Genomic DNA, 49,954 nt, shown 5'->3' with positions numbered 1-49,954 from the left:
CACCGCCGTCCGGGACAGCTCATCGACTACCTGGTCATCACCTACCTGCAGCGCGGCGAGCCGGCGGCTCAGCACCAGGCCGGTCACCGCCCAGCCCGCGCACAGCGCCAGGGAGTACCCCGCCGCCATGCCCGTCACGGCCCAGCGGGCCGGCAGCAGGTGGGCGGCGGCCAGCGACAGTCCCGCGTTGAGGGCGACGATCACGAGGCCCAGCAGGAACGGGGTACGGGTGTCGGAGAGCGCGTAGAAGGCGCGGGACAGGACGTACTGGCCCGACAGGGCGACGAGTCCCGGCGCGAAGGCCATCAGGATCCCGGCCATGGCGGCCGTGTCGGCGGCGCTGGTCCTGCCGTAGCCGAAGACGAGGGCCATCACCGGCTGGGCGAGGGCGAACAGCGCGCAGGCGGCGGGTACGACGGCCGAGGCGCTGACGCGCAGGGCGTGGGAGACGTCGCGCCGCACGGCGGCGGTGTCCCCGTCGGCGGCGGCCGCGCTCATCCGGGGCATCAGCGCGGTCACCACGGAGACCGTGATGATGCCGTGCGGGACGACCCACAGGGCATAGGCGTTGTTGTACGCGCCGTATCCGGGGCCGCCGTCGAGGCCCGCGGTGGTGGCCAGCCGGGTGGTGACCCAGTAGGCGGCCTGGTTGGCCAGGACCAGCAGCACCAGCCAGCCGGCCGACCGCAGGGGGCGGGTCAGTCCGCTGCCGCGCCAGTCGAAGCGGGGCCGCCAGCGGAAGCGGGCCGCGCGCAGCGCGGGGACGAGGGCGAGTGCCTGGACGGCGATACCGGCGGTGGTGCCCCAGCCGAGCACGGCGGTCTCGGTCGCGGTGAGCGTGTCCCCGCGCCCCGTGGCCAGGGCCAGGTACAGACCGAAGACGGTCATGACGACGACGTTGTTCAGGACCGGCGCCCACATCATCGCGCCGAACCGGCCCCGCGCGTTGAGCACCTGCCCGAGCAGCGTGAACAGTCCGAGGAAGAAGATCTGGGGCAGGCAGTAGCGGGCGAACGCGGTGGTCATGGCCGCCTGCCCGCCGGTGTAGTCGGTGTACGCGCCGACGATCGCGGGAGCCGCCCACACCGCGGTCGCGGTGATCGCGAGCAGGGCGACGACGCAGACGGTGACGAGCCGGTCGGTGTACGCGGCGCCCCCGTCGTCGTGCTGCCTGGCGGCCTTGACCAGTTCGGGCACGAAGACGGCGTTCAGCGCGCCGCCGAGGAGCAGCATGTAGACGATGGTGGGCAGGGCGTTGCCGACCGCGTAGCCGTCGGCGGTCGGCCCGATGGTGCCCAGCGCCGCCGCGACCACGGCGGACCGGGCGAACCCGGTGGCCCGCGAGACGACGGATCCGGCGGCCATGACGGCACTGCCGCGTGCCGTGGAGGCCGCCTTCGCCGCCGCGCGGTCCGTGCCGGCGGGCATCGCCGGCGTCGTGCCGGCCGGCGGTGTCGTCTGCCTCATCGGCGGTTCAGGTAGGCCTGGAAGGCGCGGTGAAGCGCGTGGTTGGCGCTGCCGCCCAATGCCCTCTCCCATTCCCCCAGCGTCTCGACGACCTGTCCTCCGGTGCCGAGCTTCCACCGCAGCAGTCCGTACGCACGTTCCTCAGGATCGAGAGTGGAGGGTACCCCGCGCATGTCGTAGACGTCGGCGCCGAGGGCGTGGGCGTCCTGCAGCATCCGCCACTGAAGGGCGTTGGAGGGCCGCACCTCGCGGCGGTGGTCGGCCGAGGCGCCGGTCTGGTACCAGGCCCGGCGGCCCACCGTGATCATCGTGTGGGCGGCCAGGATCTCTCCTCGGTGGCGGGCGAGGTACAGCTTCATCCGGCCCGGTTCCTCGGCGTTGAGTGCCGCGTACTGACGCTCGTAGTAGGCGAGCGAGCGGCCGAGCCGGAACCCGTCGCGTCGCTCGGTGATGCCGAGCAGCCGGTAGAACTCGGGGAGTTCGGCCGCACTGCCCACCACCACCTCCACGCCCTCCTTCCGGGCCCGGCGCACGTTGCGGCGCCACTCCTGGTTGAGCCCGGCCCACAGGTCCTTGGTGGTGCGTCCGGCGAGCGGCACGTGGAAGACGTGCCGGGGCTGGGCGTCCCCGTCCCCGCCCCCGCCCCCGTTCCCGTTCCCGTTCCCGCCGGGACCGTCACCACCGCAGCGGTGCCAGCCCCGGGCCCGCAGCCGCTCGGCGACGGCGGTGCCGAGCGGGTCGACCTCACTGGCGAGGACGTCGCCCAGGCGCCGGCCCGGGCCGGTGAGCGGCTTGAGCAGGGCGGCGTCCCAGCGCCGGTAGGCGGGCGACGGGCCGATGCGCACGGCGAAGGCGCCCGCGCGGCGCAGGTGTTCGAGGAGCGGACCGAGCCAGTCGTCGACGTCGGGGTCGTTCCAGTCGGCGACGGGCCCCTCGGGGAGGTAGGCGAAGTACTTGCGGGTGCCGGGGAACTGCCGCAGCAGCACCAGGGCCACGCCCGTCAGTTCGCCCGCCTCCGGATCCGGCCCCCAGCCGAGCAGCTGGGCGCGCCAGCCCTCCTTGACGTCGGCCCAGGACGGGCACTGCAGGAAACCGGCGCCGAGGGACGCGCCGGCGGGGGACGCGAGGAAGGCGCGGTACGTCGTCGCGGTGATGGTGCGCAGGGCCACGCCCGGGTTCCGTGGCGGGGGCACGCGGCTGGGCGGCACGAGCAGCGCTGACACAGTCTGAGCCTCTCCTTCTCCCCGGGCCTGTCGCGGGGACGCACCGGATGCTCACAGCGGCCCATGACCGCTCCATACGGCGAATGTGACCGGACCATGACCGTTCCTCACCGATCACCGTCACCTTGCTCCATAGCGGCTGACCTCGGGTTTCACGGCTCTAGAGTCACGACATCGGCGAACCGTCCGCCCCGTTCCCGCCCTTCCCGGAGGTCTCGTTGCCCCGCATCCGTGCACTCGCCCCTGCCCGCGTCCGGGCCGCCGTCGTGGCCGCCCTGCTGGCGCCGCTCGCCGCCTGCTCGTCGGGCGCCTCCACCGGCGCCCCGGACGCCAAGGGGACGCCGGACACCGACGACCGCCCGGTCACGGTCACCGTGACGCCCGCCGGAGAGCAGGTCTCGGCGGGCGAGCCCGTGCGGGTCAGGGCCGCGGGCGGCAGACTCACCTCGGTGACCGTCTTTGACGCCGAGGGCCGCCGGCTCGCCGGCGAGGTCGCCGCCGACGGCCGGTCGTGGGTCTCCGACCGCAAGGCGGTGCCCGGCGCGGCGTACACGGTGACGGCGGCGACCCGGACCGAGGGCGGCACCGCCAGGAGCACCAGGACCGCCTTCACGACGGCTCCGGCGGACAAGGTCAACAAGGTCGACTGGCGGCCGGGCGCCGGCGCCACCGTCGGCGTCGCCCAGCCGGTCTCCCTGGTCTTCGACCATCCGGTCAGGAACCGGGCCGAGGTCGAGAAGCAGCTCAGGATCACCACCTCGAACGGCACCGAGGGCTCCTGGGGCTGGATACGCGACTGGTCGGGCGGGGACCGGGTGGACTGGCGGCCCAGGACGTACTGGAAGCCCGGGACCAAGGTCACGCTGAACGCCGAGCTGAACGGCACCGACTCGGGCGCGGACGGCGGCTGGTTCGTACGCGACTACACGACCGCCTTCACCATCGGCGCCCGGCAGATCGTCAAGGTCGACCTCGACAGCCACCGGCTCACCCTCGAACGCGACGGCGAGACGGTCCGGCGGATACCGGTCTCCGGCGGCACGCCCGGCGGTGACAAGCGCTCCTGGCGCGGAACCGCCGTGCTCATGGCCAAGGAGGGCACGATCAACATGAACTCCGAGACGGTCGGCCTGGGCGACGCCTACGACAAGATGGTCGACCACTCGATGCGGCTGACCTGGTCGGGCATGTACGCGCACGCCGCCCCGTGGAACGCCCGCCACTTCGGCCGGGCCAACCGGAGTTCCGGATGCATAGGGATGAGCGACGCGGACGCGGCCTGGTTCTACCGTCAGGTGCGCCCGGGGGACCCGTTCGAGATCGCCGGCAAGGACACCAAGGGCGTGGTCGCGCCCGGGAACGGCTTCGGCGCGTGGAACCTCTCGTGGGACCAGTGGCAGCGGCGGAGCGCGTTGCGCTGAGCAGCGGTCCGGGCTCCTGCGCGCCGGCCGCCTGATCCTCCCGGTGCCGGCAGCCGGCGTCCACGGGCGGTGGGACGCGCCGAGCCCACCGTGGTCCGCGCGAGCCTTCCGGTCGGTGGTTCCCGATGTCGTGCCGTCCGCACAGGTGTGGTCCCGGTGGCGGACGGGGCCTCAACGCCGCGCGTGGCGGATCCTCAGCCGTCCGAACCCCATGGCCCCGGAGATCCGGATCGTGGGCCCGCCGGCCGCGGAGCGCCGCGGGGGCTTGTAGCGCGTGTCCTTCCATCCGGTGCGCAGATCGTCGAAGTCGACGAGCGCGTCGCGAGGCACCGTGATCTTCGCCCTGCCGGTACCGAGTCGCAGCTCGATGTCGACCACCGGATGCCCGATGACCGCGCGGGACAGGTCGAGGTGCACCCGTCCGTATGCGGACTCGACCTTGAGCCTGCGAGGTACCCGCCATGCGCCTCGCCGCTTGATCCGTCCGCCGGCGGCGGCGATCGTGGACGCGGTGTCCGCCTTCGTCCGCGGGAGCGAGGCCAGAGCCGGCCCGAGCTCGCTGTGCGTCCTGGCGGTGAGGATCTGGTGGAGGCGTTCGTCCATCTCCTCGTGTGAGATGTGCCCTTCGGCGTACGCCTCCTGCAGGCGCTGCACGGCCGTGTCGCGGTCGTCTTCACCGACCGGCGAAGACAGGTCTTCCGGCAGAGAGGTCACCGTCTCACTCTAGAGCCGTGCCGCCCGTGCGGACACTCCAAGGCCCTGAGCGGGCACGGCACTTGACGGTACGGCCGGTTCGCCCGGCCGCGGGGCCCCGCTCGCCGGGCCGCCGGCGTGAGGATTCACACCAGTTCCGGTTGTGGCTCTGCCTGCTGTGCCGGTGCGGTGCTCGGTTCGCGCCGGGTGATGGTCCGTACGTAGCCGTGGACCACTGAGGCCATCGCCAGGATGAGCAGGGGGCCGTAGACCCACGGGTGGCCGGCCATCTCCGACGGCAGGTAGCGGTACGACAGCAGGAGCGCGACGAAGACGGTGGCGCCGTAGGCGACCAGTCGGGTCCCCGACCGGTCCCAGCCGCGGTCGTGCGAGCGCAGAGCCGCCTCGATGGTGAGCGCGAACACCACGCCGGCGATGAGATCCACGCCGTAGTGGTAGCCGAATCCCAGGGTCGCGGTGAGCGTGGCGACCAGCCAGAGCGTGCCCGCCCAGCGCAGTGTCCTCGGGCCCTTGCGGGAATGGACGAAGAGCGCGACAGCCCATGCCGTGTGCAGGCTGGGCATGCAGTTGCGGGGGGTGATCCCGTCGAACGGCATGGGGTGCGGGGTGCTGATCGGCGGCGGCGTGCCGGGCCACACGTCGGCGACCGCCCAGTGTGCGGTGGAGTGCGTTTCCGACCACAGGCTGACGTCCGCCCAGTGCTCGGTGCCGTTGCCGTAGGCGAAGATCGGTCCGACCACTGGGAAGATCATGTAGATGCCCGGGCCGAGCAGGCCGATCACCAGGAAGGTGCGCACCAGATGGTGGCGCGGGAAGCGGCGCTCGACCGCCACGCCGCGCAGTTGGTACAGCGCGATGACCACCGCGGCCACGGCGAGTTGACCGTAGACGAAGTCGAGGAAGTTGAAGCCGATTGAGCCGGTGGCCGTGACCACCCGGCCCACCAGCCACGACGGGTCGCCCAGCGCGTGATCGGCGGTCGCCACGTACTGGTCGAGCACCTCTGGGCGGGTCTTCGAGGTGATGAGCAGCCAGGTGTCTCCGGCCTTGCGGCCGGCCACCAGCAGCAGGGCCAGGCCGACGCCCTTCAGCAACAGGATTCGTTCCCGGCCGGTGCGGCGCGTGAGGGCGATGACCGCGCAGCCCAGGATCACCCACAACGCGCCGGTGCCGAACGGGTGTCCGCCGGTCGTCCCGACGCCGGCCACCCAGCGGACCAGCGAGAAGACGACGTCGAGGGCGACCGCGGCGGCAACCGCGATGAACCGTTGCCGCCAGGGCAGCACCACGAGCATCAGGGCCATGCTGGCGTACAGCAGCGGCCCCGACTTGGGCGCCAGTACGACCTCTCGCACCTGGTTGGTCAGCGGCCCCGACAGGCCGTGGCTGCGGGCGGCGATCTCCAGCGCGACGAGGAACCCGAGTGCCACCACACCCGCCACGGCCCAGAGTCTGGCCCGCGGTCGGCGCCACACGGAGACCGTGTCCCTGCCGTCTATTCGTGAACAAACCTGCGGTTTCATATGTCTCGATTTTTTGGTTGATTCGCGGCGATCAGTACAGAATTTCCTTACAGAGACCCCTTCCTCCTGAGGAGGAGCGACCTGTCGGGACTCCCGGCGAAGGAAGACGGAAAGATTACGGCCTGGGTTCCGGCCGGTGAACACCCCCGGCGCTTCGGCGGCGCTTTCGCCGCCGAACAGGCACTGGCCGAACTGCGTACGGTCGCGCGCGGCATCCTGCCGCCGGTGCTGGCCGACCGGGGGCTCGCCGGAGCGCTGTCCGGTCTCGCCGCGGCCTGCGCGGTGCCCTGCCGGATCGACGTGGAGGTACCCGAGCGGTGTGCCGCCTCCGTCGAGGCGACCGCCTACTTCGTGGTGGCCGAGGCCCTGACCAACATCGCCCGGCACAGCGGCGCCGCCCACGCCGCCGTCACGGTCGAAGGCCACGGCGACCGCCTCCACCTGTGCGTCGAGGACGACGGCCGGGGCGGCGCGGACCCGGACGGCGGCTCCGGGCTCACCGGCATCCGCCGCCGCGTCGCGGCACACGACGGCACTTTCTCCCTGGCCAGCCCGAGCGGCGGCCCCACAACCCTGAAGGTGGACCTTCCATGCGGATCGTGATAGCCGAGGACGACCCGTTGCTGCGCGAGGGGCTCGCCCTCCTGCTGCGCGCCGAGTCCCTCGACGTGGTGGCGACCGCGGGCACACCCGGGGAGGCGCTGGCCGCCATCGACGTGCACCGGCCGGACGTCGCCATCCTGGACGTACGGATGCCGCCGACCCACACCGACGAGGGGATCGTCGCGGCGGTCGAGGCCCGGCGCAGGCGGCCCGGCCTGCCCGTCCTCGTGCTGTCCGCGTACGTCGAGCAGAGCTTCGCCACCGAGCTGCTCGGCGGCGGGGTCGGCGGTCTCGGCTATCTGCTGAAGGAACGCGTCGGGCGGGTGGAGGAGTTCCTGGACGCGCTGCGGCGGGTGGCGGCCGGGGGCACCGCCATCGACCCCGAGGTCGTCGCGCAGCTCTTCACCCGCTCCCGTCAGGACACCCGGCTGGAACGGCTCAGTCCGCGCGAGCGGGACGTCCTCGCCCTGATGGCCGAGGGTCTGGGCAACACCGCCATCGCCGGCCGGCTCGTCGTCACCGAGGGCGCCGTCCACAAGCACATCCGCAGCATCTTCGCCAAGCTCGACCTGTCCCCCACCGACCAGCTGGACCGCCGGGTCGCCGCCGTCCTGCGCTATCTGGAGGACCTGCGCCGGCTGGCGTGAGGCTCCGGGCGGACGCCCGGGCGCCGGGGTCCCGCCGGACGCGGTCCGTCCGGCGGGACCCCGGGCCGGTGGCCACTGACCCTCAGGTCAGGTGAAGTTGACGTCGCTGCACAGGAAGTACGTCTGGTCCATGTGCGACGCCTGCCAGATCGTGTACACGACATGACGGCCGCTGAGGCCCGAGGTGCTCACGTCGATCGCGTAGTTCTGGCTGGGCGCGTACTCGCCGGTCCGGGCGACGAGTTGCAGGTCGCCCCAGGTCAACGGCTGGGTGGTGGGGTCGAAGCCCTGCCGGGTGACGTAGACCAGGAAGTAGTCGGCGCCGTGGCTGGCCTGGTCGTGCAGCTTCACGGTGAAGTTGCCGGCGACGTTCGTCGTCTTCCAGGCGCCCACGGCGTCCAGGGAGTTGTACCGGCCGCCCTCGGTCCGGCCGCCGCTGCACAGCTGGCCGTCGGGGACGACCGCCTGGAAGTTGCCGCCGGACTCGTTGCGGTACAGGCCGTTCCAGTTCCACATGGCGTTCGTGTTGTCCTGCCAGGCCTGCCAGCACATGGGGTCTTCCTGTGCCATGGCCGGGTTCTGGAAGTCGCTTCCCCAGCGGAGCCAGCAGCCGTAGTTGCGGGAGGCCGGGTCGACGACCGAACCGTGGGCGACGGCGGTGCCGCTCCACGGGATCAGGGTGAGCAGCACCGCGGTGAGCATGCTCAGGGCGAGGGTCAGCCGCGTACCGACCCTCATGTCGCGATCATGACAAGCCATGATCTCCCTCTTTCGAAGTGGGGGGATGTGGGGTGGGGACCGCGAGGTGTCACGGTGTGGGGTTGTGGGGCCCGGGGTTGATGCCCGGCGTTTGTGGTGCCCGGCGTTTGTGATGCCGGGGTTGTGATGCCCGGGGTCGTGATGCCCGGCGTTGTGGTGCCGGCATCGTGTGGGAGCGCTCCCGCAACGGTCAGGCTGCGCCCCGGGAAACAAAGCCGCAACAACCGATCGCGCCACTTTCAGGCCGCCCGTGGCGTGTTCGATGCGTTCGACAGGGTCGGTGCCCGGCACCCGTCCGGGGGACCCCGGCCGTGGAACTTCACAGGAACGCGAGGAGTTGACAGAAAGACGCGGAACGCACGCGGACAACCGGATACATGGGCTGAAGCCGAGGTGGCACGGATGGCGATGTGGGATCGGATCAAGGACCAGGCCAAGGGTCTGCAACAGGCGCAGGGGACGCGGGGCGCCGGCGCCGGCGGGCACGCGCGGCCGGGTGCGGGATCCGGCGGGGGATCGCGGGCCCAGCTGGTGAGCACGCTGAAGTCCCAGCTCACCTCCCTCAAGTCGGAGCTGAAGAGCGGCTCCTACCGGGACGCGAGCATGGCCATGTGCGCGCTGGTCGCCGCCGCGGACGGCCAGGTCGACCCGGCCGAGCGGCAGCACGTGGAGTCCTTGATGCTGCACAACGACGTCCTGCAGAACTTCCCGCCCGACCAGCTGCGCCAGCGCTTCAACAAGCACGTCGACCAGTTGGCGTTCAACTTCCAGCAGGGCAAGGCCGAGGCGCTGCAGGAGATCGCCAAGGCCGCGAAGAAGCCGACGGAGGCCAGAGCGGTCGTACAGACCGGCTTCGTGGTCGCGGGCGCGGACGGATACATCGCGCCGGCCGAGGAGCAGATCCTGCGTGAGGCCTGCTCCGTACTGGGCCTGTCGGCCCAGGAGTTCGGCCTCTGACGACGCGGCACACCGCCGGGGGCCGGGACCGGGACGAGCACGGCACTCCCCGCCCGTCCCGGACCCGGGCGCCGGCCGGGCATTTTTCGCCCTCCCGGCGCCCGGGGTGTCCAGGCGCCCCGGCGGTCCGGGTCACCCGAACTGGCCCGGCTGGTAGTCGCCTGCGGGCTGCCGGACCAGGACGTTCACGCGGTTGTACGCGTTGATGAGGGCGATGAGGGACACCAGAGCCGTGAGCTGGTCCTCGTCGTAGTGCTGGGCGGCGTTCGCCCAGGCCTCGTCGGTGACACCGCCGGCCGCGTCGGCGATCCGGGTGCCCTGCTCGGTCAGCTCCAGGGCGGCGCGCTCGGCCTCGGTGAACACCGTGGCCTCCCGCCAGGCCGCGACCAGGTGGAGCCGGGTGGGGGTCTCCCCGGCGTGCACGGCGTCCTTGGTGTGCATGTCGGTGCAGAAACCGCAGCCGTTGATCTGACTGGCGCGGATCTTCACGAGCTCCTGCGTGGCGGCCGGCAGCGCCGAGTCGGAGATCACCTTGCCCGCCGAGTTGAAGTGTTTCAGCAACTGGGCCGCGACCGGATTGCCGAAGAGGTCGAGACGAGCGTCCATGACGAACTCCTGTGTCGTTCGGGTGGTTACACCTCATTGACGAGGCGTCCCCGCCCGGTGTGACAGACCCGGACGTGACATGCGTCTCCCTGCCGGGTGCGCCCGTCACGGGCGTTCAGGCCGCGGCAGCGGCAATCCCCTCGCGCTGAGCACGCCTGACGCCTCATGACCCGGCGAGCCTGACCGCACGCCGGCCGGGAACCCGCTCCCGAGCCGCCCCGCTCCGGCTCAGCCGTAGAGCGCCACCCTCGGGTGGACCGTGCCCTTGGCGTCGGGGCTGACGGCGGTGACGCGGTAGCGCTCGGTGAGGGTCTCGCCGCCGTGCAGTGTGCGCAGGGCGGCGGTGAGGTCGGTGAACAGGGTGCCGGTCTGGCTGCCGGTCGGTACGGCCGTCCAGCAGCCGCCCGCGGTGCGCCGCTCGACCTTGATGTCCGACGGGCTCAGGAACGGTCCCGCGTCCGGTGACTCCACCAGGAGTTGCGGGGCGACCGTCTTCTCCGCCGAGGACTCGTTGCGGTAGGTGACCGTGATCTCCTGCTTCCCGCTGTCGGCCGACAGGGGGGTCGCGGGCAGGTCCACGAATCCGGTCGGGAGGGCGGGCGTTGGGGCGTCCGGTGCGGTGGACGCCGCGATGGACGACGCGGTGGAGGTCCGCTCGGTGGCCGCCGCGGCGGGTCCCGCCATGGCCAGTCCGGCCATTGTCACGGTGAGGGCCAGGAAAGCAATCCTGAGGCGACTGTTCTTCAACGACACGTTCGCTGCTCCTTGGGGTTCGCTCGGGTGGGATCCGGTGGGACCGGGTGCGAAACGGGCCGCCCCGTCGGACCGGCGGCCAGAAGTAATTCCCCCGGCGACGCGGCGCATCACAGGCGGCGGCCGGCACCCGCCGGACCGGCCGGACGACCGGGCCGGGCACCGTGCCGCTCACGGCCGCCGGACCGAATGACCGAGGCGTACAACGCTATTGCCGTCACACCGTCTCAGAATTCCATTTCACCCCTCGTGGATATTTCGTGGATACCCCCCAGTAGGACTCCTCGGGCACCTATTGCCGTCATAGCGGACTGATAGCTTCCGCTCGACCGGCGCGGGGGAACCATCGAAGCCGGTACCAGACCTTCACATGAATGTGGACGGAATGCCGTGCGCGCTTCTCGTAACACCCCAGGAGGAAGGCACCGTTGGCGGGTGCCCAAGAGCCGGCGTGGCCGCATAGCCGCGGCCGGCGCGATATCCGTGCTGGCCCTGGCGCTCATCGCCCCGCTGGCGACGGCGGCGCTGACCGACCCGTCCCCCGTCGCCGCACCCGCACCGGACCGGGTCACCGACACCTCCCGACTGCCCGCCGGCTGGCGGCAGTCCGACGACCGGATGGTCACCTACGACGGGGACAGCACCGGACTGCACGTCCTGGTCGCCGACGCCGCGCACGCCTACGCCTGGCGCACCGCGGCCACGCTCTCCGAGCCGGGCTTCGACACCGACCAGTGGATCGGCCAGAGCTGTGTGACGGCGTCCGGCGAACGGGCCGTGGTGGTCTACGCGCCCCGGCAGACGGTCAACGACCAACAGGGCTTCCAGCAGGGCGGCTTCGCGGCCGTGGTCGACCTGGCACACGGCACGGTGACCAAACTCCCGCAGCTGGTGTCCCTCGCCTACTTCAACCCCGGCTGCGGCGACGGCGAACAGGCCGTGCTGTCCCGGCCGCAGGGCGAGGACACCCAGCTGCTGACCGTCGACGCGCGGGAGGGGAAGCTGACGCGGCAGCAGACCGTCCCGGGCCAGCTGACCTCCGCCGTGCCGTTCGGCTCCGGCATCGCGGCGGCCACCGGTGACACGGTGGTCGCGGTGGACCGCGAGGGCCGCCTCCGTACCCTGGCCCGGCCCGTGGGAACGCCGTTCCGGCTGGTGCCGGACGCCGACGGCGGCCTCGCGTACCAGGTCCCGGACGCCGCGAAGGTCCAGGTCCGCCGGGTCACGCAGGACGGCTCCGACCGGCTGCTCGGCTCCGGCGCCCTCGGTGCGCTGGCGGTGCGCGGCACCGGCGGCCGGGTCTTCGTGACCGGCGAGGACGCGCCGGGCCGACTGCCGGACTCAGCGCTGCCGAAGAGCTGGGCGGCGCTCGACGTCCCGGCCTCGTCCGAGGTCTCCACCACCGGTGCTCTCGCCCTGACCAGCGTCGGCGACGGCTCCCGGGCGGCCGGTGAGCAGACCGTCGAGGTGGTCCCGTCCTCCGGCGCCGACACCGGCACCGCCACCGAACCGGTCCGCATCCACGCCGTGGCACCCGGCACCGGCGCGGACTTCGCCTTCCGGGTGAACCCCAGGACGCCGCGCCGGGGGCAGGGCGCCGAGCAGTCCCCCGCCCTGTCCGCCCGCACCGGCGGCGGCGCGCCGTCGGCCGGCATGCGGCTGAACAGCGTCGACGACGGCCCGGAGCACACCACCACCGACCCGGACCGCACCTGCGCCGTCACCCGCAACGACCCCGGACTCCAGGCGCTCCAGCCGTCCCCCGCCATGGTCGAGTGGGCGACGGACCTCGCCGTGCAGGGCCGCCTCGACGTCCGCCGCCGCACCGGATGGAACGGCACCGACCTCGCCTCGTACACCCCGCAGGGGCTGTTCCCGCCCGTCGCGCTCAAGGGCGGCGGCCGGATGCCCGCGCAGATCCTGCTGGGCGTGCTCGCCCAGGAGTCCAACCTGTCGCAGGCCAGTTCCCGCGCGGTCGCCGGGGAGAGCGGCAACTTCGTCCAGGGCGGCTACTACGGCAACGGCGGCAGCGTCCACACCGTCGACTGGTCCGCCGCCGACTGCGGTTACGGCATCGGCCAGGTGACCAGCGGAATGGCCCGCTCGGACACCGGCACCTACACCGACACGCAGCAGAAGGCGCTCGCCGTGGACTACGCGGCCAACATCGCGGCCAGTGCGCGGATCCTCCAGGACAAGTGGAACCAGCTGTACGGGCACGGCATCCTCGCCAACGGCGGTGACCCCCAGTACCTGGAGAACTGGTGGTTCGCGCTGTGGGCGTACAACAGCGGCTTCAACGAGCCGGACCCGTCGGACACCGCCGCGCCCTGGGGCCTGGGCTGGTTCAACAACCCGGCCAACGGCCTCTACCCGGCGGACCGGGGGATGTTCCTCGCGTCCGGCCCCGACGACGCCCGCGTCCCCAACCAGTGGACGTACCCGGAGCGGGTCCTCGGCTGGGCGGCGTACTCCCAGCGGAAGACCGACCCGGCGACCGGCGCGTCCGGTCCGGCGTTCACCGTCGGCAGCTGGCCGGCCGGCGGCGCGCCGGACGCGCAGCCGCCGCACGACGCCTTCTGCGATCCCGCCGTCAACGAGTGCGACACCTCCCGGCCCCGCAAGGTGGAAGGGTCGAGCCAGCCCGAAGGCCCTTGTCAGCGTGACGACTTCAGGTGCTGGTGGCACGAACCGGTGACGTGGACGGACTGTGCCGCGACCTGCGGCACGGAGGCGCTGGCCCACCAGGCGGCCGACCCCGAGCCGGCGGTGACCACGACACGTCCGGCGTCCTGCGTCTCCTCGCTGCCGGCCGACGCGCTGATCGTGGACGACGTACCGAACACGGTGAAGTTCCGGGTCGGCGCCACCCACCCCTGCGCCGGGAAGGACTGGACCAGCCGGGGCACGCTGTCGTTCACCTTCGGCTCCGCGCAGCAGAACGGCGCGACCGTCTACCCGTCGAAGATCGACTTCCATCAGCTCGGTGCGGGCTTCGGCGGTCACTTCTGGTTCACCCACACCCGGGTGCCGAGCTTCACCGACTCGGTCGTCACCGGCACCTGGACGCCGGACCGGTCGATCAGGGGCTGGGCACGGGTCATGGTCCACCTGCCCGACCACGAGGCCACCACCGGCCAGGCCACCTACCGCGTGGACCTCGGTGACGGCACCGTGGTGGAGACGACGATCTCCCAGGACACCGGCGGCGAGAACGCCTGGGTCGCGCTCGGCTCATACGCGTTCCAGGGCATCCCGAGCGTCTCGCTGAGCTCGGACACCGCGGACGGCACCGGCGACGACTCGATCGCCTGGGACGCCCTGGCCTTCGAGCCCCTGCCGGGCAAGCCCTCGGACGCGGTCACCCCGTCCCCGTCCCCCGCCCCGTAGCGTCTCTCCCCGCTCGCCCCCGGACAGGCTCCCGCCCTTGTCCGGGGGCGAGCGCAGCTGACGGTCCGGCGTCCGCCGAGGCCGCCCACCCGGCACCTCATCACCGCCGTCGACATCACCGCCGTCGACGGCCCGTGCGCGGGCACCGCCAGGACCACCGTCTCCTGACAGAACCGCCCGGCCGGGCACACCTGCCCGGGCCTCGTCGGCCACGGCGGCGCGGCCGGCCCTGTCACGACGGCGCGCTTCCCGATGTCACCTGGCCATCCCCGGTGCCGGAAGGGCCCCGCGGTCCTACGATGACTGGTGGGCCGCCAGACAGGGAGCAGGCATGATCCGTTCAGCCGACATCCGCGAGTGGCGCGACCACGACGTGGTCGACCCCAAGGGCCACAAGATCGGCACGCTCGAAGCGGTCTACGTGGACACGACGACGGACGAACCCGCCGTGGCCACGGTCCGCACCGGGCTGCCCACCCGCCAGCGGCTGGTCTTCGTCCCGCTCGACGAGGCCGTCCTCGGGCCCGGCTATGTACGGGTCCCGTACGCCAAGGCAGAGGTACGCAAGGCTCCTTCGATCGGTACGGACGACGTCCTGCCCGCCGAACAGGAGGAGTCGATCTTCCAGCACTACGGCATGACGTACCGGCCGGGGGCCAACGGCGAGCGTCAACTGGCGCGCCGCTGACCCCGCACTCCGCACTGCGCCCTACTGGAAGGTGTCCGGGCCGATGGTGGTCTTCCTGCTGCTCGTCCTCGTGGCCGTCGCCCTGGGCATCGTCGGGGTGGCCGTGGAGGGCCTCGGGTATCTCCTGGTCATCGGCATCGTGCTGTTCGTCGCCGATGTGGCCTTCATCACGACCCGTGGGATCCGGCGCCTGCGGCGGCGGCCCGTGCGCTGACGCCGGCGACGGCCCCCGGGCCGGTGGAAGCCGGGCGGGGCACGGAAGCCGGACAGACCCGGTCCGGACGCTGCTCCGCGCGCGGAGCAATATCTGTGGCCATGAAGTGAGAATTCGACGCGACGCGCGATGAGTATTCCCCGGACGGGCGGCCGGATCGAAATTGCGGTCCCTGCACGGCCGATCACGCCATGCTACTGTCGATCTCAGTTGCAGTTGTGGTGGCCAGAAGGTTTTTTCCGACGGGCTGATCATCACGGCGACCGGGGTTCGCACAGTGCGGACTTCCGAACACCGTCCCGAAGGAGATTGACATGGCTACTGGCACCGTGAAGTGGTTCAACGCGGAAAAGGGCTTCGGCTTCATCGAGCAGGACGGCGGCGGCGCTGACGTCTTCGCCCACTACTCGAACATCGCCGCCCAGGGCTTCCGCGAACTGCTGGAAGGCCAGAAGGTGAGCTTCGACATCGCGCAGGGCCAGAAGGGCCCGACGGCCGAGAACATCGTTCCCGCCTAGTCACGGCCACTGACGTTCACTTCGCAGCTGGGGCCCGCACCTTGGGGTGCGGGCCCCAGCTCGCTGCATTTCAGAAAAGCCCCGCACATATCCGGGGAATTCTTCACCCCATATTCACCGCTCGCGGCGTCTGACACGCCAGGGCCCCGGCTCGTTCTTGCGATTCTCTGCGCCGTTCATTCACCGCGGGAATTCCTTGATACGTGCCATATCAAGGAAGGTTCCGCATGAACCGCGCACGCTCGAACGATCGATACACCCGCAAGCGCACCGGAGCGCCCAGCTCCGCGAGCAGCGGTGGCGGCAGCCGTTACTCCGGCGCCCCGCGCCGCTCCAAGGGCCAGGGCGGCGGCCGGCCGGCCGGACTCCAGGGCGAGTTCGCCCTGCCGAAGACCGTCACCCCCGCGCTGCCCGCCGTCGAGGCGTTCGCCGAACTCGACATGCCGGAGCGCCTGCTGGGCGCGCTCGGCCACGAGGGCGTGACCGTGCCGTTCCCGATCCAGGCGGCGACCCTGCCGAACTCCCTCGCCGGGCGTGACGTACTGGGCCGTGGCCGCACCGGCTCGGGCAAGACCCTCGCCTTCGGCCTCGCCCTGCTGGCCCGTACGGCGGGCAAGCGCGCCGAGGCGCGACAGCCGCTGGCGCTGGTCCTCGTCCCCACCCGCGAGCTGGCCCAGCAGGTCACCGACGCGCTCACCCCGTACGCCCGCTCCGTCGGCCTGCGCATGGCCACCGTGGTCGGCGGCATGTCGCTCGGCCGCCAGGCCGGTGCGCTGCGCGCCGGGGCCGAGGTCGTCGTCGCCACGCCGGGACGCCTCAAGGACCTCATCGACCGGGGCGACTGCCGGCTGGACGAGGTCGCCATCACGGTCCTCGACGAGGCCGACCAGATGGCCGACATGGGCTTCATGCCGCAGGTCACCGCCCTTCTCGACCAGGTGCGGACCGGAGGCCAGCGGATGCTCTTCTCCGCCACCCTGGACCGCAACGTGGACCTGCTGGTCCGCCGCTACCTGACCGACCCGGTCGTGCACTCCGTCGACCCGTCCGCGGGCGCGGTCACCACGATGGAGCACCACGTCCTGCACGTGCTGAGCACGGACAAGCAGCGCACGACCACCGAGATCGCCGCCCGCGACGGCCGGGTGATCATGTTCCTGGACACCAAGCACGCGGTGGACCGGCTGACCAAGCACCTGCTGAGCAACGGCGTCCGCGCCGCCGGCCTGCACGGCGGCAAGTCCCAGCCGCAGCGCACCCGGACGCTGACCCAGTTCAAGGACGGGCACGTGACCGTGCTGGTCGCGACGAACGTCGCGGCCCGCGGCATCCACGTCGACAACCTCGACCTGGTCGTCAACGTGGACCCGCCGACCGACCCCAAGGACTACCTGCACCGGGGCGGCCGTACCGCCCGCGCCGGTGAGTCCGGCACCGTCGTCACCCTGGTGACCCCCGAGCAGCGCCGCGACATGAGCCGGCTGATGGTGTCCGCCGGTGTCACCGCGCAGACCACGCAGGTCCGCTCGGGCGAGGCGGAGCTGACCCGCATCACCGGTGCCCAGGCCCCCTCGGGCGTCCCGGTCGTCATCTCCGTACCGGTCGTGGAGCGTCCGCGCCGCAGCGCGTCCTCCTCGTCCTCCTCGTCCTCGTCCCGGGGCCGCCGCCGCACCCAGGGCCGGCCCACGGGCGAGGCCTCCGCCTCCGGACGCCGCAGCACCCCCCGCCGCAGGTCCGCCTTCGGTTCGGCCGCCTAAGAGGGCAGTGCCCCTTCAGTCCGCTTCCCTCTCTCCCTGTGAGGCACCATGCGCTGCGTCATCGCCCGGTACCCGTTCGAACTCACCAAGGCCGGAGTGCTGGCCTCGATGAAGGGCGTCAAGCCCGAGCTCGTCACGGGTGACTCCGTGACCATCGGCCGCCGCCGCTACCCCGTGAAGCAGGTGGGCCGGGTCCTCACCCGGCAGGACCCCCGTGACTTCACCAGCGGCGAGGTCACGCGGGCCATGGCCCGTCTCGGCTTCACCTGCCACGAGGCCCACCAGGACGTGCCGGTGCGTGCGCTGACTCCCCTGCAGTCCGCCTCGGCGCTGCTGGGCAGCCCGGTTCCCGAGACCGTGTAACCGACACCAAAACAGCCGGAAGGGCCCTGCCGACACGCGTCGGCAGGGCCCTTCCGGCGTTTCACTGGTCGGAGTAGCTGAAGTCGCCCACGGTCCAGGCGCTGACCTCGTTGATCGCGACACGGTACATGCCGCCGGTCTCGGGGATCCCGGTGGTGCCTTGCAGGATCCGGGCCATATGGAAGTGCAGATGCGTGGGCACCTCACCGGGTTCGGGCCGGTGCTCGGCCCGGCCGTCGGTGAAGACGTCGGAGAACGGACCGAGACGGTCCGAGTCCTTCAGCACCTCGGACACCCGCTCCCTCCACACGGCTTCGGGGGCGAGTCGTCCGGTGATGACGGCGCCTGCGACGACCACGGTCAGCGACATCTGATTGCTCTGTTCGGTCTCCACCATGGCGGAGAGAGCGACGAGCAGCTCGTCGGGGTTCGGCATGAGAGCCGATTCTATGCGGCGGCCACGCGTCTGAGCCCGCCCTGATCGAGGGACCAGGATTCCTGCTCCTCCGAAGCGGTGAAATCTACTCTTGTCAGGGTAGACATTGCCTCCCGGCATGGGTATGGTTTCTGGCGTAGGCAAGGTCAACGAAGACAGAGGGAAGACGGAAGGAGCAGACGCCATCAGGATCGCCCGGCCCGAGTATGCGGCCGGGTACCGCAAGGCCCCGGATTGGAAGGTGGTCCCCGGTCACGCAGCCGCGATCCCCGCACACCCGCTCCTCCCCCGGGCCGGGTTGCGGAAACAGAAGGTCGGCACAGCAGTAGGGCCGACAGATGGTGTTCAATTTCCTTCGGGGCCCTGGTGCCGTACGGCGTCAGGGCCCCTCGACGCGTTGCTCAACGAGGTGACATGACAGCAGATACTCCGCTCAGCGATCGTCTGGACGACGACGACTATCCCGCGTACACGATGGGCCGGGCCGCCGAGTTGCTCGGCACCACGCCCGGCTTCCTGCGGGCCATCGGCGAGGCCCGTCTGATCACTCCGCTGCGTTCGGAGGGCGGACACCGCCGGTACTCCCGCTACCAGCTCCGGATCGCCGCGCGCGCCCGCGAGCTCGTCGACAAGGGCACGCCGATCGAGGCGGCCTGCCGCATCGTCATCCTCGAGGACCAGCTGGAGGAGGCCCAGCGCATCAACGCCGAGTACCGCCGGGCCGCGCAGCAGGCGTCCGGCTCCCCGTCCTCCGCCTGAGCCCGCGTCCGCCACCCGGCCCGCCGGAGCCGACCGCCGCACGGCGGTCGAGCAACGGTCGAGCGGCGGTGAACCGGGCCGCGTAGGCTACGACACACCCGGGTGATGCCTCACCCGGACGGCCCCGAAGCCCCGGCAACGGCGGAACGGAGCACAGTGATCAGCGACGGCATGGCCGACGTCCTGCGATCGCTGCGCCCTCAGAGGGCCGGTGATCCGGCGAAGGCGTGCGCGCGGGCCCTGCACGCCGAGGGATTCGCGCTGTCGCTGCTCGTGGCCGCCGGGACGGCCGAGCCCCTGTGGTGCCACCCCGAGCTGAGCGCTCGGTTCGAGGAACTCCAGTTCACGCTGGGCGAGGGCCCGGGGCCGGACGCCCTCGGCACCGGAATGCCCGTCGTGGAACCGGACCTGGACCGGGTCCGCCCGGAGCGGTGGCCGACGCTGCTGCCGGCCGCGCTGGACATGGGCGTCCAGGGGGTGTGCTGTTTCCCGTTGGGCATCGGAGCCATCCGGATCGGCGTCATGACCGTGCTGTGCGACCGGGAGCGGCGGCTGAGTGAGCAGCAGTACGCCGACGCCACCGCCCTGGCGGCCGCGCTGACCGGGGCGTTGCTGAACGGCGACCGGTCCGGACCGCGGACCGAGGACGACGGCGCCCCCCTGCTCGGCCTGCCCCTGGAGCAGCCGACCGGGTTGCACCGCGCGGCCGTGCACCAGGCCACCGGGATGGTCAGCGTCCAGCTCGGTGTGTCCATGGAAGTGGCCCTGCTGCGGCTGCGGGCCCACGCCTACGGCAGCGACCGCGCGCTCGGTGAGGTCGCGCAGGACGTGGTGGCCCGCAGACTCCGTTTCGGCGACGGCTTCGACGACGATGTGAGCGGGCCTTACTCGCCCGACGGTGGAAAGGGATGATGGGCATGGCCCGGGAACAACGTCTGGCCGAGGTCTTCGTGGAGGTGGCGGACTCCCTCGTCGAGGATTTCGACGTCATCGACCTGCTGCACCGGCTGTCCACACGCTGCGTGGAGCTGCTCGACGTGTCGGCGGCCGGGATCCTGCTCGCGGACGCGCACGGCGAGCTCCAGATCATCGCCGCCTCGGACGAACACACCCGCCTGCTGGAGCTGTTCGCGCTCCAGCACGACCAGGGCCCGTGCGTCGAGTGCTACCGCACCGGCGCCGCCCGTACGAACATCGACCTGACCCGTACGGAGGTGACCGCGGGCTGGCTGCGCTTCGCCACGCGCGCCCGGGAGACGGGGTACGTGGCCACGCACGCCATACCGCTTCGGCTGCGCAACCGGGTCGTCGGCGCCCTCAACCTCTTCCAGAGCACCGCGCACCGCCTCGGTGACGAGGACATCGCGCTCGCCCAGGCACTCGCGGACGTCGCCACGATCGCGATCCTCCAGCAGCGCACGCTGGAACAGTCGCACCTGGAGAACAGCCAGCTGGAGAACGCGCTGACCAGCCGCGTCCTGATCGAGCAGGTCAAGGGCGTCCTGGCGGAGCGCTGGAACACCTCCGTGGACGACGCCTTCGCCGCGTTCCGCTCGTACGCGCGCGCCCGCCGGATGCGCCTGTCGGAGCTCGCCCTGCGGATCATCGCGGGCGAGTTCGACACCGCGACCATCCCGGCACCGGAAGGGAGCGAGGAGAACCGCGTCTGATCGCCGGTCCCCGCCGGTGGTGCCGGACAGCGGGGCGCTGGTGCCCGGTGCGCCCGGGCTCACGGCCAGGAGCCACGCTCAGGCGGGATCGTGCACCACGGCCGCCATGAGGGGTTCCGCCGCCTTCTCGGTCGTGTCCGGGGGCACGACCAGCAGGTCCCACCGGCCGCGGCCGGGGGCGAGCAGGACGATGGTGTGCGGGGCGGCTGCCGCCGCGGCCCTGTGCAGACGTACGACCTCGTTGTGGATGAGCATCCGGCCGGGCGTCTCGGGCCACTTCTCCCCGTTGACCGTGACGCTGGTGATCCGGCCCCACGCGCGCGGCAACCCGGCCAGCAGGCGCGGGAGTTCCGCGAGCAGGTCGTACGAGCGCGGCCACCACGCCCCGTCGATGGAGCGGGGCACGTCACCGGGCGGGGCCAGGCGCAGCCGGAGCAAGGGGTGGGAGGGGAGCGGGGGTTGCACTGCCGTGGTCATGAGGCTCCTGTCAACTGCCGTACCGGAGGCGGGTGATCGGGACGGCCCGGCCCGCGGCGCGCGCGGCGGGTGGGGTGTGCGGGCGCGCCCGCGACGGGACCGCCGTCGCGAAGACGGTGGAACAGGTCGCCATCCGGGGCTCCTTGACCTCGACGAGGGCCGCTGGGAGAGGTGCGGCCGGGGTCACGGGCTGCCCCTGTGGGGATGAGCACGAAGAAGCGTGTCCGTGCCCACCGTACTCCCCCACGTACCGGGACGAGCCGTTCCGACAGAGCCCGCGGCGGCGCCCCGGCGACCGGGGCGGTGACGGGGGCGGTGACCGGGGCGGTGACCGGGGTCGGTCGTCAGGGCCGGTGGCCGGGGCCGGTCGCCGGGGCCCGTGGCCAGAGCCGGTCGCCGGGGCCGGTGGCCGGATCCGTTGGCCGGGGCCCGTCACCGGGACCGGTCGTCAGGTCCGGTGGCCGGGCTGCTCGTCGGGCCGGTGGCCGGGACCGGTCGTCAGGTCCGGTCGTCGGAGCCCGTCGCCTGGGCCGGTCGTCGAGTCCGGTCGCCGGGGCCCGTGGCAAGGACCGGTGGCCAGGTCGGATCGTCGGAGCCGGTCGTCGGGGCCCGCCACCGGGGCCAGTCGTCAGGGCCGGTGGCCGGGCCCGGCGTCAGGGCCCGGCGTCAGGGCGCTGCGCGGGCTGCCTTGACGAACGCGGTGATCAGGGCGGGGTCCTTGACTCCCCGGCTCTGCTCCACGCCGCTGGACACGTCGACGCCCCAGGGGCGGGTGGCCTCCACGGCGTCCCGCACGTTGTCCGGGCTGAGACCGCCGGCGAGGAGCCACTTCTCGCCGGGGGCGGCCGACGGCTTGCCGGCCCAGTCCCAGGCGATGCCGGAGCCCGGGACGGGAGCGTCGAGGAGGAGCATGTCCTCGCCCAGCTCACCGCAGTGCGGGACGGGGTCCCCGAACGCCGTGGCGCGGATCAGCGTCCAGCCGCCCGACACGAGGTCGTCGTAGTAGGCGCGGTCCTCCGGCCCGTGCAGCTGGACGGCCCGGATGCCCGACTCGGCGGCCAGGGAGCGCACCTCGTGCAGGGGTTCGGCGCGGAAGACGCCGACCGTCAGGACGTTCTCCGGTACGCGGCGGCACAGGCGGGCGGCCGTGGCGGCGTCGACGCGGCGCGGGCTCTCGGAGAAGACGAACCCGATGGCGTCGGCGCCCGCCTCGACGGCCGTGTCGACGTCCCGCTCGGTCCTCAGGCCACAGATCTTGACGAACAGGGAGGTGGTCACGGGCGGAGGTTACTCCAGTCCGATCGCCGCGCAGTCCGCCTCGTACGCGGCGGTGCAGATGTCCTTCACGGTGTAGACGCCGTCCTGGACCACCGTCTCCTTGATGTTGTCCTGGGTGACGGCGACCACCTGCACCAGCATCGACGGGATGTCCTGCTGGGTCGGGCTGTCCACCGTGTCGGGGGTCAGCGCCTCGAACTCGATCAGGCGGCCCTGGACCCTGGCCACCGCCATCTCCGCGGCGTTGCCCGCCTCCAGCAGGAACGACTTGTACACGGTCATGTACTGCTCGCCCGAGACGATCCGCTGGACGGCCGCCAGGTCCGCGTCCTGGCCGGTCACCGGCGGGATCTCGGTGACGCCCGCCTCCTCCAGCGCCTCGATGACGGCGCCCGCCATGCCGTCGTTCGCGGAGTAGACGGCCGCGATGCCGTCGAGCCCGACGGACCGGATCGCCTTCTTCATGTTGGCCTTGGCGACCTCGGGCAGCCAGTCCTTGGTGTCGTACTGCTCGGCTATGACCACGCGGCCTTCCAGCTCGTCGAGCGCGCCCTTCTTGAAGCGGGCGGTGTTGGGGTCGGCGGGCGCGCCGTTCATCATGACGATCTTGCTGGTCGCGGCCTTGTCGCCGAGGGCACCGACGAGGGCGCGTCCCTGCACCTGACCGACGAGTTCGTTGTCGTGCGAGACATAGGCGTCGATCGGGCCCTGGGCGAGCCGGTCGTAGGCGATGACGGGGATGCCGGCGTCCTTCGCCTTCCGGACGGCCGGGGCGATGGCCTTGGCGTCCACCGCGTCCACCAGGATCACGTCCACCTTGTCGGTGATCATGTCGTCCATCTGCGCGCTCTGCCTGGCCGCGCTCGCCTCGGCGTTGGCGTAGCTGACCTTGCCCTTGCCGGCGGTCAGGGCGGCGACCCGCTTCTTGATGATGGGGTGGTCGAACTTCTCGAAGCGGGTCGTCTCCTTGTCGGGCAGGAGGAGCCCCACGGTGATGTCGTCGCCCTTCTTCGGGGCCGCGGAGCTGCTGCTCCCGCCGACGCCGTCCACGATGCCGCACGCGGCGAGCAGCAGGGCGGAGGCGGAGGCGGTCAGGGCCATGGTGAGACGACGGGCAGCGGGGCTACGCGGGGGACGAGCGTTCACAGCAGGTGCCTTCCGGGGCGAGAGAGCAACCTGGCGACCAGGTGGCTGAAAGCCAACGCGGTAGCGGTACGTACCGTCAAGGAGCCCGGGTTAACGAGATCGCAACAAGACCTGCCGTTCGGCCCAACATCCCTCGAAATCAGGGGAGTTGAGCGCGCGGCGCGGTCTGCGTAGGAAGCGTGGACCTCGTGTGCCGGAACTGTGGGCGCGGCACGGCGGGGCGCGCCGGCCGGTGGTCAGCCCGTCGGGAACAGCGCCCGGACCTCCCAGCCGTGCCCCTCGCCGCGGGGTCCGGCGCGCAGCCGGCCGCCCAGCGCGGTGACCCGTTCGGTCAGGCCGACGAGGCCGAACCCGCCGCCGTGTGCCGCGGGCGGCAGCTGGGTGCCGCCGCGGCCGTCGTCGGTCACCGTCACCTCCAGCCGGCGGCCGTCGTACCCGAGCGCCACGGAGATCTCGGTGGCGTCGGCCGCGTGGCGGCGTACGTTGGTCAGCGCCTCCTGGACGACGCGGAACGCGGCCGCCTGCACCTCGTGCGGAAGGTCGTCCGGTACGGCGGGATCGCGGCGCAGGACGACCTTTTGGGCCGGGCCGGCGAACCCCTCGGTCAGGTCGGTCACGGCGGCCAGGTCGCCGGCGGGGCGCCGGCCGGCCGCCTCCGTGTCGGTGTCACGCAGCACGCCGACCGTGCGGCGCATCGAGGCGAGGGCCTCCGTGGCGGCGCGTTCGATGCCGGCCAGGACGGGATCGAGGTCCTCGGGCCGGGTGGTCGCCATCATGCGGGCCACCTGCGTCTGCACGAGGATGCCGGTGACGTGGTGGGCGACGAAGTCGTGCAGGTCGGCGGCGATCGCGACACGCTCCTCCCGGCGCGTGTCGGCGACGGCGACGGTACGGCGGTAGTCCAGCGAGCGCAGCTGGGCCGCCAGTCCGGCGACGATCCCGGTCAGGATCAGGCCCACCAGCACGTAGTCCTGCGCCTCGTCCCACGCCGGCGTCCCGAGGAACCGGGCCGGTGAGGTGAGCAGTGCGCCCGCGTCGAGGGCGCCGCACACCACGGCCCAGCGCGGCGGGCAGTGCCGTACGGCGATGAACAGCAGGGACAGCAGGACGGCGAGTTCGGCCGGGCCGAACGGGGCGTCGCGGTGCCGCGCCAGCGAGCCCGCCGTGTACAGGAGCGAGAGGACCGCGGGCACGGCGGTCCGCACGGGCGGCGTCAGCCACTCGGGCCGCCGGTCGCGCGGCCACAGCACGGCGGCCACGCCGACCGCCAGGACGGCCGCCGGACGCCACGCGTGGCCGTCCGCGTCGAGCGCGGTCAGCAGGTCGAGAGCGGACGCCGCGAGCAGGGCACCGACGGCCAGACCTCGGGCGCAGCCCCGTGCGGAAGCGGATGTCATGAGGATCACGGTAGGCGCGGCCGCCGCCCGCGGGATCGGCCGAACGGCCGAGGCCGGTGGCTGCCTCTGCTTCCGGGCCGTCATCTCGCGCGCGTCCGGAGTACGCCATGGCGGACCGCGGATTCCTCGTCGGCGTCGTCGTCGGCCGCGCCGACAGCTGCCGCCGGCACACCGGTACGACGCCGGCCGGTGCCGCACGACGACCGCCGGTCACCGTCGATCGACGCCGCTCACCGCCGATCACCACGGACCACCGTGGATCACCGTGGATCACCGCCGACGGCTGCTGACCATCGCTGACCGCTCTCGACCGTTCGGACCGTCTCCGGACCTCGCCCCGGTGTCCAGGCGTAGTGTCGACGCACGGTCGCCCGTGACCCCGGCCCTCTCCGTGCAGCACGTTCCGCGCAACAGAGGCTCTGCGCACCACGAGCGGGACACTTCATGAGGAGCTGGGGCGGATGTGCCCTCATCCCGAGTTGTTCGACGAATGCCGTGTGGTGCGGGCCTACGGCGAACTGGACCTGACGACCCTCGCGCCGCTGGCGCACACCCTGGACACCGCCCGTGCGCGGACCGGGCGGCTCTTCCTCATCGTCGACCTGACCCAGGTGACCTTCGCGGACGGCAGCATCCTGGACCCGTTGTGCGCGGCGTGGTCGGACAGCCGGTCGCGCCGCGGCTGGACCCGGGTCGTGTACCGCAGCACCTCGACCGCCCTGGTCTTCCTGGCCGGCGGCCTCAGCGGCCGTTTCCCCGCCTACGCCAGCACCCGGGACGCCTGGCACGGCGTCGTCACCGCGGCACGGCCTGCCGCAGCGGACGTTCCCGCCTCGACGCGTACCGCCACCGCGACGGACCAGTGACGTACGGCAGTCCGTACCGCGCGGCTCTCCCGCTCGGTCCCCGCCGGCCCGGACCCGGTGACGGTCGACGGGCGGGCGAGGTGACCTGCGGGAGAGGGCGGGGAGGAAGGAGGGCCGTCCCGGTCCGGGACGGCGCGAAGGCCGCCGGGTCAGCCGAGGGTCGGGAAGGACGCCGAACGGCCGGCGGGGGCCTCGGGGGGCGTCTCGTGACAGGTGAAGCCGAGGCGGGTGAGCGCCCTGGTCACCTCGAAGGCGGTGAAGTCGCGGCGGTCCTGGCGGGTGATGATCTCGCCGACCTGCTTGACCGGGTACACCTTGCGTCCGATGACCACGCAGGCCCCGGTGGGGGTCTCCGGCCGGATGCCCTCCATCTGTGTCTCCACCTCGGACTTGATCAGGTCGAAGGGGTAACGGGCGATCACGCAGCGCATGGTGCCTCACCAGGGTCGTGGAACGGCAGGGGGATGCCTTCGGGCCGATTGTGTCAGCGCCGGCCGGGAACGATGCCCGGCCAGGGCCTTGGTCCGCATACCGTGAGGTCGGCGGAGGGTGCTGTGGGACAGCGGGAGCCGGTCAGCGGAGGTTGTTCAGGACGCCCGGCGCGTGTCCGCGGACGTCGATCACGCGGGACACGCCCAGCATCCGGTCGCGCATGGCGGTGTCGGTGTCGGTGAGCGGCCCGGGGACGTGCATGGCGTCACGGGCGGAGCAATTGGGGAGCACGATCCTCCTCCAGTTCCCGTACGGGGAAGCACGCGAGATGCAAAACGGGGCCCGCACCCATGGTGCGGGCCCCGTTTGCCGTAGCGCGCGAGCTGAGCGCGAGAATCAGGCGGGAACGATGTTCTCGGCCTGCGGGCCCTTCTGGCCCTGGGTGACGTCGAACGTCACCTTCTGCCCCTCCTGCAGCTCACGGAAGCCCTGGGTGGCGATGTTCGAGTAGTGGGCGAAGACGTCGGCGCCGCCGCCGTCCTGCTCGATGAAGCCGAAGCCCTTTTCCGCGTTGAACCACTTCACGGTACCGGTGGCCATGTCATATCTCCTGAAAGCAGTGCTGGAGACCCACACTGCGCGGGCCCCACTCATCGCTGCGATGATCACCTGCCCGGAAAAACCGACAGCAAAAAGGCAACCACGACTGCAACTGAGATCGAGCTTAGCACGAGACTCCCGGAAACAAATGGGAGGCGAGAGACGAGTAATGCCGACGGGGAAATGCAAGAAAGAAGCCTGCCGGGATTCGTCAAGGAAGTCTTTTCCATCGCGGTCCGCAATCCTGCTCCGGCGGTGTCAGGTTTTCACTCGCCGGGCACGGCCGGCGCGCCCTGGCCGACCGGTCGCGGGCCCGGCCGGCCGGCCGCACCTGGTGGCGCGAGGACCGGCGGCGGCCGCCGTCCGACCTCGCCGGGGCGATCGGGCCGGCCGCACCGAGGGCCCACAGAGGGCTGGTTCCCCGCATGGAACTCCAGTCGTCCCGGTGGAATCCCTGCTGCGGTGAACACAGATATTCGACGGACGACGCGGCGGACGGACACGGCCCGCTCATGGCGCGACGACCAGGGCGCGGCACGGGCCGGACGGGATTCCGAGCAGCGTGTCGTCGCGCAGGTCGGCGGCGACGGACCGCCATCCCCAGGCCCGCAGCGCGTCGACGGTCACGGCGTCGTCCCGCTCGACGAGGATGACGCCGAGCGCGGCGGCGTGGTCGGTGAGCAGCCGCTTCTGCAGCCGCCGGGCCAGGTTCCAGTCGCGGTCCTGGTCCTTCGCTCGCACCCGGGCCGGTACGAGGATGCCGGAGACGGCGAAGAGCTGCCCGGACGCGGCCAGTCGGGTCAGGTGCCGCGGGAGAGAGCCGTCCAGGCCCCGCCACCAGGGCCCGTCGGCGGCCACGGGAAAACCGTAGGCGCACCCCGTCAGCACGGACGTCTCGTCGCGGACGACGGTCTCCGCGATCAGCAGCGCGAACCCGGGCCGCCGCACGTCGACGGCGAGCCGCCGGAGGAAGTCGGTACGGGACCGGCCCCAGGTCCACGGCCGGCCCGCGGAGGTCTCCTCGCACAGATCACCGAGCTGCCGCCATCGGTCCTCGACCTGGCTCCGGGTCAGTGGGCGGACGCGTTCCCCCGCGAGGGGCGAGGGGCCCTGCCTGCGTCTGCGCTGCGACGGTGTGTCATCGGGCACGTTCACGGTCATCGGGCGAGCCCTGCCCCGGGCCCGGACGGGTCCGGCCCGGCGTCGTGGTGCGCCGAGAACGGCACCGCGGGGAGGGGCGCACGAGGAGCCCTCGGCTCCTTCACGGTACTCCGCACGCCCGTCCCCGGCCCGGCGCCCGTACGGTCCCTGCGGCCCGCCGGGAGCGCCCGGGAGTACGGTGGACAACCGGGACATGGTGCCGAACTGGAGATGGGTGACCGACATGCACGCGCTGCCCGACCACTCCCCCGGCGCGCAGGAACCGCCAGGGGCCCCTCCCGTCTCCACGCCCGTACGCACGGAGGCGGACGCCCAGCTGGCCGCGGACATGACCCCGCCCGAGGGGGACGCGCTCGCCGAGGTCCGCATCATCGCGGCCGACCCCGACGTCGCCCAGAAGGTCGCGCTGCTGCTCCGCCAGGCCTTCGACTGCGACGAGCCGCGCAGCTACCCCGCCGGTGCGGACGGCCACGGCACCCTGCTGCACCTGACGGTCGACACCCGTCACCTCCCCGACGACGCTCCCGAGCTCTCCCCCTGGCTGGTCAGCAGCCGTTCCCAGGGATCCCGCGCCCACCCGGACGAGCCCGGCTGAGCGGGGCCCTTCTGCCCGCCGTGACCACGTCCGCGCCACGCCGCGCCGGACTGCCTGAACGCGGCCCTCGACCACGGGGCAGGCCCCACCACGCGATATGACCGTTTTCGGTCATAATCGAACTATGAGTACGGCAACGTTTGTACTGGCGGCCTCGGCGGGCGATGTGTTCAACGTCATCGCCGCCTTCACCGGTGGCCTGGTCATCGCCGGCGCACTCGTGTGGGCCGTGCGACTGGGCATGAAGGTCATGGACGAGGAACTGCCGCATCCCCGTCCGGACGAGCAGCCGAGACTGCCCGTGTCCGGTCCGGTCCGCGAGATCCGGGAGATCCGGGAGCCGGACGAGATCCCGGTACCGGTGGACAAGCGGGAACGGCTGATGCCGTACCAGCTCCACCACGCCGGGACCAGGCGGGGCAAGGACCAGAACCGAAAACGCTGGCTGCCAGGTTCCAGCGGCTCCTTCGGAAGCGGCGGCGTCGGCCACACGTGAGCGCCGCCGTGAGCCGCGCGGGCCTCGGCCGCCGGCCGGTCGTCGCGGTCAGGCCCCCTTGTGCCGCGCCGGCTGGTACACCGCCAGGGACCAGATGACGAAGAAGCTGACGGCGATCATGATCGTCGACCAGACCGGCGCGTACGGCAGGAACAGGAACTGGGCGAGCATGCTCAGGGCCGCGAGGAAGATGCCGGTCGTCCGGGCCCACGCGGCGCCCTTCAGGATCCCGCCGCCGGTGAGCGCGGCCACCACGCCCAGGACGAGCAGGATCACACCCCAGCCGGTGAGGTTGATCTTGTAGACGTAGTCGCCGAGGCCGGCCCACACGTCGTCCTTCGCCAGCGCGGAGATGCCCTGGAAGATCGCCATGATGCCGTTCATCAGCATCAGGACACCGGCGAAGACGACCCCGCCGGCGGCCCAGCCGGCCTCGGTGGGCGTCGGCGCGTGGCCGCGTTCGCCCTGGCCGGTCCGCCCCGCCCGCCCGCGGGCGTCGTCCCAGGCAGGCGGTGGCTGCTCCGCGCCCGCCTGCTGCTGTCCTCTGCCGGTCGGCGGCTGTGTCGCGTGCGGCTGCTGGGTCATGGCCGGATCCCGTTTCTGCCGGGGCGGCCGGAGCGCTGCGCCGGCCGCCGATGTCGTGTGCTTCGACCCTCGGGCGGTGCCGGGCCCCCCGCCACGGGACAGGGCCGGACGGGTGACGTCCGGCATGCGCCCGTCCGCGCGCGGACCTTCACGGGGAACTGCGCGCGGCACGACACGAGCCCGCACCGCCCCCGCACCGCCACCCGCGCCTCCACCCGCACCCTTGGAGACGAGATGGCCGGTCACCGTGGCGCGTCATCCGCAGCCGTGTGCGTTCATCGGGCACCGGTCCGGTCCGGCTCCCTCCACTCGCCCACCACCGCCTCGTCGCCCACCGACACCTTGCCGGGCCGCAGCACCGCGAACTTCGTGCCGAAGGTGACGCCGTCCGGGGATCTGCGGTAGCCGGCCAGGGTGCGCAGGGGTTCCGGGCCCGCCCGGGTGCCGGAGTCCTGGTCGACGAGGGTGACCGCGCAGCGGACGGCCGGCTTGGCGTAGGCCAGTTCGGCGGTGCCGAGGGTGAGGCGGTGGGCGCGGTCCTCGGTGTGCGGCTCGTCCCAGCCGGCGAGGACGATGTTCGGGCGGAACCGGTTCATGGGCAGCGGGGGCGCGCCCCGCTCGGCCATCCTGAGGTTCAGCAGGTCCAGGCCGGCGCGGGACAGCACGAGCAGGGCGCAGCTGTCCGCGAAGGCGGAGGTGCCCGGGGTCCGGCCGTCGGTCACCCGGTCGTGCTCCGGCGGGACCCGTACCAGCCGGCTCGGCGCGCCGAGTGCGCGCGACAGCCAGGCGGCCACCGCGTCTCCCTGGTCGACGGCCCGGTACGGGTTCCCGAACATGGTCACGTCCCGGCGGGCGCCGGTGGTGTCCACATCGAGGTGCAACGGCCCGTACCGCGGTGCCCGGAGGGTGAGCCGCCCGCCGTCCTCGCTCACCTCGGGCGTGATCAGCGCCAGCCGGGGGTCGCGCCGCTGGGTGCGGGCGGTCCCGTCCGCGTCCACGACCATGAAGGTGCGGTCGTGCGCCAGACCCGCGGGGCCGACCTCCGCCTCGCCCGTCGTGATCCCCGCGCAGCCCTTCACCGGGTAGTACGTCAGCTCCACCACTGCGGCCATGATCCGGCCCTCCCCTCGGTCGCCTCCGCCGAAGCTAGCCCGTGCCACCCGACCACCGCACGGATTTCTTTACCCTTTCTATAGACTCCGAGCCGGTTCCCATCCGTACTCCTCTCCGTCAGGCCCGCCGACCGGTGGGCCCTCGAACGGGCAGGAGGCATGGTGCGCTTTTCGCGGAACGCGATGGGAACTCTCTTCGTGGGCGGTGCCCTCACGCTGACCTTGGGGGCGCTCGCCTATCCGTCGATGCTCGGCCTCAGCACCGTTTCCAGTGCTCAGGACCGGATCATCGCGCAGACGCAGTGGGGGCCGCTGACGGAGCAGGACCGGGACTTCGTGGTGAAGGTGCGCGCGGCCGGGCTGTGGGAGTACCCGCTGGGTCAGATCGCCCTGAAGAAGGGGACGACCAAGGAGGTCGTCACGGCGGGCGAGCACCTCATCGACGGGCACGCCGGACTGGACGCCATGTGCCGCCAGATCGCCCCGATGCTGAACATCACCCTGCCGAACGTGGCGAGTCCGCAGCAGGTGGCCTTCGTGAACCAGATCGACTCGAACACCGGCAGGGAGTTCGACTCGAACTTCGCCAACATCCTGCGGACCACGCACGGTTCGATCTTCAACACGGTCGCCAAGATCCGTTCGACCACGAAGAACAGCCTGGTGCGGCAGCTGGCCGACCAGGCCAACGACACCGTCCTGGACCACATCACGGTCATGGAGAAGACCGGCCTGGTCAACTACGACCAGGCCCTCTTCCAGCAGACCACCCCGCCCAAGCTGCCCGACGAGCAGCTCACGCCGCCCCCGCCGCAGCCCGGTGAGCCCATCGTCGTGCTCAGCCCGCCGGCGACCAGCACCGCGACCCCGACGGCCAACCCGAACGCCGCCGGCTAGGACGTCAGCCAGACGGTGGTGTCCGGCCCGAGCAGCCCGTCCGTCAGGGGCGCGCTGCTCAGCAGCACCTCCCCGGCCGGCAGGGGCACGGCCCTCTGAGACAGGTTGGCGACACACCGCCAGCCGTCGTGGCGGGCGAAGTCCAGCACCCCGGCCGGGGTGTCGTCCGCCCAGGTCAGCGACTCGCCCTCCTGGAGCTTGCGGCGCAGCCTGAGGGCCGTGCGGTAGAACTCCAGGGTCGAGCCCTCGGTCCCGTCCTGGGCCTCGACGGCGTACCCCGCGAAGCTCTCCGGCTGCGGCAGCCAGGCGCCGCCGGACCCGAAGCCGTACGAGGGGCCCGTCGTCGTCCACGGCAGCGGCACCCGGCATCCGTCGCGTCCCTTGCGGACCCGGCCCGTCTGCTCCCAGATCGGGTCCTGGAGCACCTCTACGGGCAGGTCGGCCACCTCGGGCAGGCCGAGTTCCTCGCCCTGGTAGACGTACGACGATCCGGGCAGCGCCAGCATCAGGAGGGTGGCCGCCCGGGCGCGGCGCAGGCCCGCCGCGGTGTCGATCGCGGGGGCGTGGCCGCCGGACAGCAGCCAGGCGTTGTCGTCGGTGCCGGGCGGGAGCATCAGCCGGGAGGTGTGGCGGATGACGTCGTGGTTGGACAGGACCCAGGTGGCCGACGCCCCCGCGGTCCGTGCGTCGGCCAGCGAGTCGGTGATGACCTGGCGCAGGGCGCCGGCGTCCCAGCCCGTCTGGAGGTACTCGAAGTTGAAGGCCTGGCCGAGTTCGTCGGGGCGGGCGTACAGCGCGCGTCGCACGCCCGGGACCCAGGCCTCGGCGACGGCCATGCGGGGCGGGCGGTAGGCGTCGAGGATCTTGCGCCAGTCGCGGTAGATCTCGTGGACCTCGTCGCGGTCGTAGAAGGGGTGGGTGCCGGGCGGGAACGCGGCCAGCGTCTCCTCGCCGCTGAGTTCCGGGGCGCCGAGGTCGCGCAGGGGTTCGCTCAGGTCCTTGGCCAGGGCGTGGGCGACGTCGACGCGGAAGCCGTCCACCCCGCGGTCGGACCAGAAGCGCAGGGTGGTGCGGAAGTCGGCGCGCACCTCCTCGTTCGCCCAGTTCAGGTCGGGCTGCTGGGGGGCGAACAGATGCAGGTACCACTGGCCGTCCGGCACCCGCCGCCAGGCGCTGCCGCCGAAGACGGACTGCCAGTCGGTGGGCGGGTGTTCGCCGTGCGGGCCGCGTCCGTCGCGGAAGACGTAGCGGTCGCGGGCGGGTGAGCCGGGGCCGGCGGTGAGGGCCTCCTGGAACCAGGCGTGCTGGTGGGAGGTGTGGTTGGGGACGAGGTCGACGATCACCTTCAGGCCGAGGCGGTGCGCCTCGGCGGCCAGGGCGTCGAAGTCGTCCAGGGTGCCCAGGCGCGGGTCGACGTCCCGGTAGTCGGCGACGTCGTAGCCGCCGTCGGCGAGTTCGGAGGGGTAGAAGGGGCTCAGCCACAGGGCGTCGACACCGAGGGCGGCGAGATGGGCCAGCCGCCGAGTGATGCCCTTGAGGTCCCCGAGTCCGTCGCCGTCCGCGTCGGCGAAGCTGCGGGGGTAGATCTGGTAGACGACGGCCTGCCGCCACCAGTTGGGGTCCTTGGACGAGAGGTCGGTTCGGTCGGGCAGGGACTCGGTCACGCGGTCTCCCTCGTGGCGGTGGTGGACGGCACTCAGGTACCTGTCCCCATTGTCGGGAAAGGGAACTCGAACGCCGTCCGGAGCACTTCATTCCTCCTGTGGCAGAAATGTGATGGCTTCTTGAACTCCCCCTGCATACGCGCAGGTTGACAGCGTTCAGCGGGGGGATCCAGGATGTGCGGGCACTGTGGCGCATGTGACCAATGAGCCCAGTGTTTTTCTCAGACCACTCACCCCGATGGGATCCGCATGTCCATAGCCAGACGTGTCACCGCGCGCCGCCTGCTGGGAACGGGCGCCGCGGCGCTCGTCCTCTGTGCCGTCTCCGCCCCCACCTCCTGGGCCCACGGCACTCCCGGCGGCGACGGCTGGAACTCCGGCGGCACCTACCGGCCGGGCACGGGCGCGGGTACGGAGACCGGGACCGACCGGTGCCAGTTCTCCCTGGACGGCACGGGCTTCTTCGACTCGGTCAAGGTCGACGACCAGAACCTCAGGCCCACCGACGACGGCAAGGTCCACATCAAGGTCCGCACCGCCGGAGACGCCGCCACCTGCACCGCCTCCCTCGCCTCCTACCTCGCCCACGGCGCCACCTTCGCCACCTCCGGCGAGCAGGTCTTCGTCGACTTCGACACGGTGACCGTGAAGCCGGGGCAGACCGAGTCCCTGGACATCGCGATACCGGACGCGGGCTGCTTCGCGCAGGTCGACCTCTACCGGGGCGCGGTGAAGTTCGACGGCGAGCTCGACGCGAAGGACGGCCTCGTCCACGGCGACCTGCCCAAGGGCCCGGACCGCCCGGTCATCAAGGACAAGCTGATCGCCGCCTGGAACGGCGGCACGAAGGACTGCACGACGGCCCCGTCCGAGCCGCCGGCCACCCCGGCTCCGACCCCCTCCGCCCCGGAGTCCGCCGAGCCGTCGGCGCCGGCCGAGGGGACGACCCCGCCGGCCACGGAGCCGCCGGCGAGCGCGACGCCGGCCACCGAGGCGCCGTCCACCGGCTCCCCGGCGCCGTCGGCCGCCGAGTCCAGCGCCGCCCCGGCACCCGCGCCGAACGGCGGCGGCGGTGACCTCGCGGAGACCGGCGCCGACAGCAGCACGGGCCCGATCGCGATCGGCGCGGCGGTGCTGCTCGCGGGCGGCGCGGGCCTCGTGATGGCGACGCGGCGCCGCAAGGCCACGCGCGCGTAGGACACGAACCGGGCGCCCGGCGCGCCGCGTCGGGCGGGCGGACGGACGGGCCCCGGGGAGCCACAGGCGCACCCCCGGGGCCCTCAGCCGTCTGCGGCGCAGTGCCTGAGCAGCGCCGCGACGTCCCCGTCCACCACCCGGTACCGCACGATCCGCCCCTCCTTCTCCCCCTCCACGACGCCCGCCGCCCGCAGCAGCCGCAGCGCCTGCGAGACCGCCGGGTCGTTCATCCCCGTGGCGATCGCCAGGTCGGACACCGCCAACGGTCCCGTGCGGTGCAGCGCGAGCAGCAGCGCGAGCCGCTTCGGGTCGGCGAGCAGCGAGAAGCGGCCGGCCCAGGCGCGCACCTGGCCGGGTTCGCCGATCGCGGCGATCGCGTCGCACACCCGGTGCCCGTCGATGGTGCGGCGATCCGCTCGGTCGGCCGGAACGAGATGCATACCGCCATCCTCGCAGGCACCCTGATGTGATCTTCCATACCTGCGCAGGTGCGCAGCTATGCAGGAGAGCGCGTGCCGCCCTACGGTGGGCGGGCCGTGGTGCTCGGGAAGCCGGTGACGCCCCTTCAGGGGGCCAGTCCGGAGCGGCCCTCGCCACTGTGATCGGGGAGTTCGCGTACCGCCGTCCCGGAAGGGACAGCCACTGGCCACCGCGAGGGGGCCGGGAAGGCAGGTGCGCGCACGTACGACCCGTAAGCCAGGAGACCGGCCACGGCATCTCACGAAGTGATCCACGAGGTGCTGGAGCGTGATCGCATGACCGAGCCTGTTTCCTTCCGCTGGCGGCGCGAGGACACCGTGCGGACGGTGGGCCTGATGGCCGTCATCGCCGCCCTGCACGTCGTCGCCTTCGGCCTCCTGCTCCTGGTCGTCGTCCCCGGTCACTACGAGGTGGGTGACAAGGCCTTCGGGATCGGCCTCGGCATCACCGCGTACACCCTCGGCATGCGGCACGCCTTCGACGCCGACCACATCGCCGCGATCGACAACACCACCCGCAAGCTGATGGCCGACGGCAAGCGGCCGGTGTCGGTGGGGTTCTGGTTCGCGCTCGGCCACTCCAGTGTCGTCGTGGTGATGGCCGCGCTGGTGGCGGGCGGCGCCGCGCTCGCGGGCACCCTCCTGAACGACCAGTCGCGCACCCACCAGGTCCTGGGTGTGGTCGGTACGACGGTCTCCGGGGCGTTCCTCTATCTCATCGCCGCCCTCAACCTGGTCGCCCTGCTCGGCATCCTGAGGGTGTTCCGGGCGATGCGGGCGGGGACGTACGACGAGAAGGAGCTGGAACAGCACCTGGACTCGCGGGGGTTCATGAACCGGATCCTGGGCCGTCTCACCAGGTCGATCAGCCGCCCCGGCCAGATGTTCCCGCTGGGCTTCCTCTTCGGCCTCGGCTTCGACACGGCCACCGAGGTCACCCTGATGGTGATGGCGGGCTCGGGCGCGGCGGCCGGACTGCCCTGGTACGCGATCCTCTGCCTGCCGCTGCTGTTCGCGGCCGGCATGAGCCTGTTCGACACGCTCGACGGCACGTTCATGAACTTCGCCTACCAGTGGGCGTTCTCCCACCCCGTCCGCAAGGTCTTCTACAACCTCACGATCACCGGCCTGTCCATCGCGGTGGCCTTCATCATCGGCACCATCCAGCTCATCGGCGTCCTGCACGAGAAGCTCGCCCTCAGCGACACGCTCACCACGTGGATCGCCGGCATCGACCTCGACAACGTGGGCTACGTCATCGTCGGCCTGTTCGTGGTGGTGTGGGCGGCGGCGGTGTCGTACTGGAAGGTCGCCAAAGTGGAGCAGCGGTGGGCGGTGCGGCCGGCCGCGGAGACGCGCTGAGGCCGGTCAGACCCCCTCGACGGTCGTCAGCCACAGCTTGACGTACCGCTCCACGTCGACGCCCAACGCCACGTCCACCAGGGGCTTGTCGCGGACGCCCTGGTGGATCTCGGACTCGCCGGGGCGCGGGCGGCGGTCGACGATCGTCTGGCCCCGGGCGGGGCCCGGGGCCAGGCTCACCTCGACCGGCAGCGGCTCGGTGGTGATCCCCTCCGGGTCGACGACCGCGCAGACCGCGCCCGCGTCGCCCAGACCACCGGTGGGGGTCGGGTCGCCGGAGGTGGCCGGGTCGCGGTGGGCGAGGAGCTCGCCGGCCAGCCGCAGGCGGGGCTCGGCCGCGGCGCGCAGCCGCCGCACGTCCGCCGCCGGGACCAGGACCTGCTGGAAGACGTCCAGGCCGTACATGGTGATCGGCACGCCCGCGGTGAGCAGGACGGCCGCCGCCTCCGGGTCGTGCCACACGTTGAACTCCGCGACGGGTGTGGCGTTCCCGGTGGCCACCGCGCCGCCCATGAACACGATCCGCTCGATGTTGCGGACCACCTCCGGGTGGGTGCGCAGGAGCAGAGCGATGTTCGTCAGGGGTGCCATCGGGATCAGGGTGACCGGCCTCGGGCAGGCGAGGATCTCGCGCCGGAGGAGGGTGACGGCGTCCACGTCGACCGGCGTCCGGGTGGGCGCGGGCAGCCCGAGGTCGCCCATCCCGTCCTCGCCGTGCACGTGCCGGGCCGTGCGGACCCGCTCGATCAGCGGGCGCTCGGCGCCCCGGGCGACCGGGATGCCGGGCGCCCCGGCCTGCTCCAGCACGGTCAGGGTGTTGCGGACCACCCCGTCGACGTCGGTGTTCCCGGCCACGCAGGTCACCGCGCGCAGGTCGAGACCCGGGTGCCGTACGGCGAACAGCAGGGCCAGGGCGTCGTCGACACCGGTGTCGCAGTCGATGATCACCGGGATGGGCTGACCGGTCACGTCGGGAGTCCTCTCGCCACGGGCTTGGGGACCGACCTTACGCAGCCGCCCACAGTTCGGTGCCGCGAGCCCCGACGCGGGCGCCGATCCGGCCGAGGAGTTCCGCGACGGGCAGGGCTCCCGGCCGGCGCCCGTCCCGCAGCCGTACGGCCGCCAGACCGCCGTCGGCCTCCCGCTCCCCGATCACCGCCTGGTACGGCACCAGGCGCGCGGCCCGGGTCCGGGCGCCGAGGCTGCCCTCGTCCGGTCCGCGCACCTCCGCCCGCAGCCCGCGCGCCACGGCCCGCCGGGCCAGCTCGTGGGCCCGCTCCTGCTGCGCCCGGGCGACCGGCAGCACCGCCAGCTGGACCGGAGCGAGCCAGGCCGGGAAGGCGCCGCCGTGCTGCTCGACGAGGTGCGCGACCGCGCGCTCCACGCTGCCGATGACGCTGCGGTGCACCATGACCGGCCGGTGTTTCGCCCCGTCGGCGCCGATGTAGTGCAGGTCGAAGCGTTCGGGCTGGTGGAAGTCGATCTGGACGGTGGAGAGGGTGGCCTCGCGGCCGGCCGGATCGGTGATCTGGACGTCGATCTTGGGGCCGTAGAAGGCGGCCTCGCCCTCGGCGGCCTCGTAGGGGATGCCGGAGCTGTCCAGCACCTCCCGCAGCAGCGCGGTGGCCCGCCGCCACAGGCCGGGGGCGGCGACGTACTTGCCGCCCTCGCCGGGGAGGGACAGGCGGTGGCGGGCGGCCCGGATGCCGAGATCGGCGTACGCGCGGCCGATGAACTCCAGCGCGTCCCGGGCCTCGTCCACGGCCTGCTCCAGGGTGCAGAAGATGTGCGCGTCGTTGAGGTGGATGGCCCGGACGCGGGTCAGCCCGCCGAGCACGCCGGACAGCTCGGAGCGGTACATGCCACCCAACTCCGCCATTCGGAGGGGCAGTTCGCGGTAGCTGTGGGAGCGGGAGCGGTAGATGAGCGCGTGGTGGGGGCAGAGGCTGGGCCGCAGCACGACCTCCTCCGCGCCCAGCCGCATCGGCGGGAACATGTCGTCGCTGTAGTGGGACCAGTGACCCGAGATCTCGTACAGCTCCCGCTTGCCGAGGACGGGCGAGTACACGTGCCGGTAGCCGGCGGCGCGTTCGGCCTCCCGGACGTACTCCTCCAGGACCTGCCGGACGACGGCCCCGTCGGGCAGCCAGTACGGCAGCCCCGCGCCCATCAGCGGGTCGGTGTCGAACAGGCCGAGTTCGCGGCCGAGTCGGCGGTGGTCGTGCATGGCGGGCTCTCCTCACGGTCCGCCCGGAACGAGCCCCCGCACGACGAAGCCCCGGGGCACTCGCCCCGGGGCTTCGATGCAGCTCTGCTGTCAGCGCGCCGGGACACTCTCCGGCGTCGTCGTGAGAGACGGACGTATCACGTGGGCGCGCTGCATGCGGGGACGGTAACAGGGGGCGGAGGGCGGGGCGACGGGTTTTTCGCAGGCGGGCCGGCGCGGGCAGGCGACAGGGCAGGCAGGCGAGCGGGCAGGTGCTCGGCCTCGCTCGCGCTCACCCGGACGGACCGGCTCGCTGGTGGAGCGTCGGGGCGGGTGGTGCCGTAAGAGGGCGTACTCGATCTTGGACGTTCTCAAGGAGACCTCCCCGATGACCCCAGCCCCGGCCGCCCGCACCCTCGCCGCCGCCCTCGCCCTGGGTGCCCTGGCCGCCGTGACCGCCTGCTCCGCCCTCAGCACACCGCCCACCGCGCGCAGACCCGACGTCACCCCGCCGAGCAGTGCGCCCGCGGCCTCCGCCGCCCCGTCCCCGTCCGCGGCCGGTCTCACCCAGGCGCAGGCGCGGGCCGCCCTCGTCACGGAGGCCGATCTCGGTGAACCCTGGGCTCCCACGCAGGGCGCCGCGACCTGGCACGACGGGCTGCTGAAGGCGACGACGGAGCAGCCCGAGTGCCGGCGCCTGCTCGACGCCCTCTACGCCGAGGAACTGTTCGGCGCGGACGCCCGCCCCCGTGCCGCGATCAGCCTCGACGACGTCTGGAACGGATCCCAGCTGCGCTACCAGGTCGTCACCCACAGCCGGGCGGACGTGGACCGGAGCCTGGCCTGGCTGAGGACCCTGCCGCAGAAGTGCGCCCAGTTCCCGGCGACGACCGCCCACGGCAACGTGACGGACGTCTACGTCACCGACGCGGCCCTGCCGGAGGCGGGAGACGCCCGGCAGGGGCTGCGGATCGCCCTGGCGGGCGCGACGCTGAACGGCGAGCCGGTCGTGCTCACCCTGGACGTCGCCGTCGTCCGCGTCGGCGACGACGCGATCGGGCTCACCCACGGCGGCCTCGGCGACGTGTCCGACGACGTCACCCAGGCGGCCGTGGACCTGGGAGCGCGGCGTCTGACGGAGGTCCACAGACACGGCCGGGCCCAGATCTAGATCTAGGGGTGCCCGCCAGCCGGCCGAACGCCTCCTCGGCCTCCTCCAGGCCGCCCCCGGTGATCTCCCGGTACCGCTCGGCCGCCTGCACGGTCCCGCCCGCACGGGCGGGCGCGGCGGCCTCGTCCAGCCGCGACAGGGGTCACCGCTGCTCGTACGGATCCGTCGGCTGCTCGACCCGTCGCACCGACACCGCGTCCAGCACCGCCGGCCAGGCCGCGTCCGTCCCCAGCCCGCCCCTCGGGTGCCAGGTGCCGGTGACGGTGACCCAGGTGTCGGCCGGGGGAGCGTCGTCGCCGCGCACCTCGGCCTTGCTGGTCGTGGCGTCGGCGGCACAGCAGGTGACGGCGAGCCGGGTGACGTACCAGGTGCCGTCGTCGCCGTGGGTGACGAAGCCGGTCAGGCGGACGGTACGGCCGGTCAGCGACCGTCCGCTGTCGTAGATCGCCCGTGACGTGAACTCGGCGAGGGTCAGCCCGACGGGGTCCTGGGCCGGGAGCGCCGGGAAGGTGCCGACGCCCTGCGCGGCCCGCTGCGCCGCCTCCCGTTGCGCGCTGTAGGAGCCGAGGGCCGGCGGTGGGAAGAGCAGCAGGGCCAGCGCGGGAAGGGTGAGCAGCCAGGCGACGCGGGGCCCGCCGGGCCCGTGGTGATGCCCGTGCGCCTCGTCGCCGCCGGGTGTGCCGTCGCCGTCGTGCGTCTCCTCCTCGTCGCGCGTCCAGCGCCGTACGGCCGCCATGACGGTGCCCAGCAGCACGAGCACCGTGCCGGACACGATCAGGTAGGGCCGCAGCGTGACCTGCACGTACCGCAGGTACAGCTCGCTGAACAGGGAGATCCGCAGGATCGCCGCGCCCACCAGGACCAGGAGGAGGGAGGAGCCGTACCGCCTCACAGCAGCCGCCACCCGACCAGCACGCTGCTCGCCACGGCCACCGCCCACGTCACGGAGGAGAAGCGGACGGCGAAGCCCCGCCCGAAGGTGCCCGTCTGCAGGGCGATCAGTTTCAGGTCGACCATCGGCCCCACCACCATGAACGCCAGCAGGGCGGTGGGCGAGAAGCCGCTGAGCGAGGCCGCGACGAACGCGTCGGCCTCGCTGCACACGCACAGCACGACCGCGAGCACGGCCAGCAGCAGCACCGACAGCCACACCGAGCCGGTGAAGAGGTCGAGGACGGAGCGCGGTACCGCGATGTCGAAGGTGGCCGCGGCCGCCGCGCCGAGCACCAGGAAGCCGCCCGCGTGCAGGAAGTCGTGCTGGAGTCCGGCGCCGAAGGCACGCAGGCCCCCGGTGTGTGCCGCTTCGGGCCGGGCGGGCAGCCGCAGCCACTCCTCCCGCCCGAAGCGGGCCCACAGCCAGCCCATCACGACGGCTGTGGCGAGGGAGGCCGCCAGCCGGCCGAGCACCATCTCCGGCCGGCCGGGGAAGGCGACGGAGGTCGCGACCAGGACGACGGGATTGATCGCGGGCGCGGAGAGGAGGAAGGCGAGGGCGGCGGCGGGGGCGACCCCGCGTCGCATCAGGCTCCCGGCCACCGGTACGGACGCGCACTCGCACCCCGGCAGGACGACCCCGGCGGCGCCCGCGACCGGCACGGCGAGCGCCTGGTTGCGGGGCAGGAGCCGGCGGAAGACCGTCGCCGGCACGAAGGCGCCGATCGCCGCCGAGACGACGGTGCCGAGCAGCAGGAACGGTACGCCCTGCACCGCGACCGCCGTGAAGACGGTCCACCAGGCGGCGACGGGCGGGGTGTACAGGTCGAGCGCGAGCGTCGGCCCGAGCACGGAGACGACGGTCGCGATCGCGAGGAGCGCGGCCCCGCCCAGGGTGGCGTGGACGAGCGCGCGCACGGCGAGCCGCAGCCCGTCGCCGACCGTTCTCTGGTTCTCCACGTACCTCGCCCCGCCGCTCACCGTCCGGCGCAGGCTAACCGGGGCGGCTGTGCGCCGCCCCGGTTTCCTCACAGAGGAGGCTGTGCGGGCGCGGGCCGACGGCGGGTGCGCCCCCCTTCGTTCGATGTCGAACTGTCAGACGTCGAGAAGGCGAGCGCCGATCCGCAAACAGGGCGAAACTGTTCGAAGTCGAACCACCGCGCTTGACCGAACCGCCGAAACCGACGAAGGGGAGGCGAGGTGACCGCCCCACATGACTCCGCCCCACATGACTCCGCCCCGCGACACTCCGGCCCGCGTGACGCCCGCGACTGCGTCGACGACTTCCTGGACCAGTGGGCCGCCCTGGGCACGGACCTGGACCTCGACGCCATGGGCACCGTCGGCCGCGTGCTGCGGCTGTCACGACTCCTCGGCGTCGGCCTGAAGGACTACTTCGCCGAACACGCCATGGAGACCTGGGAGTTCGATGTCCTGGCCACCCTGCGCCGCAGTGGCCGGCCCCTCACCGCCAAGGAGCTCGCCGCGGGCGTCCTGATCGGCTCCGCCGCCCTCACCCACCGTGTGGACCGGCTGGCCGCACAGGGCCTGGTCACCCGGGAGTCGGTACCGGGCGACCGCCGCAGCCTGCACATCGCGCTGACGCAGGACGGGCGGGAGAGGGTCGACAAGGTCCTCAAGGGCCACGCCGAGAACCAGCGCAGGCTGCTGTCGGGCCTGGCCGGCGACGAGTGCGGCGACCTGAACCGGCTGCTGCGCGCGCTGCTGGTCTCGCTGGGGGACACCCGGTGACCGTCGCCGGACCATGACGGACACCGCCCCGGACACCCCCGCAGTGCCGCCCCCGCAGTGCTTCGTCAGCTCTGCGTCTGCAACTGGCGGAGCTGGCGGTGCACGTTCTCCAGGGCGCCCTGCCGGCGGCCGGGGACCCGGCCGCGCAACTCCGCCAGCACGGGACCGAGTTCACGCGCGGGCCCGGTGTCCCGGATCTGGCTCCACTGGTGGTGGGCGCGGTCGACGGCCGCCTCGACGGCGGGCGAGTCCGGCGCCTGGCCAAAGGCCAGCCGCGCCCCGGCCACCGCCAGCCAGGTACGGCAACTGCGCACCGGATCCCCCGCGAACATGGCCAGATCCGCCCGGACCTCGGCCCAGTGCAGGGCGTGCTCGGACCCGGGCCCGTGAGCACGCACGGCGGCCTGCTCATGCTCGGCGGCCAGCGCGTCGGCGTCCCCGTGCCGCCCGTCCTGCACGGCGGCGGTGATGTAGGCGTGCGGGTCGTCCTCCCGCCGCCGGGCATCACCGGCATCACGTGAGCGGGCATCACCGGCATCACGTGAGCGGGCATCACCGTCGCTGTGCCGGCGGACGTCGGTCTCACCCTGCCGGGGGACGTCGGTCTCACTCCGTCGGGGGACGTCGGTGTCACTTCGGGGTCCGTCGGTCCCACTCCGTCGACGGGCGTCGACCGCTCCGTTCCGGTTCGCCGTGTCCAGCCCGTCCGGCGTGTGAGGACGCGGCCGTTCGGGCCGGTACGGGGGTCTGGGGGCGGAGCCCGCGGGGACGGCGGCCATCCCGCCCCCGGGTGCCGTCAGCACCAGGTCGCCGTACCCGTCGCTCCCCAGCCGCACCACCGCCTGCTGATGCAGCTCCGCCAGCTCGGGCCGGCGGCCGCTGCGCAGAATCGTCGCGACCGCCTTCATGTACGCCGGCACCGCCACCGTCCGCCGTGACGGCGGCGGCGCGATCCGCCCGTACACGGCGTTGTTCCGGCCGCAGTCCAGCACGTTGCCCCGCAGCCACGTCCAGGTCTCCGCGTCCGCGTGCAGATCGAGGAGCAGGGACGTCGTCCCGGGCGTCCGCAGCCGCAGTTCCTCACGGATCCAGTGCCAGGGGAACGCGGTGTAGCGGACGGTGGACGTGGTGGTGCGGGCGAGCGCCAGATGGGGCAGGTGCTGGCGGCGGTCCAGCAGGAGCTGGCCGGTGACGAACACGGTCAGCGGTCCGGGGGCCGTCGCGGCGGCCCGCAGCCGGGTGAGGACGGCCTGCGGTTCCAGCGGGTCGGCGAGCTCGACGACGTTCGCCGTGTCGGTGCCCGACAGCACCGCAGGCGGCACCGCCGCGAGGACGGGAAGCACGGACGCCGCGTCCACCAGACACCCCTTGCCCACCGGTGAGGCGGCGAGCAGCAGCACGGTCCCGGGCATCGGTCCCTCCCCATCCCCCGTCGATCACGTACGTCAGCACCGTAACCGCTGCGGCTGCGAAGGTGGGCCTCAGGACGGCGAACGTCCCTTTCGGGTGGTCTCGTCGAGCCGGCGCACCGCGAACACCGTCGTGTCGTCGGCCAGTCGGCCGCCGCAGTGGCCCAGGGTGCCGTCGCGGACGAGGGCGACCAGACGGTGGGGGTCGGCGGCGTCCGGGTCGGCGGCGACGACGCGGGTCACCTCGTCGGCGAGCGGGTAGAAGCACCCCGCGCCGTCCCGGGACTCGGTCACGCCGTCGGTGGTCAGCAGCAGGGTGGTGCCGGGGGCGAGGGGCACCCGGCGCAGCGGCGGCAGCCCGTCCGCCACCAGCTCGCCGAGCCCGAGCGGGAGGCCGTCGCCGGGCGGCAGGTGCCGTACGCCGTCGGGGCCGACCGCGAGCGGGGGCTCGTGGCCGAAGACGACGGCCTCCACCACGCCGGAGGCGTCCGCGGGGAAGCCGAGCAGCACGGCGGTCGCGAACCGGTCGCCGTCGTCCCGGCCCAGGGCGGTGACGTGCAGCCCGTGCCGCCGCATCCGGATCTCCAGGCGCCGGGCGACCGTCAGCAGGTCCGGCTCGTGGTACGCGGCCTCGCGGAACGTGCCGAGCAGCGCGGCGGCCGCCTCGACCGCGCCGAGCCCCTTGCCCTGCACGTCACCGAGGAGGACACGGGTGCCGTACAGGCCGGGCTGGATGTCGTAGAAGTCGCCGCCGACGCGGGCCTCGCTGTCGGCGGCGAGGTAGACGGCCGCGTGGTCCAGGCCGCCCCAGCCCGGCGGGAGCGGGCGCAGCACGGTCCGGCGGATCGTCTCGGTGATGTCCCGCATGCGCAGCAGGTGGCGCTCGCCGCGCACCCGTACCGCGCAGGCCAGCGTGGCGAGCAGACCGCCGATACCGACCAGGATGAAGTCCGCGAGCCCGGTCCGGTACTGGTGCGGCCAGGCGCCGTCCACCAGGAAGTACGTCACGAGCGAGATCACGGCGAACGCGGCCGTGAGCCCCACCCCGCAGATCGCCGCGGCGATGCCGGGCACCAGCACGATCCAGGAGATGATCCGGAACTCTCCGGTGGTGTTGAAGTCGATGCCCGTGATGGCGAGGAGCAGCAGCAGCGGGGGCAGCCAGGCGACGCTGCGGCCGCGTACGCGCAGCAGCTGGTGCCGGCGCCGGCCGGGCCCAGCGTCGCTCACGGCCCTCATGCGCCCCAGCGAAACACGGCACCCGGACGCCCGCATCCGCACCGCCCGGCCACACCGCCCGGCCACACCGCCCGGCCACCGCCCGGCCACCGCCCGGAGGAAGCCTCTGCGCCGACTTGCCAGGCCCTGCCCCCCGGTGTGCTCTGGAAGCGGGGGCGAGGAGGAAGGAGTGCTCTCATGGCTCACGCGGCACCCAGGTCCCGAGGAACGCGCGGTACGAAGGGCATGACCAGGCCGCCGGCTCGTACACCCGACCTGTTCGGTGAGCGGGTCCACCGGGCGGCGAGGATCGGGGTACCCGTCGTCCTCGGTCTCGTCTACGGGTACTGGGCGGCGGCCAACCGGCGCGGTGGCGGTCCCATAACCGGCTGGAACGTCCTGTTCGGGTTCGTCACCGCGCTCGCGTTCGTCGTGCTGTGTCTCGCCGTGGCGACCCTGGCCCCGCGGCTGAAGCGCGAAGCGCACTCGCTGACGAAGTCGGCGTTCGCCGGCGCGGCCATCGCCTTCCTCTACAGCCAGTCCGGCGCGAGCGTCCTGAGCGCCACGGTCCTGGGACTGGTCGTCATGGCGGCGTTCTTCGTCGCGTTCTTCTACCGCTACTACACACGCGAGGACGCGCAGGGCAACCGCATCCGCTGACCGCCAACCCGTAGTGGACCGCCCGCAGTCGACCGCACAGCGCCGCACCCGGCCGGCGGCAGGGACAACAGCGCGTGGGCCCCGGCACGTTCGCCGGGGCCCACGTCTTCCCTCATCCCTCCACTCACCGGACGACCGGGAGCCAGTCCCAAGCACCCGATGAGGATCCGGTGACGCTCCAGCTCCACGAGCCCGAGGAGGACCAGGAGCCGGAACCCGAGGCGGACCAGGAAACCGAGGCGGACACGGCCCAGGACTCACTCCAACTGGGGTCGTTGCGGTCGGGGTTGTGCCAGCCGCCGTCCTTCCACTGCGGACACGGGTCCGCGCAGGTCGGCACCCGGTGTCCGCCGGTGTCGACGAACGCGGCACTCGCCCAGCCCTGGGCGCCGACGAACCAGTACCAGTACGGATGGCCGTTGACGCTCTGGCCACGGACCTTGCACTCGACACGGTCCTGGGTGCCCGGCGAGAGCCGGTCCACGATGCCGGAGTGCGTGGTGGGCGCCGACCTCACCTTGAGAGCGGTGCCGGAGACGACGGTGCCCCAGATCGGACCGCCGGATCCGCCGCTGCCGTGTCCGTCGGCGTACGTCGGTGGGGTCGCGGCCGTCGCGGTGGTGCCCGCTGTCGCGGCGACCAGGGTGCCGCCGGTGAGCAGGGCCGCGGCCAGGGTCCGCAGGACCGGAGTGGTGCGCATGGATCGCCCTCCTTCTCCCCAGCTCCAGGAAACACCCGTTCGGGTGAACCCTCCACCGGAGAGCGGACTTCCCAGTTCCGCCAAGGGCCGCAGCGGCCCGGCCCTCCCCCCGTCCGGCCCACCGCACGCACCCGAACGCACCCCTGCGCGGCCGTCCGGCTCGCCCGTCCGGCCTCCTGGCTTTTGCCTTGAGGGGTGCTCTCACGTCTGCGGAACGCCCTGCCGGCCCTGCTCGACGTCGCCGGTTTCTGGCTGCCCGTCACCGCGGCCGTCCTCGCCGTCACCGGGATCACGGTCGCGGCCTGCCGTCGCCGCGCGGTCACCGCGACCGCGCTCGGCACCGCGGCCGGCGGCGCGCTCCTCGGCCTCGCGGTGGCCGTCGGCCGCCGGCTCACCCTGGCCGGCCTTCCCGACCAGGCCCACCGGCCGGCCGCCGAAGCCCTCTACGACGCCCTCACGGCCACCCTGCGCACGGTCTCCTGGCTGCTGGTCGCGCTCGGTCTGACGGTGGCGCTGTCCTGTCGGCTCACCGGACGGTACGGCCCTGACGCGCGACGCCGGCGAGCGTCCGCAGCGCCCGCCGCAGATCCGGCACAGCGGCCGCCGCGAGTCCGAGCCTGACGGCGTCCGGGGTGCGGTGGGGGTCCGCGGCGGAGGCGGGACCCGGCGTGACGGCGATCCCGTGCGCCGCACCGCCGCGGCCGTGAAGGTGTCCGCCCGCCAGGGCGGCAGGGCGGCAGCCGACGGGAACGGCGACCGCGTCACCGCGCTCGTTCCGAGCGGGTGACGCGATCGCCGACGGGGTTACTTGCGCTCCGGACTTACCCGGCCTCCGGGACGACCTGGGATTTCCGGTCTCCGGGATGTCCGGCCTCCGGGATTTCCCGTCAGACGCCGATGTCGTCGCCGTCCGCGCGCCAGACCGCCACGACCGACGGGCGGACGATCCTGCCGGGACCGTCGGGCCAGGTGCTGGCCGGGTTGTCCACGGTGGCGCCGTTGATCTCACCGGGATGCTGCACGGAGACGAGCACGCGCCGGTCCTGGACGACCGGGCCACAGGTCTCCGCGCCGGTCGGCATGGTCAGGAACTGCTTGAGCTCACCGCGCCGCTCGCCCTTGGTGGCCACGCCGAACAGGCCGTCGTGGGAGCCGAGCTGGGCGCCGTCGGTGGAGATCCACAGGTTGCCGTGCGGGTCGAAGGCCACGTTGTCCGGGCAGGAGATCGGGCTGACCTTGTCCTTCGGGAACCCGGCGAAGTAGGTCGCCGGGTCGTTCGGGTCGCCCGCCACCAGGAACAGCGACCAGGCGAACCGGGTGCTGTCGGCCCGGTTCCAGCGCTCGGTGAGCTCCAGGATGTGCCCGTGCTTGTTGGCGTTGCGGGGGTTGGCCTCGTCGGCCGGGGCGTTCGTGCCGATCCCGCGGTTGGTGTTGTTGGTGAGGGCCACGTACACCTTGCCGGTGTGCGGGTTGGGCTCGATGTCCTCGGGCCGGTCCATCTTGGTCGCGCCGACCTTGTCCCCGGCGAGCCGCGTGAAGACGAAGACCTCGTCCGCCGTCATGCCCTCGACGTGCGAGACGGCGCCCTCGGCGGTCGCGGTGGCCAGCGGTATCCACTCGCCGCTGCCGTCGAACTCGCCGTCGGACGGGAGCTTGCCCGTGCCGTCGATCTCGATGGCCGGGGAGTCACCGGTGAGCCTGGCGACGTACAGCGTCCCCTCGTCGAGCAGCGAGAGGTTGTGCTCGCGCACGGCACGCGAGGTTCCGTGCTTCATCCGCTTGCTGCCGACGAACTTGTACATGTAGTCGAACCGCTCGTCGTCACCGGAGTAGACGACGGGACGGCCGTCGTGCGTGAGCCGCACGGTCGCGCCCTCGTGCTTGAACCGGCCGAGGGCGGTGTGCTTGCGGGGCGTGGAGTGCGGGTCGTACGGGTCGAGTTCGACGACGTACCCGAAGCGGTGCACCTCGTTCGGCTCCTGGGCGACGTCGAACCGCTTGTCGAACCGCTCCCACTTGCGCTCGGAGGCGCCGGTGCCGATCCCGTACCGCTTGTCGGTGGTCCGGCTCGCGTTGGCGAAGTACTGGTTGAAGTTCTCCTCGCCGTGCAGCGTGGTGCCCCAGGGGGTGGTCCCGCCCGCGCAGTTGTTGAGCGTGCCGAGGACCTTGCGGCCGGTCGGGTCGGCGGAGGTCTTCAGGAGGTCGGACCCGGCGGCGGGACCGGTGAGCCGGAACTCGGTGGTCGCGGTGATCCGCCGGTTGAGCGAGTGCCGCGGGACGACGGTGAGCTTCCCGCTCCTGCGGTCCTCCTCCACGACGACGGCGGACAGCCCGTGCGCGGCCCAGGCGATCTCGACCTGCTCGCGGGTGGGGGCGGCGGCGTCGTACCCACGGAACATGAGCACCTCGTCGGTGTACTCGTGGTTGGCGACGAGGACCTGCCGGCCGCGCTCGCCCGGCAGCGGGAGCAGGGCGAGGAAGTCGTTGTTGTACCCGAACTGACCGGCCTGGGCGGCGGCGGTCTGCTTGTCCGGGTCGAAGGCGGGCGCGCCGCGCAGGATGGGCTCGCCCCAGCGGACGACGACGTTCTGCCGGTAGCCGTCCGGGACGGTCACGGTGTCGGCGGTGTTCGGCGCGACGGCGGTGAACCGCAGCCCGCGCGCGGCCTTGGAGGTGCCAGGCCGGTGCGTCGCGGCGCCGGCGGCGCTGCCGCTCCGCGGAGCTGCGGCGGCCGGCTGGGCGAGGGCGGTGCCCGCGGCGCCGGCCACGGTGACGACCGCGGCGGCCCGCATCATCGAGCGGCGGCTGAGCGCGCCGGCGATGACATCGCCGACGTACGCGTTGGCGGAGGTGTTGGGCGCCTCGTGGAAGCAGGCGTCACCACACCGGAACCGGCAGGTGAGGGCGGACCGCCCGCCGGGATGCGAGTCGGACGACGACGTTCTGATCAACGGCAGCTGCATGCGCACGATGGCTCTTCCCTTTGCTTCCCCTTGAATCCGACGTTACGGACGCTAGGTGCACGTCTGTGCGGGAACGGGACATGGCGATGAACTGGGAGTGAACCCCGGGTGGCGGTCGGCCGGTTGACGGCGTCCGGTTGTCGCCCTTGACGTCCGGGGCGGCCTATGACCTGCCCCCGCCCAAGATCACCGTCCGGGCCGCTAACCTTACGTGTCCGTCCTGGCCAGGGATTGACGGCCTCCACGCGAAGGGTCGCGCACCCGCCCGGCCCGCTGAGGACGTCCGCACCACAGAGCCACGTTCGATCCCCACCGTCTGAAGCCGGTGGTTCCCCCTCGAAAGGACACTGATGGGCATTCTTTCTCGCCTGCGCAACGCGTTCGGCCGCTCACCCAAGGGGAGCGACACCGACACGGTTCCTTCGCAGGGGGCGGAGCGGGATTCCTCGCAGAAGGCCGAGCCGACGGTACCGGCCCCGGCCACCGAGCCCGAGCCGACGTCCGTCGCCGTGCCCGGCCCCGCGCCCGCTCCCGAGCCGGCCCCGTCCGTCATCGACGAGCTGGTGTCGGCAGCCTTCGACAACGTGACGGTCCCGAAGCCGAGGGCGACCGAGGAGAAGCCCCCGGCCACGACCCCCGAACCGGCCACGGAGTTCACCCCGAAGCCCGCGCCCGAGCCGGCCCCGGAGAAGCCGGCGGCCGAGGCCCCGGCCGCCGCTGCCGCCCCGGT

At 72.6% G+C, this 49,954-nt stretch carries 51 protein-coding genes, 4 pseudogenes and 1 riboswitch; of the genes and pseudogenes, 25 read left to right on the top strand and 30 right to left on the bottom strand.

Going from position 1 to position 49,954, the window contains the following annotated elements; genetic code table 11:
• Window positions 1-1,428, bottom strand: a 1,428-nt coding sequence (murJ, locus tag ACWD0J_RS07405; RefSeq protein ID WP_451494794.1) for a murein biosynthesis integral membrane protein MurJ, incomplete at its 3' end; no start/stop codon positions are given.
• Window positions 1,429-1,463: 35 nt separating this feature from the next.
• The gene (locus ACWD0J_RS07400) at window positions 1,464-2,690 is read right to left on the bottom strand and encodes a lipid II:glycine glycyltransferase FemX (RefSeq protein WP_451494793.1); all 1,227 of its coding nucleotides are present in this window, start codon (window positions 2,688-2,690) and stop codon (window positions 1,464-1,466) included.
• Window positions 2,691-2,908: 218 nt separating this feature from the next.
• Here ACWD0J_RS07400 and ACWD0J_RS07395 point away from each other — a divergent pair, with 218 nt between their 5' ends.
• On the top strand, window positions 2,909-4,111 hold the full coding sequence (locus tag ACWD0J_RS07395) for an Ig-like domain-containing protein (protein ID WP_451494792.1): 1,203 nt from the start codon (window positions 2,909-2,911) through the stop codon (window positions 4,109-4,111).
• A 171-nt stretch (window positions 4,112-4,282) separates the two neighbouring features.
• On the opposite strand, the gene ACWD0J_RS07390 is transcribed toward ACWD0J_RS07395, so the two are convergent.
• A complete protein-coding gene (locus tag ACWD0J_RS07390) occupies window positions 4,283-4,825 on the bottom strand; it encodes a DUF1707 SHOCT-like domain-containing protein (protein WP_451494791.1) in 543 nt (180 codons plus the stop codon).
• A gap of 125 nt (window positions 4,826-4,950) precedes the next feature.
• The gene (locus ACWD0J_RS07385; RefSeq protein WP_451494790.1) at window positions 4,951-6,267 is read right to left on the bottom strand and encodes a phosphatase PAP2 family protein; all 1,317 of its coding nucleotides are present in this window, start codon (window positions 6,265-6,267) and stop codon (window positions 4,951-4,953) included.
• 246 nt (window positions 6,268-6,513) lie between these two features.
• Here ACWD0J_RS07385 and ACWD0J_RS07380 point away from each other — a divergent pair.
• Together ACWD0J_RS07380 and ACWD0J_RS07375 are read left to right on the top strand one after the other, a co-directional pair.
• Window positions 6,514-6,951 (top strand): annotated as a pseudogene (locus tag ACWD0J_RS07380) (sensor histidine kinase); the annotation flags it as partial.
• A complete protein-coding gene (locus ACWD0J_RS07375; protein WP_451494789.1) occupies window positions 6,939-7,598 on the top strand; it encodes a response regulator transcription factor in 660 nt (219 codons plus the stop codon). The pseudogene ACWD0J_RS07380 and the gene ACWD0J_RS07375, both read left to right, overlap by 13 nt.
• A gap of 87 nt (window positions 7,599-7,685) precedes the next feature.
• Here the strand turns inward: ACWD0J_RS07375 and ACWD0J_RS07370 are convergent, their stop codons facing one another.
• Entirely contained in the window at window positions 7,686-8,357 is a 672-nt protein-coding gene (locus ACWD0J_RS07370; protein WP_451494788.1) for a lytic polysaccharide monooxygenase auxiliary activity family 9 protein, read from the bottom strand.
• A gap of 402 nt (window positions 8,358-8,759) precedes the next feature.
• Between ACWD0J_RS07370 and ACWD0J_RS07365 the strand changes: the two genes are divergently transcribed.
• Complete coding sequence (locus tag ACWD0J_RS07365; RefSeq protein WP_451494787.1) at window positions 8,760-9,314, top strand: tellurite resistance TerB family protein; 555 nt, start codon at window positions 8,760-8,762, stop codon at window positions 9,312-9,314.
• Between the two features lie 132 nt (window positions 9,315-9,446).
• On the opposite strand, the gene ACWD0J_RS07360 is transcribed toward ACWD0J_RS07365, so the two are convergent.
• Together ACWD0J_RS07360 and ACWD0J_RS07355 are read right to left on the bottom strand one after the other, a co-directional pair.
• On the bottom strand, window positions 9,447-9,920 hold the full coding sequence (locus ACWD0J_RS07360; protein ID WP_451494786.1) for a carboxymuconolactone decarboxylase family protein: 474 nt from the start codon (window positions 9,918-9,920) through the stop codon (window positions 9,447-9,449).
• 228 nt (window positions 9,921-10,148) lie between these two features.
• Complete coding sequence (locus tag ACWD0J_RS07355; protein ID WP_451494785.1) at window positions 10,149-10,673, bottom strand: signal peptide protein; 525 nt, start codon at window positions 10,671-10,673, stop codon at window positions 10,149-10,151.
• A gap of 435 nt (window positions 10,674-11,108) precedes the next feature.
• Between ACWD0J_RS07355 and ACWD0J_RS07350 the strand changes: the two genes are divergently transcribed.
• The 6 genes from ACWD0J_RS07350 to ACWD0J_RS07325 all read left to right on the top strand — a co-directional run bounded on the left by ACWD0J_RS07350 (window position 11,109) and on the right by ACWD0J_RS07325 (window position 17,603).
• Complete coding sequence (locus tag ACWD0J_RS07350; RefSeq protein ID WP_451494784.1) at window positions 11,109-14,063, top strand: golvesin C-terminal-like domain-containing protein; 2,955 nt, start codon at window positions 11,109-11,111, stop codon at window positions 14,061-14,063.
• Between the two features lie 331 nt (window positions 14,064-14,394).
• Window positions 14,395-14,751, top strand: coding sequence for a PRC-barrel domain-containing protein (locus ACWD0J_RS07345; RefSeq protein ID WP_451494783.1), 357 nt, complete (start codon window positions 14,395-14,397; stop codon window positions 14,749-14,751).
• Window positions 14,752-14,794: 43 nt separating this feature from the next.
• Complete coding sequence (locus tag ACWD0J_RS07340; protein ID WP_451494782.1) at window positions 14,795-14,965, top strand: hypothetical protein; 171 nt, start codon at window positions 14,795-14,797, stop codon at window positions 14,963-14,965.
• Between the two features lie 314 nt (window positions 14,966-15,279).
• A complete protein-coding gene (locus ACWD0J_RS07335; protein ID WP_004986771.1) occupies window positions 15,280-15,483 on the top strand; it encodes a cold-shock protein in 204 nt (67 codons plus the stop codon).
• A 227-nt stretch (window positions 15,484-15,710) separates the two neighbouring features.
• Entirely contained in the window at window positions 15,711-17,240 is a 1,530-nt protein-coding gene (locus tag ACWD0J_RS07330; protein ID WP_451494781.1) for a DEAD/DEAH box helicase, read from the top strand.
• A 48-nt stretch (window positions 17,241-17,288) separates the two neighbouring features.
• Window positions 17,289-17,603 carry an SCO5918 family protein gene (locus ACWD0J_RS07325; RefSeq protein ID WP_451494780.1) on the top strand — a complete coding sequence of 105 codons (315 nt, stop codon included), beginning with the start codon at window positions 17,289-17,291 and terminating at the stop codon, window positions 17,601-17,603.
• Between the two features lie 61 nt (window positions 17,604-17,664).
• On the opposite strand, the gene ACWD0J_RS07320 is transcribed toward ACWD0J_RS07325, so the two are convergent.
• Complete coding sequence (locus ACWD0J_RS07320) at window positions 17,665-18,039, bottom strand: hypothetical protein (RefSeq protein WP_451494779.1); 375 nt, start codon at window positions 18,037-18,039, stop codon at window positions 17,665-17,667.
• 414 nt (window positions 18,040-18,453) lie between these two features.
• On the opposite strand from ACWD0J_RS07320, the gene ACWD0J_RS07315 reads away from it, so the two are divergent.
• The 3 genes from ACWD0J_RS07315 (at window position 18,454) to ACWD0J_RS07305 (ending at window position 20,468) form a co-directional block, all read left to right on the top strand.
• Complete coding sequence (locus tag ACWD0J_RS07315; protein ID WP_451494778.1) at window positions 18,454-18,798, top strand: MerR family transcriptional regulator; 345 nt, start codon at window positions 18,454-18,456, stop codon at window positions 18,796-18,798.
• A 156-nt stretch (window positions 18,799-18,954) separates the two neighbouring features.
• Window positions 18,955-19,710, top strand: a complete 756-nt coding sequence (locus ACWD0J_RS07310; RefSeq protein ID WP_451494777.1) for an ANTAR domain-containing protein — start codon at window positions 18,955-18,957, stop codon at window positions 19,708-19,710.
• Window positions 19,707-20,468, top strand: coding sequence for a GAF domain-containing protein (locus tag ACWD0J_RS07305; protein ID WP_451494776.1), 762 nt, complete (start codon window positions 19,707-19,709; stop codon window positions 20,466-20,468). The genes ACWD0J_RS07310 and ACWD0J_RS07305 overlap by 4 nt, the downstream gene beginning before the upstream one ends.
• Before the next feature lie 78 nt (window positions 20,469-20,546).
• Here ACWD0J_RS07305 and ACWD0J_RS07300 read toward each other — a convergent pair whose 3' ends face one another.
• From ACWD0J_RS07300 to ACWD0J_RS07280, 5 genes are all read right to left on the bottom strand, one after another.
• Window positions 20,547-20,945 carry a DUF5994 family protein gene (locus ACWD0J_RS07300; protein WP_451494775.1) on the bottom strand — a complete coding sequence of 133 codons (399 nt, stop codon included), beginning with the start codon at window positions 20,943-20,945 and terminating at the stop codon, window positions 20,547-20,549.
• 10 nt (window positions 20,946-20,955) lie between these two features.
• Window positions 20,956-21,078: a hypothetical protein gene (locus tag ACWD0J_RS07295; protein WP_451494774.1), complete on the bottom strand. Its 123-nt coding sequence runs from the start codon at window positions 21,076-21,078 to the stop codon at window positions 20,956-20,958.
• A 533-nt stretch (window positions 21,079-21,611) separates the two neighbouring features.
• Window positions 21,612-22,223 carry a phosphoribosylanthranilate isomerase gene (locus ACWD0J_RS07290; RefSeq protein ID WP_451494773.1) on the bottom strand — a complete coding sequence of 204 codons (612 nt, stop codon included), beginning with the start codon at window positions 22,221-22,223 and terminating at the stop codon, window positions 21,612-21,614.
• 9 nt (window positions 22,224-22,232) lie between these two features.
• Window positions 22,233-23,324 (bottom strand): sugar ABC transporter substrate-binding protein, encoded by a 1,092-nt coding sequence (locus ACWD0J_RS07285; protein ID WP_451494772.1) that lies wholly within the window; start codon window positions 23,322-23,324, stop codon window positions 22,233-22,235.
• A gap of 281 nt (window positions 23,325-23,605) precedes the next feature.
• A complete protein-coding gene (locus tag ACWD0J_RS07280) occupies window positions 23,606-24,766 on the bottom strand; it encodes a sensor histidine kinase (protein ID WP_451494771.1) in 1,161 nt (386 codons plus the stop codon).
• 107 nt (window positions 24,767-24,873) lie between these two features.
• On the opposite strand from ACWD0J_RS07280, the gene ACWD0J_RS07275 reads away from it, so the two are divergent.
• Entirely contained in the window at window positions 24,874-25,056 is a 183-nt protein-coding gene (locus ACWD0J_RS07275; protein ID WP_451494770.1) for a hypothetical protein, read from the top strand.
• A 171-nt stretch (window positions 25,057-25,227) separates the two neighbouring features.
• The gene (locus ACWD0J_RS07270; RefSeq protein ID WP_451494769.1) at window positions 25,228-25,632 is read left to right on the top strand and encodes an STAS domain-containing protein; all 405 of its coding nucleotides are present in this window, start codon (window positions 25,228-25,230) and stop codon (window positions 25,630-25,632) included.
• A 149-nt stretch (window positions 25,633-25,781) separates the two neighbouring features.
• Here the strand turns inward: ACWD0J_RS07270 and ACWD0J_RS07265 are convergent, their stop codons facing one another.
• The 4 genes from ACWD0J_RS07265 to ACWD0J_RS07250 form a co-directional block, all read right to left on the bottom strand.
• Entirely contained in the window at window positions 25,782-26,063 is a 282-nt protein-coding gene (locus ACWD0J_RS07265; protein ID WP_451494768.1) for an SCO5918 family protein, read from the bottom strand.
• A gap of 142 nt (window positions 26,064-26,205) precedes the next feature.
• Window positions 26,206-26,355 (bottom strand): hypothetical protein, encoded by a 150-nt coding sequence (locus ACWD0J_RS07260; RefSeq protein ID WP_451494767.1) that lies wholly within the window; start codon window positions 26,353-26,355, stop codon window positions 26,206-26,208.
• Window positions 26,356-26,460: 105 nt separating this feature from the next.
• A complete protein-coding gene (locus ACWD0J_RS07255; RefSeq protein ID WP_010986199.1) occupies window positions 26,461-26,664 on the bottom strand; it encodes a cold-shock protein in 204 nt (67 codons plus the stop codon).
• A 510-nt stretch (window positions 26,665-27,174) separates the two neighbouring features.
• Complete coding sequence (locus ACWD0J_RS07250; protein ID WP_451494766.1) at window positions 27,175-27,813, bottom strand: hypothetical protein; 639 nt, start codon at window positions 27,811-27,813, stop codon at window positions 27,175-27,177.
• A gap of 226 nt (window positions 27,814-28,039) precedes the next feature.
• Here ACWD0J_RS07250 and ACWD0J_RS07245 point away from each other — a divergent pair, with 226 nt between their 5' ends.
• A complete protein-coding gene (locus ACWD0J_RS07245) occupies window positions 28,040-28,420 on the top strand; it encodes a hypothetical protein (RefSeq protein WP_451494765.1) in 381 nt (126 codons plus the stop codon).
• A 124-nt stretch (window positions 28,421-28,544) separates the two neighbouring features.
• A complete protein-coding gene (locus ACWD0J_RS07240) occupies window positions 28,545-28,916 on the top strand; it encodes a DUF6479 family protein (RefSeq protein WP_451494764.1) in 372 nt (123 codons plus the stop codon).
• A gap of 48 nt (window positions 28,917-28,964) precedes the next feature.
• On the opposite strand, the gene ACWD0J_RS07235 is transcribed toward ACWD0J_RS07240, so the two are convergent.
• Window positions 28,965-29,501 (bottom strand): DUF7144 family membrane protein, encoded by a 537-nt coding sequence (locus ACWD0J_RS07235; protein ID WP_451494763.1) that lies wholly within the window; start codon window positions 29,499-29,501, stop codon window positions 28,965-28,967.
• A gap of 275 nt (window positions 29,502-29,776) precedes the next feature.
• Complete coding sequence (locus ACWD0J_RS07230) at window positions 29,777-30,613, bottom strand: MOSC domain-containing protein (RefSeq protein ID WP_451494762.1); 837 nt, start codon at window positions 30,611-30,613, stop codon at window positions 29,777-29,779.
• Between the two features lie 183 nt (window positions 30,614-30,796).
• Here ACWD0J_RS07230 and ACWD0J_RS07225 point away from each other — a divergent pair, with 183 nt between their 5' ends.
• Window positions 30,797-31,510: a DUF4142 domain-containing protein gene (locus ACWD0J_RS07225; RefSeq protein WP_451494761.1), complete on the top strand. Its 714-nt coding sequence runs from the start codon at window positions 30,797-30,799 to the stop codon at window positions 31,508-31,510.
• On the opposite strand, the gene ACWD0J_RS07220 is transcribed toward ACWD0J_RS07225, so the two are convergent.
• Window positions 31,507-33,174 (bottom strand): glycoside hydrolase family 13 protein, encoded by a 1,668-nt coding sequence (locus tag ACWD0J_RS07220; RefSeq protein WP_451494760.1) that lies wholly within the window; start codon window positions 33,172-33,174, stop codon window positions 31,507-31,509. The two genes, ACWD0J_RS07225 and ACWD0J_RS07220, sit on opposite strands and share 4 nt — an antisense overlap.
• Window positions 33,175-33,423: 249 nt before the next feature.
• Here ACWD0J_RS07220 and ACWD0J_RS07215 point away from each other — a divergent pair, with 249 nt between their 5' ends.
• Window positions 33,424-34,371, top strand: coding sequence for an LAETG motif-containing sortase-dependent surface protein (locus ACWD0J_RS07215; RefSeq protein ID WP_451494759.1), 948 nt, complete (start codon window positions 33,424-33,426; stop codon window positions 34,369-34,371).
• Window positions 34,372-34,454: 83 nt separating this feature from the next.
• On the opposite strand, the gene ACWD0J_RS07210 is transcribed toward ACWD0J_RS07215, so the two are convergent.
• The gene (locus ACWD0J_RS07210; protein ID WP_451494758.1) at window positions 34,455-34,811 is read right to left on the bottom strand and encodes an ArsR/SmtB family transcription factor; all 357 of its coding nucleotides are present in this window, start codon (window positions 34,809-34,811) and stop codon (window positions 34,455-34,457) included.
• 80 nt (window positions 34,812-34,891) lie between these two features.
• Window positions 34,892-35,098, top strand: a riboswitch (cobalamin riboswitch).
• A gap of 28 nt (window positions 35,099-35,126) precedes the next feature.
• Here ACWD0J_RS07210 and ACWD0J_RS07205 point away from each other — a divergent pair.
• Window positions 35,127-36,212 (top strand): HoxN/HupN/NixA family nickel/cobalt transporter, encoded by a 1,086-nt coding sequence (locus ACWD0J_RS07205; RefSeq protein ID WP_451494757.1) that lies wholly within the window; start codon window positions 35,127-35,129, stop codon window positions 36,210-36,212.
• 6 nt (window positions 36,213-36,218) lie between these two features.
• On the opposite strand, the gene ACWD0J_RS07200 is transcribed toward ACWD0J_RS07205, so the two are convergent.
• Both ACWD0J_RS07200 and thrS read right to left on the bottom strand, forming a co-directional pair.
• Window positions 36,219-37,181: a nucleoside hydrolase gene (locus tag ACWD0J_RS07200; RefSeq protein WP_451494756.1), complete on the bottom strand. Its 963-nt coding sequence runs from the start codon at window positions 37,179-37,181 to the stop codon at window positions 36,219-36,221.
• A 37-nt stretch (window positions 37,182-37,218) separates the two neighbouring features.
• The gene (gene thrS, locus ACWD0J_RS07195) at window positions 37,219-38,439 is read right to left on the bottom strand and encodes a threonine--tRNA ligase (protein WP_451494755.1); all 1,221 of its coding nucleotides are present in this window, start codon (window positions 38,437-38,439) and stop codon (window positions 37,219-37,221) included.
• A 367-nt stretch (window positions 38,440-38,806) separates the two neighbouring features.
• Between thrS and ACWD0J_RS07190 the strand changes: the two genes are divergently transcribed.
• Entirely contained in the window at window positions 38,807-39,589 is a 783-nt protein-coding gene (locus ACWD0J_RS07190; protein ID WP_451494754.1) for a hypothetical protein, read from the top strand.
• Window positions 39,590-39,731: 142 nt separating this feature from the next.
• On the opposite strand, the gene ACWD0J_RS07185 is transcribed toward ACWD0J_RS07190, so the two are convergent.
• Entirely contained in the window at window positions 39,732-40,481 is a 750-nt protein-coding gene (locus tag ACWD0J_RS07185) for a TIGR03943 family putative permease subunit (protein ID WP_451494800.1), read from the bottom strand.
• Window positions 40,478-41,482, bottom strand: coding sequence for a permease (locus ACWD0J_RS07180; protein ID WP_451494753.1), 1,005 nt, complete (start codon window positions 41,480-41,482; stop codon window positions 40,478-40,480). The genes ACWD0J_RS07185 and ACWD0J_RS07180 overlap by 4 nt, the downstream gene beginning before the upstream one ends.
• Before the next feature lie 240 nt (window positions 41,483-41,722).
• Here ACWD0J_RS07180 and ACWD0J_RS07175 point away from each other — a divergent pair, with 240 nt between their 5' ends.
• A complete protein-coding gene (locus ACWD0J_RS07175; protein WP_451494752.1) occupies window positions 41,723-42,274 on the top strand; it encodes a MarR family winged helix-turn-helix transcriptional regulator in 552 nt (183 codons plus the stop codon).
• Between the two features lie 65 nt (window positions 42,275-42,339).
• Here the strand turns inward: ACWD0J_RS07175 and ACWD0J_RS07170 are convergent, their stop codons facing one another.
• Together ACWD0J_RS07170 and ACWD0J_RS07165 are read right to left on the bottom strand one after the other, a co-directional pair.
• Window positions 42,340-43,686, bottom strand: coding sequence for a hypothetical protein (locus ACWD0J_RS07170; protein ID WP_451494751.1), 1,347 nt, complete (start codon window positions 43,684-43,686; stop codon window positions 42,340-42,342).
• 69 nt (window positions 43,687-43,755) lie between these two features.
• The gene (locus tag ACWD0J_RS07165) at window positions 43,756-44,922 is read right to left on the bottom strand and encodes a PP2C family protein-serine/threonine phosphatase (RefSeq protein WP_451494750.1); all 1,167 of its coding nucleotides are present in this window, start codon (window positions 44,920-44,922) and stop codon (window positions 43,756-43,758) included.
• Window positions 44,923-45,099: 177 nt separating this feature from the next.
• Here ACWD0J_RS07165 and ACWD0J_RS07160 point away from each other — a divergent pair, with 177 nt between their 5' ends.
• Window positions 45,100-45,561, top strand: coding sequence for a hypothetical protein (locus ACWD0J_RS07160; RefSeq protein WP_451494749.1), 462 nt, complete (start codon window positions 45,100-45,102; stop codon window positions 45,559-45,561).
• 124 nt (window positions 45,562-45,685) lie between these two features.
• Here the strand turns inward: ACWD0J_RS07160 and ACWD0J_RS07155 are convergent, their stop codons facing one another.
• Entirely contained in the window at window positions 45,686-46,261 is a 576-nt protein-coding gene (locus ACWD0J_RS07155; protein ID WP_451494748.1) for an SH3 domain-containing protein, read from the bottom strand.
• 198 nt (window positions 46,262-46,459) lie between these two features.
• Between ACWD0J_RS07155 and ACWD0J_RS07150 the strand changes: the two are divergent.
• A pseudogene (locus ACWD0J_RS07150) lies at window positions 46,460-46,882 on the top strand (hypothetical protein); the annotation flags it as partial.
• On the opposite strand, the pseudogene ACWD0J_RS07145 reads toward ACWD0J_RS07150, so the two are convergent.
• Together ACWD0J_RS07145 and ACWD0J_RS07140 are read right to left on the bottom strand one after the other, a co-directional pair.
• A pseudogene (locus ACWD0J_RS07145) lies at window positions 46,788-46,987 on the bottom strand (PLP-dependent aminotransferase family protein); the annotation flags it as partial. The pseudogenes ACWD0J_RS07150 and ACWD0J_RS07145 sit on opposite strands and share 95 nt — an antisense overlap.
• A 161-nt stretch (window positions 46,988-47,148) precedes the next feature.
• Window positions 47,149-49,230, bottom strand: coding sequence for a PhoX family protein (locus ACWD0J_RS07140; RefSeq protein ID WP_451494747.1), 2,082 nt, complete (start codon window positions 49,228-49,230; stop codon window positions 47,149-47,151).
• 344 nt (window positions 49,231-49,574) lie between these two features.
• On the opposite strand from ACWD0J_RS07140, the pseudogene ACWD0J_RS07135 reads away from it, so the two are divergent.
• Window positions 49,575-49,954 (top strand): annotated as a pseudogene (locus ACWD0J_RS07135) (VWA domain-containing protein); the annotation flags it as partial.

Source organism: Streptomyces sp. NPDC003011 (assembly GCF_053591515.1).
Note: the sequence above shows the minus strand (reverse complement) of the source record. Positions and strands in the feature narration are given on the sequence as shown.

Excerpts from the sequence above, each read along its gene's own strand:
- ACWD0J_RS07375 (WP_451494789.1), top strand. The coding sequence starts at position 6,939 with ATGCGGATCGTGATAGCCGAGGACGACCCGTTGCTGCGCGAGGGGCTC.
- ACWD0J_RS07370 (WP_451494788.1), bottom strand. The coding sequence starts at position 8,357 with ATGGCTTGTCATGATCGCGACATGAGGGTCGGTACGCGGCTGACCCTC.
- ACWD0J_RS07365 (WP_451494787.1), top strand. The coding sequence starts at position 8,760 with ATGGCGATGTGGGATCGGATCAAGGACCAGGCCAAGGGTCTGCAACAG.
- ACWD0J_RS07360 (WP_451494786.1), bottom strand. The coding sequence starts at position 9,920 with ATGGACGCTCGTCTCGACCTCTTCGGCAATCCGGTCGCGGCCCAGTTG.
- ACWD0J_RS07345 (WP_451494783.1), top strand. The coding sequence starts at position 14,395 with ATGATCCGTTCAGCCGACATCCGCGAGTGGCGCGACCACGACGTGGTC.
- ACWD0J_RS07340 (WP_451494782.1), top strand. The coding sequence starts at position 14,795 with ATGGTGGTCTTCCTGCTGCTCGTCCTCGTGGCCGTCGCCCTGGGCATC.
- ACWD0J_RS07335 (WP_004986771.1), top strand. The coding sequence starts at position 15,280 with ATGGCTACTGGCACCGTGAAGTGGTTCAACGCGGAAAAGGGCTTCGGC.
- ACWD0J_RS07330 (WP_451494781.1), top strand. The coding sequence starts at position 15,711 with ATGAACCGCGCACGCTCGAACGATCGATACACCCGCAAGCGCACCGGA.
- ACWD0J_RS07325 (WP_451494780.1), top strand. The coding sequence starts at position 17,289 with ATGCGCTGCGTCATCGCCCGGTACCCGTTCGAACTCACCAAGGCCGGA.
- ACWD0J_RS07320 (WP_451494779.1), bottom strand. The coding sequence starts at position 18,039 with ATGCCGAACCCCGACGAGCTGCTCGTCGCTCTCTCCGCCATGGTGGAG.
- ACWD0J_RS07315 (WP_451494778.1), top strand. The coding sequence starts at position 18,454 with ATGACAGCAGATACTCCGCTCAGCGATCGTCTGGACGACGACGACTAT.
- ACWD0J_RS07305 (WP_451494776.1), top strand. The coding sequence starts at position 19,707 with ATGATGGGCATGGCCCGGGAACAACGTCTGGCCGAGGTCTTCGTGGAG.
- ACWD0J_RS07300 (WP_451494775.1), bottom strand. The coding sequence starts at position 20,945 with ATGACCACGGCAGTGCAACCCCCGCTCCCCTCCCACCCCTTGCTCCGG.
- ACWD0J_RS07295 (WP_451494774.1), bottom strand. The coding sequence starts at position 21,078 with ATGGCGACCTGTTCCACCGTCTTCGCGACGGCGGTCCCGTCGCGGGCG.
- ACWD0J_RS07285 (WP_451494772.1), bottom strand. The coding sequence starts at position 23,324 with ATGGCCCTGACCGCCTCCGCCTCCGCCCTGCTGCTCGCCGCGTGCGGC.
- ACWD0J_RS07280 (WP_451494771.1), bottom strand. The coding sequence starts at position 24,766 with ATGACATCCGCTTCCGCACGGGGCTGCGCCCGAGGTCTGGCCGTCGGT.
- ACWD0J_RS07275 (WP_451494770.1), top strand. The coding sequence starts at position 24,874 with ATGGCGGACCGCGGATTCCTCGTCGGCGTCGTCGTCGGCCGCGCCGAC.
- ACWD0J_RS07270 (WP_451494769.1), top strand. The coding sequence starts at position 25,228 with ATGTGCCCTCATCCCGAGTTGTTCGACGAATGCCGTGTGGTGCGGGCC.
- ACWD0J_RS07265 (WP_451494768.1), bottom strand. The coding sequence starts at position 26,063 with ATGCGCTGCGTGATCGCCCGTTACCCCTTCGACCTGATCAAGTCCGAG.
- ACWD0J_RS07255 (WP_010986199.1), bottom strand. The coding sequence starts at position 26,664 with ATGGCCACCGGTACCGTGAAGTGGTTCAACGCGGAAAAGGGCTTCGGC.
- ACWD0J_RS07240 (WP_451494764.1), top strand. The coding sequence starts at position 28,545 with ATGAGTACGGCAACGTTTGTACTGGCGGCCTCGGCGGGCGATGTGTTC.
- ACWD0J_RS07235 (WP_451494763.1), bottom strand. The coding sequence starts at position 29,501 with ATGACCCAGCAGCCGCACGCGACACAGCCGCCGACCGGCAGAGGACAG.
- ACWD0J_RS07230 (WP_451494762.1), bottom strand. The coding sequence starts at position 30,613 with ATGGCCGCAGTGGTGGAGCTGACGTACTACCCGGTGAAGGGCTGCGCG.
- ACWD0J_RS07225 (WP_451494761.1), top strand. The coding sequence starts at position 30,797 with ATGGGAACTCTCTTCGTGGGCGGTGCCCTCACGCTGACCTTGGGGGCG.
- ACWD0J_RS07215 (WP_451494759.1), top strand. The coding sequence starts at position 33,424 with ATGTCCATAGCCAGACGTGTCACCGCGCGCCGCCTGCTGGGAACGGGC.
- ACWD0J_RS07210 (WP_451494758.1), bottom strand. The coding sequence starts at position 34,811 with ATGCATCTCGTTCCGGCCGACCGAGCGGATCGCCGCACCATCGACGGG.
- ACWD0J_RS07205 (WP_451494757.1), top strand. The coding sequence starts at position 35,127 with ATGACCGAGCCTGTTTCCTTCCGCTGGCGGCGCGAGGACACCGTGCGG.
- thrS (WP_451494755.1), bottom strand. The coding sequence starts at position 38,439 with ATGCACGACCACCGCCGACTCGGCCGCGAACTCGGCCTGTTCGACACC.
- ACWD0J_RS07190 (WP_451494754.1), top strand. The coding sequence starts at position 38,807 with ATGACCCCAGCCCCGGCCGCCCGCACCCTCGCCGCCGCCCTCGCCCTG.
- ACWD0J_RS07170 (WP_451494751.1), bottom strand. The coding sequence starts at position 43,686 with ATGCCCGGGACCGTGCTGCTGCTCGCCGCCTCACCGGTGGGCAAGGGG.
- ACWD0J_RS07165 (WP_451494750.1), bottom strand. The coding sequence starts at position 44,922 with ATGAGGGCCGTGAGCGACGCTGGGCCCGGCCGGCGCCGGCACCAGCTG.
- ACWD0J_RS07160 (WP_451494749.1), top strand. The coding sequence starts at position 45,100 with ATGGCTCACGCGGCACCCAGGTCCCGAGGAACGCGCGGTACGAAGGGC.
- ACWD0J_RS07155 (WP_451494748.1), bottom strand. The coding sequence starts at position 46,261 with ATGCGCACCACTCCGGTCCTGCGGACCCTGGCCGCGGCCCTGCTCACC.